Source organism: Pseudomonas sp. KH_040, from assembly GCF_057839305.1.
The window spans coordinates 3,212,504-3,270,174 of sequence record NZ_CM174487.1 but is presented as its reverse complement, the minus strand read 5'-3'; the positions used below and the strand labels follow the sequence as shown (position 1 = coordinate 3,270,174).

General features: G+C 54.4%; 50 protein-coding genes and 2 pseudogenes (2 of these 52 running past the window's edge). 37 read left to right on the top strand and 15 right to left on the bottom strand.

Translation table 11 applies throughout. The features are described 5' to 3' along the window. The 13 genes from AC3IUF_RS14640 to AC3IUF_RS14580 all read left to right on the top strand — a co-directional run. Positions 1 to 1,247, top strand: partial view of a sugar MFS transporter gene (locus AC3IUF_RS14640; protein WP_489281484.1) — the 3' portion only. It extends 16 nt beyond the left edge of the window; only the last 1,247 of its 1,263 coding nucleotides appear in the window; its start codon lies beyond the left edge, outside the window; its stop codon occupies positions 1,245 to 1,247. A 121-nt stretch (positions 1,248 to 1,368) separates the two neighbouring features. Next, the gene (locus AC3IUF_RS14635) at positions 1,369 to 2,094 is read left to right on the top strand and encodes an SDR family NAD(P)-dependent oxidoreductase (protein WP_489281482.1); all 726 of its coding nucleotides are present in this window, start codon (positions 1,369 to 1,371) and stop codon (positions 2,092 to 2,094) included. A gap of 80 nt (positions 2,095 to 2,174) precedes the next feature. Continuing rightward, on the top strand, positions 2,175 to 3,128 hold the full coding sequence (locus AC3IUF_RS14630; protein ID WP_489281480.1) for a sugar ABC transporter substrate-binding protein: 954 nt from the start codon (positions 2,175 to 2,177) through the stop codon (positions 3,126 to 3,128). Between the two features lie 66 nt (positions 3,129 to 3,194). Further along, positions 3,195 to 4,148: a substrate-binding domain-containing protein gene (locus AC3IUF_RS14625; protein ID WP_489281478.1), complete on the top strand. Its 954-nt coding sequence runs from the start codon at positions 3,195 to 3,197 to the stop codon at positions 4,146 to 4,148. Positions 4,149 to 4,235: 87 nt separating this feature from the next. Further along, positions 4,236 to 5,798 carry a sugar ABC transporter ATP-binding protein gene (locus AC3IUF_RS14620; protein ID WP_489281476.1) on the top strand — a complete coding sequence of 521 codons (1,563 nt, stop codon included), beginning with the start codon at positions 4,236 to 4,238 and terminating at the stop codon, positions 5,796 to 5,798. Between the two features lie 37 nt (positions 5,799 to 5,835). Beyond that, positions 5,836 to 6,837 carry an ABC transporter permease gene (locus AC3IUF_RS14615; protein WP_489281474.1) on the top strand — a complete coding sequence of 334 codons (1,002 nt, stop codon included), beginning with the start codon at positions 5,836 to 5,838 and terminating at the stop codon, positions 6,835 to 6,837. A gap of 211 nt (positions 6,838 to 7,048) precedes the next feature. Further along, the gene (locus tag AC3IUF_RS14610) at positions 7,049 to 8,269 is read left to right on the top strand and encodes a maltoporin (protein WP_095124660.1); all 1,221 of its coding nucleotides are present in this window, start codon (positions 7,049 to 7,051) and stop codon (positions 8,267 to 8,269) included. Positions 8,270 to 9,286: 1,017 nt separating this feature from the next. Beyond that, on the top strand, positions 9,287 to 10,075 hold the full coding sequence (locus AC3IUF_RS14605; protein ID WP_489281472.1) for a YkgJ family cysteine cluster protein: 789 nt from the start codon (positions 9,287 to 9,289) through the stop codon (positions 10,073 to 10,075). A gap of 275 nt (positions 10,076 to 10,350) precedes the next feature. Then, positions 10,351 to 10,776 carry an Rrf2 family transcriptional regulator gene (locus AC3IUF_RS14600; protein WP_095124662.1) on the top strand — a complete coding sequence of 142 codons (426 nt, stop codon included), beginning with the start codon at positions 10,351 to 10,353 and terminating at the stop codon, positions 10,774 to 10,776. A gap of 61 nt (positions 10,777 to 10,837) precedes the next feature. Then, positions 10,838 to 11,701 (top strand): SDR family NAD(P)-dependent oxidoreductase, encoded by an 864-nt coding sequence (locus AC3IUF_RS14595; protein WP_489281470.1) that lies wholly within the window; start codon positions 10,838 to 10,840, stop codon positions 11,699 to 11,701. 419 nt (positions 11,702 to 12,120) lie between these two features. Continuing rightward, positions 12,121 to 13,236, top strand: coding sequence for an oxidoreductase (locus AC3IUF_RS14590; protein ID WP_489281468.1), 1,116 nt, complete (start codon positions 12,121 to 12,123; stop codon positions 13,234 to 13,236). A gap of 12 nt (positions 13,237 to 13,248) precedes the next feature. After that, positions 13,249 to 14,151 carry an NmrA family NAD(P)-binding protein gene (locus tag AC3IUF_RS14585; RefSeq protein WP_095124665.1) on the top strand — a complete coding sequence of 301 codons (903 nt, stop codon included), beginning with the start codon at positions 13,249 to 13,251 and terminating at the stop codon, positions 14,149 to 14,151. A gap of 456 nt (positions 14,152 to 14,607) precedes the next feature. Continuing rightward, entirely contained in the window at positions 14,608 to 14,961 is a 354-nt protein-coding gene (locus tag AC3IUF_RS14580) for a hypothetical protein (protein WP_489281466.1), read from the top strand. A gap of 426 nt (positions 14,962 to 15,387) precedes the next feature. On the opposite strand, the gene AC3IUF_RS14575 is transcribed toward AC3IUF_RS14580, so the two are convergent. Both AC3IUF_RS14575 and AC3IUF_RS14570 read right to left on the bottom strand, forming a co-directional pair. Continuing rightward, entirely contained in the window at positions 15,388 to 15,579 is a 192-nt protein-coding gene (locus AC3IUF_RS14575) for an MbcA/ParS/Xre antitoxin family protein (protein WP_489281464.1), read from the bottom strand. Positions 15,580 to 15,614: 35 nt separating this feature from the next. After that, positions 15,615 to 16,133 (bottom strand): hypothetical protein, encoded by a 519-nt coding sequence (locus AC3IUF_RS14570; RefSeq protein ID WP_489281462.1) that lies wholly within the window; start codon positions 16,131 to 16,133, stop codon positions 15,615 to 15,617. 124 nt (positions 16,134 to 16,257) lie between these two features. Here AC3IUF_RS14570 and AC3IUF_RS14565 point away from each other — a divergent pair, with 124 nt between their 5' ends. The 7 genes from AC3IUF_RS14565 to AC3IUF_RS14535 all read left to right on the top strand — a co-directional run bounded on the left by AC3IUF_RS14565 (position 16,258) and on the right by AC3IUF_RS14535 (position 23,614). Beyond that, the gene (locus tag AC3IUF_RS14565; protein WP_489281460.1) at positions 16,258 to 16,566 is read left to right on the top strand and encodes a helix-turn-helix domain-containing protein; all 309 of its coding nucleotides are present in this window, start codon (positions 16,258 to 16,260) and stop codon (positions 16,564 to 16,566) included. Positions 16,567 to 17,031: 465 nt separating this feature from the next. Then, a complete protein-coding gene (locus AC3IUF_RS14560) occupies positions 17,032 to 17,571 on the top strand; it encodes an AAA family ATPase (protein ID WP_316916374.1) in 540 nt (179 codons plus the stop codon). Between the two features lie 3 nt (positions 17,572 to 17,574). Further along, entirely contained in the window at positions 17,575 to 19,254 is a 1,680-nt protein-coding gene (locus AC3IUF_RS14555) for an adenylosuccinate synthetase (RefSeq protein ID WP_489281458.1), read from the top strand. Between the two features lie 3 nt (positions 19,255 to 19,257). After that, on the top strand, positions 19,258 to 19,908 hold the full coding sequence (locus AC3IUF_RS14550) for a DUF7002 family protein (RefSeq protein WP_316916376.1): 651 nt from the start codon (positions 19,258 to 19,260) through the stop codon (positions 19,906 to 19,908). Positions 19,909 to 19,929: 21 nt separating this feature from the next. Then, complete coding sequence (locus tag AC3IUF_RS14545) at positions 19,930 to 20,391, top strand: NUDIX hydrolase (RefSeq protein ID WP_316916377.1); 462 nt, start codon at positions 19,930 to 19,932, stop codon at positions 20,389 to 20,391. Between the two features lie 959 nt (positions 20,392 to 21,350). After that, on the top strand, positions 21,351 to 23,105 hold the full coding sequence (locus AC3IUF_RS14540; protein ID WP_109784851.1) for a patatin-like phospholipase family protein: 1,755 nt from the start codon (positions 21,351 to 21,353) through the stop codon (positions 23,103 to 23,105). Continuing rightward, positions 23,096 to 23,614: a hypothetical protein gene (locus tag AC3IUF_RS14535; RefSeq protein WP_109784850.1), complete on the top strand. Its 519-nt coding sequence runs from the start codon at positions 23,096 to 23,098 to the stop codon at positions 23,612 to 23,614. Before AC3IUF_RS14540 ends, AC3IUF_RS14535 begins: the two co-directional genes overlap by 10 nt. Positions 23,615 to 24,263: 649 nt before the next feature. On the opposite strand, the gene AC3IUF_RS14530 is transcribed toward AC3IUF_RS14535, so the two are convergent. Together AC3IUF_RS14530 and AC3IUF_RS14525 are read right to left on the bottom strand one after the other, a co-directional pair. Next, on the bottom strand, positions 24,264 to 25,247 hold the full coding sequence (locus tag AC3IUF_RS14530; protein ID WP_489281455.1) for a ParA family protein: 984 nt from the start codon (positions 25,245 to 25,247) through the stop codon (positions 24,264 to 24,266). Positions 25,248 to 25,930: 683 nt separating this feature from the next. Next, the gene (locus AC3IUF_RS14525) at positions 25,931 to 26,668 is read right to left on the bottom strand and encodes a hypothetical protein (RefSeq protein ID WP_109784847.1); all 738 of its coding nucleotides are present in this window, start codon (positions 26,666 to 26,668) and stop codon (positions 25,931 to 25,933) included. A gap of 885 nt (positions 26,669 to 27,553) precedes the next feature. Between AC3IUF_RS14525 and AC3IUF_RS14520 the strand changes: the two genes are divergently transcribed. Together AC3IUF_RS14520 and AC3IUF_RS14515 are read left to right on the top strand one after the other, a co-directional pair. Beyond that, entirely contained in the window at positions 27,554 to 28,621 is a 1,068-nt protein-coding gene (locus tag AC3IUF_RS14520; protein ID WP_109784846.1) for an AAA family ATPase, read from the top strand. A gap of 525 nt (positions 28,622 to 29,146) precedes the next feature. Then, the gene (locus tag AC3IUF_RS14515) at positions 29,147 to 29,467 is read left to right on the top strand and encodes a hypothetical protein (protein WP_256594721.1); all 321 of its coding nucleotides are present in this window, start codon (positions 29,147 to 29,149) and stop codon (positions 29,465 to 29,467) included. Between the two features lie 348 nt (positions 29,468 to 29,815). Here AC3IUF_RS14515 and AC3IUF_RS14510 read toward each other — a convergent pair whose 3' ends face one another. Further along, positions 29,816 to 30,280, bottom strand: a complete 465-nt coding sequence (locus tag AC3IUF_RS14510) for a hypothetical protein (protein ID WP_109784845.1) — start codon at positions 30,278 to 30,280, stop codon at positions 29,816 to 29,818. Between the two features lie 196 nt (positions 30,281 to 30,476). Between AC3IUF_RS14510 and AC3IUF_RS14505 the strand changes: the two genes are divergently transcribed. From AC3IUF_RS14505 to AC3IUF_RS14490, 4 genes are all read left to right on the top strand, one after another. Further along, positions 30,477 to 31,454 carry a 5'-nucleotidase gene (locus AC3IUF_RS14505; RefSeq protein ID WP_109784844.1) on the top strand — a complete coding sequence of 326 codons (978 nt, stop codon included), beginning with the start codon at positions 30,477 to 30,479 and terminating at the stop codon, positions 31,452 to 31,454. 99 nt (positions 31,455 to 31,553) lie between these two features. Then, on the top strand, positions 31,554 to 32,210 hold the full coding sequence (locus tag AC3IUF_RS14500) for a DUF3223 domain-containing protein (RefSeq protein ID WP_316916379.1): 657 nt from the start codon (positions 31,554 to 31,556) through the stop codon (positions 32,208 to 32,210). A gap of 618 nt (positions 32,211 to 32,828) precedes the next feature. Further along, positions 32,829 to 32,963: a hypothetical protein gene (locus AC3IUF_RS14495; RefSeq protein WP_335739947.1), complete on the top strand. Its 135-nt coding sequence runs from the start codon at positions 32,829 to 32,831 to the stop codon at positions 32,961 to 32,963. 290 nt (positions 32,964 to 33,253) lie between these two features. Then, positions 33,254 to 33,505 carry a hypothetical protein gene (locus tag AC3IUF_RS14490; protein ID WP_489281647.1) on the top strand — a complete coding sequence of 84 codons (252 nt, stop codon included), beginning with the start codon at positions 33,254 to 33,256 and terminating at the stop codon, positions 33,503 to 33,505. On the opposite strand, the gene AC3IUF_RS14485 is transcribed toward AC3IUF_RS14490, so the two are convergent. The 3 genes and pseudogenes from AC3IUF_RS14485 to AC3IUF_RS14475 all read right to left on the bottom strand — a co-directional run. Beyond that, positions 33,452 to 35,176 (bottom strand): hypothetical protein, encoded by a 1,725-nt coding sequence (locus tag AC3IUF_RS14485; protein ID WP_146206146.1) that lies wholly within the window; start codon positions 35,174 to 35,176, stop codon positions 33,452 to 33,454. The two genes, AC3IUF_RS14490 and AC3IUF_RS14485, sit on opposite strands and share 54 nt — an antisense overlap. A 498-nt stretch (positions 35,177 to 35,674) precedes the next feature. Next, positions 35,675 to 36,190, bottom strand: a complete 516-nt coding sequence (locus AC3IUF_RS14480; protein ID WP_489281451.1) for a cupin domain-containing protein — start codon at positions 36,188 to 36,190, stop codon at positions 35,675 to 35,677. 317 nt (positions 36,191 to 36,507) lie between these two features. Beyond that, positions 36,508 to 36,825 (bottom strand): annotated as a pseudogene (locus AC3IUF_RS14475) (VOC family protein); the annotation flags it as partial. A gap of 257 nt (positions 36,826 to 37,082) precedes the next feature. On the opposite strand from AC3IUF_RS14475, the gene AC3IUF_RS14470 reads away from it, so the two are divergent. The 4 genes and pseudogenes from AC3IUF_RS14470 (at position 37,083) to AC3IUF_RS14455 (ending at position 41,259) form a co-directional block, all read left to right on the top strand. Further along, a complete protein-coding gene (locus AC3IUF_RS14470) occupies positions 37,083 to 38,045 on the top strand; it encodes a LysR family transcriptional regulator (RefSeq protein ID WP_123375216.1) in 963 nt (320 codons plus the stop codon). Between the two features lie 59 nt (positions 38,046 to 38,104). After that, positions 38,105 to 39,262 (top strand): annotated as a pseudogene (locus AC3IUF_RS14465) (alpha/beta hydrolase family protein). A gap of 189 nt (positions 39,263 to 39,451) precedes the next feature. Beyond that, a complete protein-coding gene (locus tag AC3IUF_RS14460; protein ID WP_489281449.1) occupies positions 39,452 to 40,801 on the top strand; it encodes a metal-dependent hydrolase family protein in 1,350 nt (449 codons plus the stop codon). An 11-nt stretch (positions 40,802 to 40,812) separates the two neighbouring features. Further along, on the top strand, positions 40,813 to 41,259 hold the full coding sequence (locus AC3IUF_RS14455) for a GlcG/HbpS family heme-binding protein (protein ID WP_007910234.1): 447 nt from the start codon (positions 40,813 to 40,815) through the stop codon (positions 41,257 to 41,259). On the opposite strand, the gene AC3IUF_RS14450 is transcribed toward AC3IUF_RS14455, so the two are convergent. After that, positions 41,244 to 42,179 carry a LysR family transcriptional regulator gene (locus tag AC3IUF_RS14450; RefSeq protein WP_489281447.1) on the bottom strand — a complete coding sequence of 312 codons (936 nt, stop codon included), beginning with the start codon at positions 42,177 to 42,179 and terminating at the stop codon, positions 41,244 to 41,246. The two genes, AC3IUF_RS14455 and AC3IUF_RS14450, sit on opposite strands and share 16 nt — an antisense overlap. Positions 42,180 to 42,547: 368 nt before the next feature. Here AC3IUF_RS14450 and AC3IUF_RS14445 point away from each other — a divergent pair, with 368 nt between their 5' ends. Continuing rightward, the gene (locus AC3IUF_RS14445; protein WP_123375211.1) at positions 42,548 to 43,054 is read left to right on the top strand and encodes a P-loop nucleotide/nucleoside kinase family protein; all 507 of its coding nucleotides are present in this window, start codon (positions 42,548 to 42,550) and stop codon (positions 43,052 to 43,054) included. Positions 43,055 to 43,835: 781 nt separating this feature from the next. Here AC3IUF_RS14445 and AC3IUF_RS14440 read toward each other — a convergent pair. From AC3IUF_RS14440 to AC3IUF_RS14430, 3 genes are all read right to left on the bottom strand, one after another. Then, positions 43,836 to 44,240: an acyl-CoA thioesterase gene (locus AC3IUF_RS14440; RefSeq protein WP_042704898.1), complete on the bottom strand. Its 405-nt coding sequence runs from the start codon at positions 44,238 to 44,240 to the stop codon at positions 43,836 to 43,838. Between the two features lie 128 nt (positions 44,241 to 44,368). Continuing rightward, on the bottom strand, positions 44,369 to 45,118 hold the full coding sequence (locus AC3IUF_RS14435; protein ID WP_489281444.1) for a hydroxypyruvate isomerase family protein: 750 nt from the start codon (positions 45,116 to 45,118) through the stop codon (positions 44,369 to 44,371). A 93-nt stretch (positions 45,119 to 45,211) separates the two neighbouring features. Continuing rightward, a complete protein-coding gene (locus AC3IUF_RS14430; protein WP_489281442.1) occupies positions 45,212 to 46,777 on the bottom strand; it encodes a carbohydrate porin in 1,566 nt (521 codons plus the stop codon). 167 nt (positions 46,778 to 46,944) lie between these two features. Here AC3IUF_RS14430 and AC3IUF_RS14425 point away from each other — a divergent pair, with 167 nt between their 5' ends. The 6 genes from AC3IUF_RS14425 (at position 46,945) to AC3IUF_RS14400 (ending at position 53,782) form a co-directional block, all read left to right on the top strand. Next, positions 46,945 to 48,219, top strand: a complete 1,275-nt coding sequence (locus AC3IUF_RS14425; protein ID WP_095112169.1) for an ABC transporter substrate-binding protein — start codon at positions 46,945 to 46,947, stop codon at positions 48,217 to 48,219. A gap of 21 nt (positions 48,220 to 48,240) precedes the next feature. After that, a complete protein-coding gene (locus AC3IUF_RS14420; protein ID WP_414917114.1) occupies positions 48,241 to 49,203 on the top strand; it encodes a carbohydrate ABC transporter permease in 963 nt (320 codons plus the stop codon). Then, the gene (locus AC3IUF_RS14415) at positions 49,200 to 50,042 is read left to right on the top strand and encodes a carbohydrate ABC transporter permease (RefSeq protein WP_007910217.1); all 843 of its coding nucleotides are present in this window, start codon (positions 49,200 to 49,202) and stop codon (positions 50,040 to 50,042) included. The genes AC3IUF_RS14420 and AC3IUF_RS14415 overlap by 4 nt, the downstream gene beginning before the upstream one ends. Positions 50,043 to 50,069: 27 nt before the next feature. Continuing rightward, positions 50,070 to 51,215, top strand: coding sequence for an ABC transporter ATP-binding protein (locus AC3IUF_RS14410; RefSeq protein ID WP_489281439.1), 1,146 nt, complete (start codon positions 50,070 to 50,072; stop codon positions 51,213 to 51,215). Further along, positions 51,212 to 52,714: a glycoside hydrolase family 32 protein gene (locus AC3IUF_RS14405; protein WP_489281437.1), complete on the top strand. Its 1,503-nt coding sequence runs from the start codon at positions 51,212 to 51,214 to the stop codon at positions 52,712 to 52,714. The genes AC3IUF_RS14410 and AC3IUF_RS14405 overlap by 4 nt, the downstream gene beginning before the upstream one ends. Positions 52,715 to 52,789: 75 nt before the next feature. Beyond that, positions 52,790 to 53,782, top strand: a complete 993-nt coding sequence (locus AC3IUF_RS14400; RefSeq protein WP_489281435.1) for a LacI family DNA-binding transcriptional regulator — start codon at positions 52,790 to 52,792, stop codon at positions 53,780 to 53,782. A gap of 55 nt (positions 53,783 to 53,837) precedes the next feature. Here AC3IUF_RS14400 and AC3IUF_RS14395 read toward each other — a convergent pair whose 3' ends face one another. From AC3IUF_RS14395 to AC3IUF_RS14385, 3 genes are all read right to left on the bottom strand, one after another. Continuing rightward, positions 53,838 to 56,237 carry a TonB-dependent siderophore receptor gene (locus AC3IUF_RS14395; RefSeq protein ID WP_489281433.1) on the bottom strand — a complete coding sequence of 800 codons (2,400 nt, stop codon included), beginning with the start codon at positions 56,235 to 56,237 and terminating at the stop codon, positions 53,838 to 53,840. A 67-nt stretch (positions 56,238 to 56,304) separates the two neighbouring features. Further along, on the bottom strand, positions 56,305 to 57,252 hold the full coding sequence (locus AC3IUF_RS14390; protein ID WP_489281431.1) for a FecR domain-containing protein: 948 nt from the start codon (positions 57,250 to 57,252) through the stop codon (positions 56,305 to 56,307). Further along, positions 57,252 to 57,671 carry the 3' portion of a sigma-70 family RNA polymerase sigma factor gene (locus tag AC3IUF_RS14385; protein WP_489281429.1) on the bottom strand. The gene runs 90 nt beyond the window's last position, so 420 of the gene's 510 nt are visible here — the last part of the coding sequence; its start codon lies beyond the right edge, outside the window — the gene reads right to left on this strand; it ends in the stop codon at positions 57,252 to 57,254. Before AC3IUF_RS14385 ends, AC3IUF_RS14390 begins: the two co-directional genes overlap by 1 nt.

Here is a 57,671-nt window from a genome sequence, read left to right as displayed (position 1 = left end):
AGGTCTATGAAGGCCTCCCAGGCAGCCGCGAAAAGCTTTCTTCAACTCGCGTAGCCTTCATTTTTATAACGAGCTTGTTCTTCATGTGGGGGCTGTCACACGGGCTACTCGATGTGCTGAACAAGCATTTCCAAGACACCCTTCACATATCTCGTGCGCAATCTGGACTGGTTCAAACAGCTTACTTCGGGGCGTACTTCATCATTGCCCTGCCGGTTGGCATGTTCATGGAGCGCTTTGGCTACAAGGCAGGGATTCTGGCAGGACTTGCCTTATTCGCCTTTGGAGCCTTGCTGTTCATTCCCGCTTCGACGGTTGGCACCTTTACGCCGTTTCTGGTTGCACTATTTGTACTAGCATGCGGTTTAGGCTGCCTAGAGACCGCCGCAAACCTGTATGCCGCCGCACTTGGCGATCCTGCGAAATCAGAACAACGTCTGACATTTGCTCAGTCCTTCAATGGTCTGGGCGCTTTCATCGGGCCGGTCATCGGCGGCGCGGTTTTCTTTGCTCCACCTGTTGAGTTCAACGGCAGTCGCATTGATCTGGTTTCGGTGACATATGCGGCGTTGGCTATCATCGTGATGTTGATGTTCGTGGCCTTTGCTCGAATCAAACTTCCGGAAATTCGCGGCGAAAAGATTTCTGATGCACTGGCCTCAAAGGGGGACGAATTAAGCCTCTGGAAGAAGAGCAGCTTCACTGGTGCGCTGTTCGCCCAGTTCTGCAACGTCGGTGCTTACGTCGGAATCGGTGCGTTCTTCATCAATTATGCGATTGATCACTGGCACGGAATCTCCGTCCAGAAAGCATCCTTCCTACTTTCACTTGGGATGCTTGCATACATGATCGGTCGATTCGCCGGGACGTGGATAATGCGTTATGTCCCCGCACGTTCGATTCTGATCCTCAACAGCTTAGTGAGCATGATGCTTTGTGTCGTTGCCATCTCTGGGTTTGAGCGGATCTCGATCTTCGCGGTCGTCGCAATCTATCTTTTCATGTCGGTGATGTATCCAACGATCTTCGCTATGGGTATTCGGGGGCTCGGCACACAAACCAAGAAAGCTGGATCGTGTCTGGTGATGACGCTCGTGGGTGGAGCCTTCGTTCCACTGCTGATGGGCGCGCTTGCTGATCACTTCGGGATTGCTACGGCGTTCTATGTACCACTGGCATGTTTCGCAGTCATCGCATGGTATGGGCAGAGCCAGCCACCTGTGACTGCGACTACCAACGCTCACTGATTCATAAACCCGATAACGACCTGTGGTAGGCCTTGCATAGCTAGGTCTGCTGCAACGGATTCGGCTTGCCCGAGGTTCTTGAACGCCGGTCATGGGCAGACTTCAGATTAGGAAAATCAACATGAAACGACTACAGAACAAAGTTGCATTGGTGACGGGTGGTGGGATGGGAATCGGACGTGCGATCGCCGAGCTTTTTGCCGATGAAGGAGCCACCGTCATAGTTGGCGATGTCCACGAGCCTGCGCCATACAAGAACGATAGTGTCGTCGCCAAGCACCTGGATGTTTCAAAGCTGGAGGACTGGGAAAGCTTCGTCGAGGAGGTCATGCGTGAGCACGGGAAGGTTGATGTGCTTGTCAATAACGCAGGCTTGGTGGGCTCCTACCTTCCCATCGATGAGATCACACTCGATGACTGGAATCGGGTCATCGATATCAACCAGAACGGTTCGTTCTTTGGAATGAGAACTGTCATTCCGATCATGAAGCGTCAGCAATCGGGCTCCATCGTTAATGTGTCTTCGATCTGGGGCATCGTCGGTGCCAGTGGTGTATCGGCGTACCAGGCTAGTAAGGCTGCAGTGCGCATGATGAGCAAGAACGCAGCTTTGTCGTATGTGTCCAACGGTATCCGCGTCAACTCGCTGCATCCGGGGTTGGTTGAAACTCCAATGATTGCCCACCAAGCGGCTGATACCACCGCAGCCGTCGTCGCAGCGACGCCGATGGGGCGTGCAGCGGATCCCAAAGAAATTGCCTACGCGGCTTTGTTCCTGGCCAGTGATGAAGCGAGCTACATCACCGGGACGGAACTCGTTGTGGATGGAGGCTACACAACACCTTGAACGTTCTGTGACGCGCTCGTATTGCAGCACGCGCAACTCCGTGCCGCGATTTTGATACCCATCTGAGGAAAACAAAAATAATGAAAAGGCAGAAAGGTGGTTTGTTGTGCAGCGCTGTTTTCGCAGCAGGTTTGATGTTCCAGCTTTCGCCGGCAATGGCCGCCGGTGAGAAAATCGTAGTCAACTTTCAAACGTTATCCATTCCCTACTTTATCTACATGCACGAGCAAGCCGTGCAGGAAGCTAAGGCCCTTAATATTGAGCTGCTTGTACAGGATGCTCAGTCTTCTTCAACCAAGCAGTCCTCGGACGTAGAAAACGCCCTGACTCAAGGTGTCGCTGCAATGGTGGTTGCACCCAATGATGTGACCGCCTTGGCACCTGCCTTGAACGAAGTGCTATCCGAAAAAGTACCTTTGGTGACAGTCGACCGCCGTGTCGAAGGAACCGATACCCCAGTGCCCTATGTCACTGCGGACAGTGTCGCAGGTGGCCGACTTATGGCCGAGTTGGTCACATCGAACATGAAAGACGGTGCTCGTGTAGCGTTCATCGGCGGTACCCCAGGCTCGTCGACCGCCATTGATCGCGCTAAAGGCGTTCACGACGGACTCAAAGCCGGCGGGGAGAAATTCCAACTCGTGGCTGAACAGTCAGGGGAGTGGGAACGCGCCAAGGCCATGTCGGTGGCAGAAAACATCCTGACTTCGCTGAGTGCAAACCCTCCAGATGCAATTATCTGCGCGAGCGGCGACATGGCCCTCGGCGCTGCGGAAGCCGTGCGGGCCATGGGGCTGAAAGGCAAAGTCGAAGTGATCGGATTTGATGCCTACCCCGAGGTGCTGCGAGCCATCCGTGACGGAGATATCGCTGGCATCGTGGAGCAAAGCCCGAGCAAACAAATCAGAACAGCCCTGCGGATGGCGGTGAAGAAAGTACGCGGCGAAGCGGAGCTCGAAACGGTGATCGTTCAGCCATTCATGGTCACCCAGGAAAACCTGAGTCAGGCAGAGCAATACAGCGCCATTCAATAACCGGGCTGTTCTACGCCCAGTCAATCCGAATGCTTGATGTACCTATGCAATTTGAGGAATTCAAGAATGAAAACGAACAATAAATGTCGAGTGCTGACTGCTGCAATGGCCATTGCTTTCTTGATGTCGAACACTTCCGTTTTTGCTGCTGGTGAAAAGATCGCAGTGAGCTTCCAGACTCTTTCAATCCCCTTTTTCATCTTCATGCACGAGCAGGTTGTTCAAGAGGCTAAAACATTAGACATCAAGCTCCTTGTTCAGGATGCCCAGGCTTCATCCTCCAAACAGAGCTCAGATATCGAAAACTCGCTGACACAAGGTGTCGCCGCAGTTGTATTGACTCCAAACGATGTCACGGCGCTCGCGCCTGCGATCAACGATGTATTGGAGGAGAAGGTGCCGGTAATTGCAGTTGACCGGCGCGTGGAGGGTACCTCTTCACCCGTGCCATTCGTAACAGCAGACAACGTGGCAGGTGGTCGGCTTATGGGCGATTGGGTAGTTAAGAACCTGCCGACAGGCGCCAATGTGGTGCTCATCACCGGTCAGATCGGTTCCACGACTGCGATGGATCGTGCGAAGGGCGTGCATCAATCACTGAGCGCTGCTGGCAGCAAGTTCAAGCTTGTCGCTGAACAATCCGGAGAGGCTGATCGGGCCAAGGCGATGTCGGTGGTCGAGAACATTCTCACCGCTTCGGTAGGTAATCCACCTGATGTGATCATCTGCTCCACCGGCGATATGACGCTTGGAGCAGTCGAAGCGGTGCGCGGCATGGGGCTGGGCGACAAGATAAAGATTATTGGCTACGACGCCTATCCCGAAGTGCTCAAAAGCATCAAGGCTGGTGAGATCACAGGCATCGTCGAGCAGAGCCCAAGCAAGCAGATTCGCACAGCGCTGCGCCTGGCTGTGGACAACATCAGAAACGGCACCAAGATCGAGTCGGTGACCATTACGCCATTCATGGTCACGCGGGAAAACCTTGATCAGGCCGAGCAGTTCAGCGCTATCAAGTAGTCCATGTGGTCACGCTTTTGAAGGCAATGAGGGAGGGAGCAATGCTCTTTCCCGTGTATAGCGAAACCAGGGCTGGGAGGCATCGAGATGAACGATAGGCTGCTGCAAGTTCGCAATATCAAGAAGACCTTTCCGGGTGTCGTCGCGCTCAACGGCGTACAGCTCGAAGTCGGGAAAGGTGAGGCCCATGCTTTGCTGGGTGAAAACGGCGCCGGCAAGTCCACCATTCTAAAGATCCTGGCCGGGGCTCAGCCTGCGGATGCTGGTCAAGGCTCACTTGAATTCAATGGTCACGTGCTTGGGGAGCATGACACCCCCATACATCGCCAGGAGGTAGGCATCATTACGATCTACCAGGAATTCAATCTTATCGCCGACATGTCAGTCGCCGAAAATATGTACCTGGGTCGTGAACCACTACGACATGGTTTCGTTGACTGGAAGCACATGTTCAGTGACGCGCAGCACGTGCTGGACGATCTTGGTTTGCACATTACGCCAAAGACAATGGTGCGCAAGCTGAGCGTGGCGGAGCAGCAAATGGTCGAGATCGCCAAGGCGCTCACCATGAATGCAAAGCTCATCATCATGGATGAACCTACTGCTGCGCTCAGTGGCCGTGAAGTCGACAAACTTCACGAGATCATTGCAGATTTGAAGGCTAAAGGGATCAGCATCATCTATGTGTCGCACAAGCTCAACGAAGTAAAGGCGTGTTGTGATCGCTATACCATCTTTCGCGACGGAGCCTACATCACCTCTGGCGACGTTTGCGACGTTAGTGTTGATGACATTGTCCGACTGATGGTTGGCCGGGACGTGGAGTTTGTCCGCAAACCGCTTACGGGTGCACCAGGTGAGGTGATGCTCAAGGTGCAAAGTGTTTCCAGAACAGCGGCTGGTGGAGGAAGGAGTCTTCATGCGACGCCATTGCTCGACATGTCCGTCGATGTACGGGCGGGGGAAATTGTCGGTTTCGCTGGGCTGGTGGGATCAGGCCGGACTGAACTGGCTCGCGTGATTTTCGGTGCCGACGGATGCGATGAAGGGATGATCTACGTCAATGGGCGCCAAGTCTCTCCATTCAAATCCCCCAAAGAAGGTATCGCTGCTGGCGTTGCGCTTGTTCCTGAGGACAGGAAGCAACAGGCCTGCTTTTTGAGCCACTCAATCCGTTGGAATATGAGTTTGCCAAGTCTTGGCGGATTGCAGCGCTGGGGCATGTTTATCGATGACCGGGCTGAAACCCAGCTCATCCAGGACTACCAGAAGCGACTGCGCATCAAGATGGCTAACGACAACGTGGCCATTGGAACGCTGTCTGGAGGCAACCAGCAGAAAGTGATTTTGGCTCGCTGCATGGCGCTCAAGCCGAAGGTGCTCATCGTCGATGAGCCAACACGCGGCATCGATGTAGGGGCCAAGGCAGAAGTTCATCAACTTCTGTTCGACATGGCCCGAGCCGGCGTCGCCGTGATAGTGATTTCTTCCGAGTTACCTGAAGTCATGGCGGTCAGCGACCGGATTGTCACGTTCCGTGAAGGGCAGATAACCGGAATTGTCACGGCTGATGAGGCAACTGAAGAGCTTCTTATGGCGCGTATGGCTCAAGGCGTGAGCTCATCGTTTTCGCAGCAAGGCGTGGCCTGAACGGGTCGCACCCGCATCGTCTATCGAGTAAATAAAAATGATCAAGCCAGCATCGAATGAGTCAGTCGTGGAACGCCGGAAAAAAATTGAGATAGTCGGGTTCTTTGAGAAGTATGGCGTGTTGTTGTTTCTCGTCGCGCTTATCGTCATTTTCACCCTATACAACCCAATGTTCCTGTCGGCACGAAACATCAAAAACATTCTTACCGAAGTGTCGATCTACGGAATCATTGGTGTGGGCATGACCTATGTGATTCTCACCGGGGGAATCGATCTTGCAGTGGGGTCGTTGCTTGCATTCGCAGCGATCAGCGGTGCATTTTTGATGCAAGCGCTGGGCGGCGATTTCTTCATGGGATGGCTCGTTGCGATGCTCGCAGCGTGCGCAGTCGGCACGATGGCGGGCTACATCCATGGCAAGGTGGTGACCCGTTTCGGCGTACCCGCGTTCATTGTGACGCTTGGCGGTTTGACCGTGTGGCGCGGCGCGACACTCATTGTGAATGACGGTGCGCCTGTTAGCGGTTTCAATGAAGCTTTTCGCTGGTGGGGAAGGGGAGACGTCTTAGGCGTACCGGTTCCTGTCCTCGTCTTTCTTGTGGTCGCTCTGGTGGGATACATCGCGTTGCGCTACACCCGATATGGCCGGCAGGTTTATGCCGTTGGTGGTAATCCAGAAGCAGCGCGACTCTCAGGCTTGAGTGTTCAGTCCATAGTTCTGAGCGTCTATGTCATCACCGGCTTCCTTGCCGGGCTTGCTGGATTCCTGCTGTCTGCACGACTTGGATCGGCTGAGGCCGTTGCCGGCACGGGTTACGAACTGCGCATTATCGCTTCAGTGGTGATTGGTGGTACCAGCCTGTTTGGTGGTTTAGGTGGCGTCGGCGGCACGATTGTCGGAGCGTTGCTCATCGGCGTACTCATCAATGGCTTGGTTATCATGAACGTATCCGCGTATTACCAACAAGTGGTGATTGGAATCATCATCGTGTTGGCGGTCGGTTTCGATACGTATGCCAAATCCAGAGGCAAGTCATGATTTGGCTGAAGCACCGTAGAAAATGATATGTAACTGTTTCACTGGAGCCTTATCTATAAGTGTCGTTACCCGTCGACCTCACGAGGTTGGCTCCAGGCTGCAACCACACGAAGTAACTAAATAAAAGCCCACGTCGCTGGAAGAGGAATCTTCCGGTAAGGGTTCGGCTGTCCCGAGAAAATTAAATAAAAATAATAAGTGGAGACGCAAAATGAGATTAAAGACTGTTTTCTGGAGTGTAGGTGTGGCTGTAGCAATGCCGCTGTCTGCAAATGCACTGGATTTCAGCGGCTATCTTCGTACGGGTACAGGTAACGCCTTAGAGGGCGGCAGTCAGTCCTGCTTTCAGCTTCCGGGCGCGCAGTCTAAGTATCGGTTGGGTAATGAGTGCGAACAGTACTTCGAGCTTGATCTGCGGCAAGATCTTCTCAAACTCGATGATGGCTCCGCCATCAGTATTGAGGGCATGGCTCAGTTGTACAATCAATACGGCCATACACCGAAGTTTACGGGGGATTATGGCTTTGCACGAATGAACCAGATGTACGCTGAATGGAGCAAAATGCCCGCTCTTAACGGAGGCTCTTTTTGGGCTGGCCGTCGTTACTACAATCGAAACAGCATCGAAATGAGTGACTACTTCTATTGGAACCAGAGTTCGAATGGTTTCGGCTTCGATCAAGTAGGTATCGGTGATCTCAAATACAGCTACGTTTTTTCGCGCAAAGACAACTTGTTCCAAAAGGACTACATCAACCGCCACGACTTTACCGTCAGCGGCTTCGATACCAACCCCGATGGGGCGCTGCAACTGGGCGTGAGCTTTCTCGACAAGCCGGACAGCAGGGATGATTCCCATACGGGTTGGTCGGCCATCGCCCAGCACAAACAGAAAGGCTTCCTAGGTGGGCTTAATACCTTTGCGGTGCAATACGGACGCGGCCCAGGAACGGCTTTGAGTTACACCGGCGACCCAGCTCTGGATAACGCCAATCAGAGTTGGCGCATGGTGGAGTACTTCGACTGGCAAATGACTCCGCGATTCAGTGGGCAGCTTCAGGTCGTCTATCAAAAGGACAAACGTCCAGACGGTGATGACCAAAACTGGCTTTCTGTGGGCGTACGCCCGGTCTATGCATTCACTGAACAATTCAAATTGAGCACCGAGATTGGCCGAGACCAAGTGGAGGCGCCTGGTGGGACGCGCAAACTGACGAAATTCACCATTGCGCCAACTTGGTCACCTGCTGGGCCTGGCTACTGGCATCGTCCAGAGTTTCGTCTGTATTACACCTATGCGTCCTGGAACGAAGCGGCCCAACGCGCAGCGAATCAAATGGCTGCTGGGTCAGCGCTTTCGGATACCGGTGCCTTTGGTAATGCGTTGCATGGCTCAAACGTTGGTGTGCAGCTTGAGTACTGGTGGAAATAGGCGCGTCAGCCAACAGGGTCAAGTCAACTGACCTCCGGGAAGCCCTACCGCCAGTTATGTCCAGGTAGGGCTTCGACTATCGAGTTGTAAGGGAGACCTGCACATGTGTTCGCAATCGCATTGTTTTAGTGTTTTTACTGCTTGGGTTTGCGACACAGGCCATGGCGGTAAAGGTCACAATGATTGCTGACACAAACGCCAAAAGCGCATACCCAATGGGCTTCTGAAATTGGCATTGTCGCTGAGCGCAAAGCGCTACGACTTTGCGTTTCTTCCTGATTCACCTACGGCCAATCACATCGCCACAGTAACGCCAGTTATAGCGCCAGAAATTCAGGCCTGTCTTCCAGCTTGAGGTGGATGTACATCGAAACCAGGTCGTGCGGCCTGCATCGTATCCGCACCCAGTCCCTTGGTCATGCGGTTGGCGACATCGACACTCTAAAAGCGCGGCTTGCTGTAACACTTTGTCTTAAAGTTGCTGTGCTTTGCCGTTATGTGGCTCTTGCACTCAATATGGATACCAATATAGTATCCGATTGTGGCGTGAGTAAACACCGTATGTTCGATTCTCGTCCATGTGGCGGCAATAGCACTTCATGACGGATTATTGCTTCGGAGATTCTCTCGGGCAGCGCAAATGCGAACCCGGCTTTTGTTAAAAGAATCCCGTTAAATTCTCTAAGGCGAAACTGGCTAAAACGTCTGTGGTAAGTCAACCGGTTACGGTTAGGCACGAAGCCCGAAAAGAATTAACTCTGAGATATCTTCTCGCGGTAAACCCCCAAATGCTATTGCCACCCTTACTTATTCCGTAAGGCAAAAGTATGTGGTGAGCTCTAACCTCAATGAAGTCATCAGCGACATCCTGTGTTGACACGTAGGATGCCGTCCGTGGGGAGGTTAGACGGGCGACGTTGGCGGAATGGCCCCCAAATCACAGCTAAGTCCAGTTAATTTTTTTTGTCTTAAATAGATACTTTTATAGTATCCGGTGGCGTAGATAAGGAACACGTGATGACGAAACTTAACGCAATTTCCCAAGTGACTACCGGTGGCGCCACCGGTAAGGGGGCAGTTCAATATACCTGTGTGACCTGCGGTATTTGCTGTAAAGGAAGGCTGATTCCTTTAACCGTGAAAGAGGCGGAACAATGGCTCACGCGGGGTGATGACGTAGCGATACTGCTGGAGGCGTTCAGTCACTCTGCGGAGGCAGTACAATCACCTGAGTACCAGCATAATGCGAGCCGAGCAGCCAAAGTGACAGCAGGAGACAGTGAGCTTAACGTTATTGCCATATTCGCAGGAAATGCATTGAATCAGTGTCCGAGCCTACAAGAGGATAACCTTTGCGGTATTTATGAAGATCGACCGTTGGTGTGTCGAATTTACCCTATGGAAATAAATCCATTCATTGAATTAAGAGTTGAGAATAAAGTTTGCCCTCCTGAGTCTTGGGGGCGTGGTGAAATCATTTGTACCGACGGCGAAGCAAATCCGCCCTTAAAGTTGCTGATTAACCAGTCTAAAAAGGCCGATGTTGAGGATGCTGCCGTTAAGGTGGCGATCTGCGAACTATTGGGGGCTACCGTTGCAAGTTGGAAAGGCGATGGGTTGGCGGTTTATTTCCCGAAACGAGAAACGCTGCTCGGCGCAATCCTTGCCAGTGATGCACGCTCAGCGCCCTCAAATAGCCGATGGGCCGTTCGTACTGATAACCTTGAACTACGTTATCAACTTCAAAGCGCGGGCTTGCCGCTGGCACCTGAAGATGCAAGCAATTACGTCTATCAAGCGTTGTAGCATTTACGGAAGGGCAACTAATGCTTAGGCAGGGGTCGAAGCAATCTTTCGTACAGGACGACATCTCACTTACGGAGCGAGGTATGCAAGTTCGAGCAATGCATGAACGCTTACGAGCGCAGCGGCGCAATAGAGAAGAGCGCGATAACAGCTCTTCAGCGGCTATTTTGGATACCCAATCGACTCGCGGCTTAAGGTTGAGACGGTGCCGACCTGTGCCTTGCCGCCCCGGACGGCTCTTGCATTCGACATGGATACTAATATAGTATCCATGAATGGCTTCAGTAAACACTCAATTCTCCATCGCCGTCCATGTACTGGCGGCAATCGCACATCACGACGGGGTTTTCGCTTCGGAGATTCTCGCGGGCAGCGTAAATGCGAACCCGGTTTTTGTTAAAAGAATCCTCGTTAAGCTTTCGAAGGCGAAACTGGCTAAGACGACGGTTGGTAAGTCGGGTGGTTACGGACTGGCGCGAAGCCCAGAAAATATTTCACTTTTGGACATCTATTCTGCGGTGAGCCCTCCTGATGCGTTTGCCATTCATACTTATCCGATAAGGAAGGAATGTATCGTGAGCACCAACATCAAGGAAGTCATGAGCGACGTACTGGTTTGTACTCAAGAGGCCGTCCATAGGGAGTTGAGACAGACGACGTTGGCAGATGTGGTGTCCAAAATCAGAGCTAAGTCCGCTTAGCTTTTTTTTGCCTATAATAGATACGTTAATAGTAGCTAATAAGCATTTAAAGGAACTCGAAATGACGAAATTGAACGAAAAGTCCTCTCTGCCTGACGGCACTGCAACCGGCCCCGCCGCGACTACGCATTACAAGGATTCGCCCACCGCCGTTCTCATCGGAGTGACCGGTGGGCTTGGCAACGCGCTGGCCAGGCTCCTGGCGGCCGAGGGCTTTCGATTGGTGCTCGCTGCGCGACGAGAGCACGACGCCGCCGAGATAGCCGGCAAAAGCGACGGTTCGGCGATTTACGTGCGCGCGGACGTAACCGATCCGGCTAGCCTTGAGAAGCTGGCAGTAACAGCTTTTGAACACCTCGGCCGGATCGATGCAGTGGTTAACCTTGCAGGTATCTCGCCCCGCAAACCTATTGAAGACTACACGCTATCCGACGTCGACGATCTGCTCGCTATCAACGTGAAGGGGCCAATCCTCGTGACTCAGGCATTCCTGCCTGGGCTGCGCAAGCAAGCCAGCGACGGAGTGATTGTCCACATCGGTGGAGCCATGGATGGCCGGGTGGCGCTGCCTTTTATGAGCGCCTATGCGGCGACCCGTGGCGCACTGGCGAGCTACGTGCAAGGCGCCAATCGCGAGCTTGAAGGGACAAACGTATCCCTGTCGTTCTTCGGGCCCGCCCCCTCCAACACCGAGTCGGAGTCCCCATTTTTCGACATGTGGAAAAAGATGGGCGTCGACCTATGCGAGCCTGATGAAGTTGCACGCGATATCCTCGCGACGATCCGCCAGCGACGTAAGGAGCATGTCATGGGTGGCGCGCTGCTCAAGATGATGACGCTTATGAACGCCATCTCTCCATCCGTTGCTGATGCGATAGGTCTGCGGAAATTTGGGAAGCTTATCAAGCAATATAGCCCGCGTTGATGATGAGCTTCGAACTTTATTCGGGGCGGGTAGAAGCGCCACGTTTCTCAGCCGTCCCTAATAGCATGGCTTACCGAATGCAATGCGGGTGTACAAACTGAGGCTGCTTCTTACCGGCAAAGTCTATGAAGGCACCTTTATGGACGAAGAACTTTTGATCCATGAGATCAGGCGTGTGATTTTACCGAGAGCCAACTGCAATAGTTCGCCAACCTAAGATGCCTGAGTTTGCGACAATTGCAATAAGTTCCTTCCCGTTACAACTCGATACGCTAAAGCGCGAAAATCATTCTTTGTATTCCACAGCCTGGTCGCAGTCACATACGGCTTCTATACAACTGCAAGTGCCAAATGCCAAACAGGTGGGAATCTCGCATACGACCGATAACTCAGTCGCTGACAAACGAATAGGATCCCAAGTGAACGAACAGTTTTTCCAGCCCTACACTTTCAACAACGGAGCGACGGTAAAAAATCGGCTCTTTATGGCGCCGATGACTAATGGGCAAAGTCATTCCGACGGACGCTTTAGCGAAGAAGAATTGAACTGGTTAACGATGCGTGCCCAAGGTGGATTCGGCGCGGTCATCACAGCCGGAGCTTCGCCCTACGAAGACGACATTTACATAGAAGGGCAGATCGGAGCTTTCTCAGATTCTCACGAATATGGACTCCGCTGCTTTGCCGACATGGTTAAGCGGGAGCAGGCGCTGTCGATTATTCAACTCATGCCCTCCGGAATGCGAGCAAAAGCCAAACTGAATAGAGGTAAACAGCCGGCGGGCCCAAGTGTCGTTCAACTTCCTATTCCTGATTTTGAGCAGCCTCGGGAGCTCAGCGAAGAACAAATCCAAGCCATCCTTGATGCTTTAGTGGATAGCGCGCGGCGAGTGCAGCGGGCTGGGGCCTCCGGAATCGAGCTACACGGTGCCAACGGCTACCTTTTTACCCAGTTTTTTAGCAAAGCCACGAACCTGCGAAAAGATAAATGGGGAGGCTCGGTGGAAAATCGCGCACGATTTTTACTCGAAGCCATGCGGAGAATCCGTGGCGAGTTACCCGGCGACTTCACCATGGGGGTTAAAATTCTTGTCGAAGATTGGAACAACGGGCGGGGCTTTGACATTGACGAAGGCTTGGAGATGCTCCGAATGCTGAACTATGTGGGGTTTACTTACCTGAATCTCTCGGCCATGAACGCTAAGGAAGTATCCTGGAAATATCCCACTCAAAAGCAGACAAATCTCTCGCGGGTTAGGGACGTTTTAAGGAGCGACATTCCCGTGGTGGCAAGTGGATCGTTGTTAACCCCGCAAGACGTTCAAGATGCGCTCAACGATGGTGCCGATATGGTTGCTTTGGGCCGCGCGGCGATATTAGCCCCGGACTGGCCGAAAAGGGCTGCTCGCCCTGACTTCGAAATTCAGAGTTTTCCGCTCGCGCTTGAAGAGCTCTATGCGCTCGGAGTGTCGCCGAAGTTTGTGCATGCGCTGCGAAATGGGCTTTCCATGTGGAAATTCATAAAAGAAAATTAGGAAAAGAGCGTCATGAATATAAAGCAAAGTAAAGCGCGAGTATTGGTTATAGGTTCCAGTGGGCAAATAGGTAAGAAAGTAGTTTCCAATCTGGAGGGCAGCCTTGACGTTGACGTTAGGATTACTTCCCGCAGACTTGAGGAGGTTCATCGTTTAAGCGGCGAGGGAAAGGACATTGTTCACCTCGATCTAGACGACCCACGAACTTTCGGAGCCGCGCTCGCGGGCGTGGATAGAGTTTTCCTTTTAACCGGCTATACCGTAGCCATGCTTGCGCAGAGCAAAACGCTGGTGGATGCGGCGAGCAAAGCCGGTGTTAAACATATCGTGCACCTCGGTGTGTTTGGAGAATGGGATTGTACGGGGCCAGCCTTTGCCTGGCATCAATTGGTTGAGGCGTACATTAAAACCAGCGGAATTTCTTGGACATTCCTTCATCCCAATATGTTTATGGAAAACATACTTACCCTTTGCTTAAAGGGTGACACCCTGACCACTTACTGGAACGAATATCGAACCGGCTGGGTTGCGGCGGCGGATATCGCGCTGGTTGCAGCTACCGCGCTTCAGGAGGGGCCGGCGAAGCACGCTGGAAAAGAGTACTGGCTTAGCAGCGATGTTGCTACTGGGCCTGAGCTCGCCAAACTTCTAAGCGAACTACTCGGAAAAGAGATTGCCGCCAAAGTCCTTGGCCCGGCAGAATTTCAGGCTATTTTCACATCGGCAAGTATCCCGGTGGAGTCGTGGTATGCAGATGGTGGCGTCGAGATCATGCGACAAATAGTTGATGGGCGAATGGGGTATCTAGGATGCGTTCGAAATGATGTTCCGCACGTCACCGGAGAACACGCTTTAACACTTAAGCAATGGATTCTTCAGCATCGGGAAGAGCTAATTACGATCACTGGGCACTAGAGATACGTTGGAATAATGGGGTGTATTCCGGCTTTGGGGGCGTCAGCATTCTCCAAATACAGGTGCCTGTTGAAATTCACTCAATCCTCTTCGTTCTTTCAGTCTTTCAGATCGCTGGAAAGCATTCTTCAGCATAACCGTCCGGCCATGATGAGCGAACGCGGGAGAAAAATCGACACTTTCACTTGTGTTTACGTTTTCGTCTGGAGGGATTATTCAATTCTGGCGGCACGCTAGTCACACTATACAGTTCCAACTGCCGAGGTAAGGAATGGGATAGCGTAGCGAAAGTAAATGACGCTACTCACCACCCAAAGGCTTAGTTGTAAAACTGTTAATGTAGGTTGTGCGTCTTTGGGGATTTGGGCTCGGCTACGTCTGTTAGACAGCCGCGATGGATGCAGCGTTCTCCACGATGAGCATCCAATGGGTTCGTACAAGTGGTAAGGATTTGACATGCGTATCACGACCCCCATTGAGGGACAACTCTACCAACTGGCGCTGGCCCATCTCGGCGCACAAAACCTGGTCACCGTTGTGTCCGCATGCTTAGCGCGTCCAGTAAAACGCAGAGCGGTAGACACGGTCGGCTATCTACGCGTCGAATGGCTCGGTGCCGAAGCGTTGGCGGCGGTGCAAGAAGGTTACCAACGCGCCGGCAAGCGACGCTGGGGCAGCACTCGGGACAAAGTCGCGGTAAGTCTGGGCGAAAAATCCAGGCTTTATCAGGCGCTGCTACAGGCAATACCGATAGAGGTTTTGCCGGCTGAATTCATCGAACTTAGGCTCGCGCTCGACGTAAGCGTTTGATGCGTAATGAAGGTGAAGCCAGGCTAAAAGCATCCAGGATCTATTTGTTTCTGGGCGAGTGGTGTAGCGAGCCAAGAGGCTTCAAAGGTGACAGCCGTCAGATCTCGACATAGCGTAGCGGCAAGCGAGCGATGGATGAAGAGGGGGCTTCAAAGGCTCTGTGCATCGCTCGTAGAGCTAAAGGAGAAGGGGCTGCACCAAGGAGTTGTGCTGGGCTGCGTTTGAGTTAGGACTTGTCTCGTGTGTCTGTCTCTGCAGATGCGATAAAAGCGCGTGGCTCAGATCGAGCAGTGCCTCGCGCAGTCGCCGATCTTCACGAGCATCGCCCGAATCCGGTTCGAATGTTTGCGCATGTTGAAGCAAAGCCTCGGCGTCGTTTGTGTTGAGATCAAACGTGATCATGTCGATCCTCGACGAAGGAGTGCATTAACTGGCGAACCCATGACTGAGCCTATCGAGTTCTGCTTTCACGACTTCATATCCCACTCGACTGTGAGCCATTTGCAACCGCGAGCAATCAGCTGTTTGTGCTGTCGGCTGGCTCAGCCAATGATCGGCTTTCTTTTTGTTGCCAAAGACAAGCTCGGCTTGGTGTTGGATCCGCTCGACATTGTTCACTTTTGCTCCTGGCACTTTATCGCGACTGGTTCATCTCATTTGGCGGTAGAGGCGGAAGCAGGGGTCTTGGCGCAATATTCACGGAACGCCTTGATGCCGCGCGTGATGATCAATATTGGCTTAACCATGTAGCGATAGCTGACGAACAAATTCAGCGCGATCCAGGCTAGCTGGTAGGACGAACCGTGAAAGCTTCGGTGGTTGGCGCTGTTTGTCCAGAAACCGTAGGCAACAAAAATAGTAAATATGGCGACCGCCAGAGGCAGGATCCCGAGCCTTCCCAAAGAGACGCCAATGAAGGGGATAGTAACCACCGAGCGAACAGGCTCTCCCGCCACCTGCATTGCCCAGATTCTGTAGACCTTGTCCTTACCCAGCTGTGCTGTCACTCGAACGCGATCGCCCGCCTTGACGTGAGCGTCCAGCACATCTGGGATTTCGATCGGTTCGAGTTTTTTGCCGTCGATTTTCCAGAAATGGTAGCTCACCATGTCGCCGCCGAAGCCACGCGATTTCTCGTCGAGCCGGCCGTCTACGATCTGCATTTCCTTCATTTTGAGTCCCTGTCCTTGCGTCGCTGAGTGATGGCAAAAGGATATTTCTGCCAAATACTAAGGATTACTTAGTATGCGGTCAAACCAAATCTAAGAATCTCTTAGCCTTTTGCGGCGAGAGAAAATGAGTACGTTCGGCAAGCGTTTGAAAGAGGCGCGCAAGCTAAGGGGCTTTTCACAAGAGCGCTTGGGGATTGAGGCTGGCATCGAGCCGGCCACGGCCTCTGCGCGGATGTCTCAATACGAAAAGGGCGTTCACCAGCCTGGTGAAAGCATCGTGAAGCAGATCGCTGCGGTCATGAATCTGCCGGTGCCGTATTTTTATTGCGAGGACGATGAGACGGCGCATTTGCTGCAGTGTTTTCATTGCTTGAAAAAAGGTGAGCGAAGGCAGGTGGTCGATTTGGTTGAAAGTCTTGCTCTGCGGAACTGATGTTCACGATCAGAAATTATTTGATGAGTAGCTTCTAGGCACTGTGTTGCGGCCATAAGTTTCTTGGATATCGATCACTCTCATAGGCCATATGCGCGACTTGAGTTACGCTAAATCGTAATCAGCCAGGTTTCTTTCGCATTAACCGCAACCAGAATCCCCGTAAGCCTAGGCACCATTGAAATACCGATGGACTTGGGGAGTCGTGTGCTCTTGTCCGCTACATTCCGACTCCAGCAACTTTAGCGATTCTGAAGTTGAAGTGATGCAGGATGCGATCGCTGAGATTTGATCCCATTGTTAGCGATGAAAACGCTGAATCAGGGCTGACAAAGGATTGTTTTCCTGAAGCGTGAATCCTCCGCATGGGCTGCTCCTGCTCTGAGTGAAAAAAAACATATCAACGTAGCCGGGCCAGCTACGCTTTAGCGTGAATTGAATTCGCAAGACAGGGATTGTCATCACGTGAAGCGACTACTTCTTTTGAGCGGCCCGATGGCCAGTGGCAAGACGTCAGTTTCTGTCTCGCTACAAGAACACCATGGGTTTGTTCCGATCAGTAGTGGCTCCTTTCTGCGGGCTCAGTTGGCTTCCCGGAATGAGCTACTTGATCGTCATAGCCTGCAAGAACTCGGTGACTCTCTCGACAGGGCAACTGACTTTTCTTGGCTCATAGAGTCTGTCGCAAGTCCGGCCATCGAAGCCCGGCCAGATGTTGATAACTGGCTCCTGGATGCAGTCCGAAAACCACGGCAAGTGGAGTTGTTGAAGCTCCGTTTCGGGGATGTGGTGAGGCACGTGCACATCGTCGCGCCAGAGTCTGTTCTGGCGCAGAGATACGCTGCGCGGGGCACAAGTCTTCTCGAAGAGTATCGGGTGAGCGTACTGCACCCTAACGAGCAGAGTGCTCGTTCGCTTGCAGGTTTTGCGGACAAAGTTCTAGACACTCAACAGCACACCTCATCGGAAATTGCGGATCAGATAATGGGCATCTGGGAGAAGTAGCGCATGGAAACTCGGCAGATTGTAGTGATCAGTGGCAAGACCTGTAGCGGCAAGAGTGGATTAGCCAGTTTGTTGGAAAAGCAGTTTGGCTTCGCCGTGGTTTGTGATCGTCGAGCCATTGAAGATGCCGAGTGGCGCCTTCGAATGGATCAGCCGGACATTCTTGATCGGCGACGTGATTTGGATACGGCAGCGCACGACCAGTGGATGCTTCTGGAAACTCAGGCGATGTGCGCGAGTGAGAACGATGACCGACCATTAGTCGTCGATCACTTGGATACGCTGGCACAGGTGCTGCAGTTTCGACAGGCTTTCGGTGCCAACTTGGTACATGTGCACCTCTACGCTAGCGATCCAACGCTTCAGGGACGTTACGCGAAGCGTGTTGAAGGGCTCACCAGCCCTCCTGTCTATGAGGATGTGAATCAACTCATGGATCCGGATGAGATCGAAGCGCTCAAGCAGGATTCAGACGTTCGCATCTACACCGAACGCTCAGATTCCGAGGACACATTGGTGCGGGTCGCCGCTCGCTTGCACCTCTTCACACCGCCTGAAATTCGATGTGTGGATGTTCTTATTGGCGGGCAGTACGGAAGCGAGGGCAAAGGCAATATTGTCGCTTACCTGGCTCGCGAGTACGATGTCATGGTTCGCGTGGGTGGCCCCAACGCTGGACACACCGTGGCGAGTGCCGTCGGTACGTTTACCTATCATCATCTTCCCTCAGGGTCGCGTGAAGTGACTGCACGGCTACTCCTTGGCCCTGGCATGACTATCAGGTTGCCGGGCCTTTTGAAGGAGATTGAAGCTTGCGGTATCGGGGCAGACCGGTTGTTCATCGATCCTCAAGCAACCATTATTGAAGATGAAGACATCGAGACGGAGAAGGAGGGGCATCTGGTGTCGACCATCGCTTCTACTGGAAGCGGAAGTGGGGCAGCGGCTGCGCGGCGTATTCTGAATAGAGGTAAAGCGATAAGGCTCGCGCGGGATGTTGATGAGCTTCGCCCTTACGTGGGGATTCCTGGAAAATATCACGGATGCACATCAGACAGACTGGAGGAGGCCTACCGCAACGGTAACTCCATTCTGCTGGAAGGAACCCAGGGGAGCGGGCTGAGTATTTTCCACGGTGACTATCCCCATGTGACGTCCAGGGACACGAATGTTGCAGGATGCCTCGCTGAAGCGGGGATATCACCCAGCAGGATCCGCAAGATCCTTATGGTGATTCGACCTATGCCTATCCGCGTTGGCGATCCGGATGGGGATCAGGGACACACTTCCGGGATGCTCAAGCATCCGACGACTTTCGATGAGATTGCAAAGTTTGCAGATCTCGAAGCGGACGCTTTGAACGCTGCCGAGAAAACCTCCACCACGCACCGTGACCGTAAAGTTGGCTGGTTTGAATGGGATCAGTTTCGCAAAGCCTGCGCGCTGAATGCCCCGACCGACATCGTCCTGACTTTTGCAGATTACCTCCAGTCGACGAATCGTAATGCTCGCCGGTTCGAACAGCTTGATTCTGACACGATCAAATTCGTGGAGGAACTTGAGCGGGTGTCTCAAGCGCCTGTCTCGCTGATTAACACTCGCTTTACCAGAGACCCGGATCCCAGCGATTTACGTTCGCTGATCGATCGGCGCAACTGGACGGCGCGCTCTGGCAGGAGATAACAGATGGATCTGAACAAGCTGATCGAGCTTTATCCCCGGGTTTACCATATGGCTGAGAGCGGAGCTTGGGACAGTATTCGTACCCATGGGCTTATGAGCGCAACGGCAGTCCTTGATCATCTCGCCATCGAAGGGGGCGACCGCGCCCGGTTCGAGAGCGAGCACCGCAATCAGAAAATGGATGTGAGGGCAGGGCACCCTTCCAACATTGTGCTTCGTGATCAGAAGCCCATGCCTGAGAGCAGATTGATACAGGCCCTCACGGACGGCACAACACCACGCCAGTGGTATGAGTTGATCAACCACAAAGTCTTCTTTTGGGCTGAGGAACAAAGGCTGCATCGTCTGCTCGGCGCTCGCGATTACCGCAGGCTCGAACACGATGTTCTGACGCTGGATTCGGCGACTTTCATTCCGGCGTATGCCGAAGCCATATGGTTGTGTCATATGAACTCGGGCAATACCTGGCCTATGCCGCATCGTCGCGGTACAGAGATCTTCCGTAGAATTCCAGATTATCCTGTGAAGCGTTCAGGCAAACCGATCAAGACGGTGGTCGAACTGGTTGTTGATTACTCCGTCCCCAACATTGCTGAATATGTGGTGGACGTTCGGCGAATGCGGGGTAGTGAGGTATTAGAGGTCATTGGTTAGCGCAGATACAACGGGGGACTCATGCCGCGACACCGTTTAGCCTCTCGCATATTGTTGATTAGCCCGGCTCATCGATTGCTGCTTTTCAAGATCGATTACAAGACCGGCGCTTTGGCAGAGATGAGCTACTGGGCGACACCTGGCGGACAACTCAGACGCGATGAGTCTTTTGAGGAGGCGGCAGTGCGCGAGCTCCGGGAAGAGACCGGTGTTGGTGTCCAATCCGTTGGCCCATGCATCGCACGCAGAGAGTTCTTATGGCAAATGCCCGATGGGGAGTCTGTGCTCGCGGTCGAGAACTACTACGTGGTGCATGCCGGCGCCGAGAAGTGCTCCTCTGCCGCATGGAGTGATCAGGAGCGCAGGGTCGTGTGTGAGGTGAGGTGGTGGTCGCAAACCGAACTGTCGAGGTGTGACGAGGATATTTACCCGCCGGATCTGACAAGTCTGTTCGCCGAGGCATTGCTCACCGGCGGCGGGTGAACCCAGCGAATCACCTCGGTCAGTCGATTTGCCTCAGGTTACCGGCCTGCGCTCGTAAAGCGTTGCAGCAGATCGCGGCATCCTCAACCTACCGCTAGCCTACTTTTATTGTGAGGATGACGAGACGGCTCATCTGCTCCAGTGTTTTCACTGCCTGAAAAAAGATGATCGAAAACAGGTGGTCGATTTGGCTGAGAGTCTTGCTTTCAATCACTGATGTCTGGATCGGATAGAAGTTTTGTAGTCACTTTACCCCCACGCTGGTGGGGCAAGCAGATCACCCTGCTTTCGGTCTGCCATTGTAGGAAATAACGCTGCCGCCGGCCTGATCTATGATCTGCACCTAACCGCTGACTGGAGTAACCCTGTTGAGTCGCAAAAAGGCGGTGTCACTGGGAGCGTGAGGGGCTTCAATCGGTGGTTGATAACGCAAGAAAGCATGCCGAAGCAGGTTGTCCAGACTTTACGGAGAGTGATCCTGCTACCTTCGACGCGGACTTTGTTATCAATAAAAAGCGAGAGGGACTGAGTGTCGCGCAGGCGCTTGAGGCACTGGTCGCATTCAAGCGCAGTCCCAGGTCATAAGCTCACTCGCTACTAGCTGTAGGCGCAGGTTGCCATGACATCCATTCTGAAGCCCAACGTGAACATTTACGAGCAACACACCATTCAATAACGCCCATGCGCGCAATGTGTCCAGCAACTGAGTCAAGTTATCTGTCGGCAGAATAGCTCCTTTGAACTTGGTCGAAATTTGACAGGGTAACGGAAGCGTTTTAGAGGTGGGATCCAATATTTTCTGGTTTTTCTGGAGCGCTGTGCTGACTGTCGATAGAATGATGGCTGTTTGATCTCAAAAAGACAGCTCCCTGGCTAACCATACAGCCATTTTTCGCGTACGCAGCAATCCCATGTACGCGCACCTTAAAATGCGTTAGCAAAAGGTAATCTCGTTCAAAATGGTTGATAAAAACGAAGTGCAACACAGCATCAAGGAAATTTTTCTGGTTATGCAGGGTGGCGGCGCCAAAGGTGTTGCCCATGCAGGTGGGCTCATCGCAATCGAAGAAGAGATGCTGAGTATTAAGGGGATCGCTGGCACATCTGCAGGCTCCATTGCAGCAGCGCTAGTGGCAGCAGGGTACACAGGAAAGGAACTCGCAGATCCGAAGGCTCAGAAGCACCTGTTTCTGCGTCCGCCCTTTGGAACAGAGGAGGGGAGTTTGCCCTACAGCAAGCCTACCCAGCTTTTCACTCCACTAGGATGGTTCGTCCTCAGAATTCTCAAAACTATTCCTGGTGTGCCCAATCGGATTTTATCTCCGTTTTCGAACAGGTGGGCGTTGTACTGCTGGTGGATTTTAATATTCGTGGTGTCTGCTGGTGCATTAGGTTGGATGACGCTTTACGAACCAAAAGCCCTACGAGCTCTTCCGGCAATCATCTGGCAAAGTCTAAAGTTCGCCGCACCTTGGCTTTTGCTCGGGCTGGTTTTTCTTTTCGTGTGGGGGTTATGGGGCATCACGTCGGTTAGAAATGTCCGCAAGATAATCGATCGGGTGATTGCAAAAAAGCTGTCGGATCGGCTTAAGCTCGCCGGAATCAATAAAGACTGCAACATTACCTTTGCAGACATGGATCTAGTTGGATGTCCGCCACTCAAAATCATTGCCACCAACACCGCTACGGAGAGTTTGGAGCTATTTTGTGCTGAGCGCACGCCTGATGTGGCGGTTGCGGATGCCGTGGCAGCGTCTATATGTCTTCCGATCATCTTCAAGCCCAAGAGACTAATTTTTACTCGTAGAACACCGTTTGCTGACTTGAAGATGAAGGGCAAATTTCTTGATGGTGGGCTTGTTTCGAATCTTCCCGCGTGGGCGCTGGATGAGGAACGGTTGCTGCATCCTGGTGTTCCGACGATCGCTTTGAGTCTGTCGCCGCCTGCGCCGGTCAATAACAAATTCTGGTTCGCAGCGCTTACGGGCACTGTGGTCAATGGTTCGAGCGAGGTACATACTCGCACGCCAAACAAAATTCTTACCGTTGCGCTGGAAACCAATGCGACCTTGCTGGATTTCGACATGCCGGCGACTTCAGTTTACGCAGAGGTGGCTGCAGCTCAAGCGAGGGTCACGAAAGAGCTTTCCGTAGCTCTTCGTGGCCCGGTGGTGTTGCAGCAGGCTGTCAGTGAGCTGCATAAAGAGCTCCAAGCTATTCTCGACGCTTTCAGAAATCATTTGTACTACCCCAATCCTGGGAAAGATCGAATCCGCATTGGTATTAGTGTTCAGCGGGGGAACTCGATGAAGACGCTTTCTACGGCATTCACGGCTGGCTATCGTAAGGCTGATCCTGATGGGGAGCTAACTGTGTTACTAAAGGATAGTCATGCAGGAGCGGCGTGGGCAGATGGCGCGGTTATCGTGGATGACTTTGGCAGCGGCACGGCTCCACGCTTCCCTGTCTCACCGCGAGCATGGTCTGCAAAAACCTGGTTGCTTTGTTTACCAGTGACTGGCGCGACGAAACCTGAGCAGAAGGCGCGCCCCATTGTCATCACGATAGATAGCAATGTTGCGTTCAATCGCGCTTCTCCTAATTTCAATCAGCACTATCGTGAATTTTGTACTTTCATTACGGCATTGGTAGAGGGCTATACTGAAAGCATGGATCTGGCGCAATACGCCCAGGGGGCAAACACATGGCTTTGAAAATAAGTTTTTCGGACGGGGTTATCAAAGAGGTCTCCGATGCGGAACTCGCTCGCATCGGTGAACAACTCAAAGGAGTTGTGTCAGAGAATTTTGGTAAAAGTCGGGTTCGAGACATGATCAGTGATGGGCTTGAGCTCCGTCGCTTAGGCGATGTGCTTGAATCGGATATTGGGGGGGATGAACGTAGAAGGCTTGAGGTAACGTTCTACTCCTTAGCCGATAAGATCCGGCGAGAAAGCCAAGAACTCGCTGACAGACAAGAACGCGAGAGTCGGCCTCAGTGGGTCATCAATGGCTCATACAAGGGGGCTGAGGTTATGAAGCCAGAGCAGCACAGAACTGCTGATGGCTCTGTTTGTTGGGTCATTGATAGCCCTAAATCGACTCGATTCCAAGGCGCGACCGCTTATAGAGACGAGTCGGGTAGGCTATTGGGCGGTGGCCATGTGAAGGTCAAGCAGGGACGTTTGAAGCCCGACCCTGATTCATTGGCCATGGATCGTTAACTCCAGATCGAGCACAGCGTCCAGTTAGACTCCAACATCTTCTGAATAAGGGCCTTAGGTTATACCTGAGGCTCTTTTTTTCTGATGGAGCATCAGGTCGTGACCAGTTGCTCGAAAATATTCAAGGCCAGGAAATCATCACATCCATCACGGATGCAATTGGGCAGGATTTTTTCATTCCATCCTTCGGCATCGATTACATCTATCGACGTGCCTCGGCGGAGGCTGCTGGGCACGTGCAGGGCCGCCTAGGATTGCTGGTGATCATTTCAATAAACTCCAGTATCTCCCTCACTACTGGTGAGGTGCTGCGCCCCGGCATTCTCTGTTTCAATTCGATTCGAAGACCGTCGTGGTTTTTGAGGTTAAACGAGCTAGTGAGACTGAGCGACAGACCTTTACCGAGCTTGTAGGTTGCACTCTTTCAACCTCCCAGCCTGTCATTTCGTCTGGTGTCAATCACCGCGCCACCTACGCACAGTGTCTGCCGAAGACTGCTACCGTTCGACCAAGTCACCCTCAAGATTGCCAGAGCAAGATAGATGGTCTACCCATATACCGGTGGAAACCACGGTTCCTATGGTTTTTATTGGGCGATATTTTGCTTGGACGCATACCGTCATGGGGCTAACTACCGAGACGTCTGCCGTCAGTAAACACCTTCTGCCAGATCGAGCAGCTTGCTCAATGGGGCGGTTTTTACACTCTGCATGACATCGAAGCTGTCCATGACCCCGCCACCCAGCAATTCGAGCAGGTGCTCAAACAGCTTGTAGTGGTGGTGCTTCTGATCAAGGTTTTGCCAATCGCTAAGGGCGTCTTGGGGAAGTACAGCACTTGCAGATACAGATTGGGGGATGAAGAAGGGGCAGAACATGTCTGAGGTTACGTCAAAGCCATCAGCGCGCGCCGTACTGGCGAAATCCATGCTCATGAAGGATGGGCGGTGCAGAAGCTGCACCGGGGCATGGAATACATTGCTGTCGATGAAAGCCTTGAGAGACCAGTTATCCATGCTGCTGCTGAACTCGCCAGGTACTACGTAGATCGCGGGCCGGAACTGTCCCAGAAAACCTGTAGGATTCACCTGAAGCCGGTCTTCAGATTTTTCCGGGGTAAAGAATGAATCACGAGCGACGCCGTTGCTCACGTCCACGATTACTATTTCGCCAGCAACTGGCTTGTAGGCCAAAATCTCATCCAGACTGAGTTCAGGGCAATTAATGCGGAGTGCTTCCAGTCGATTTTTGGTCGTTCTACCGGCTCGAACAGATAGAGGGTAATCCGCATAGATGTAAGTGCTTTTCAAGCGTAGGGATTTCGCGATGACGGCGAGGTTCCTTGACACTGTGGTCTTGCCTACTCCGCCTTTCAAATTGCTCACCGCAATGACTAGCCCTTCGCTGGGGAGCCGCACCCTGACATCATCCTGAGTCATCAGCTTTGAGCGCACCAGCTCGGCGAGCCATCCCATCAAGAAAGGGTCAACCGGCCTCGTTCCACTGAGCCAACGACTGATCGTTTCGGGGGCCGTTCGTTTGCCGTCTTCCCGAAGCCCGCTGACCTTCTCGGCTAACGCAACGCCGCTGAGATCGAGATATTTCATGGCTCGCTTGAGCAACACCGCATTCATCATGAATGATCCTTGGTCATTTTTATGATTTAAAAGAATGACCATAGGTCAACATTTCAAATGCTGCCAGTCGATGATGGCTCCGTGCGGAATTAAGAGGATGCCGGCGAGGGGGGGGGGAGTGTGATTGCGGATTTTATGGCGGATTTGGGGGAAGCTTGGAGTCCATCAATGAATACCATCAGAGAGCACCACGTCGGCAAATTCGGTTAGGCTCCTGTAGCTGTTCAGCTTTACCGGCGATGCTGTGGGTGTTAACCCTCTCCGGGATTTCACGGATCAGAGATTCATCGGCGTATGAATGCCCTGTGAGGATGTGGCCGTTGCGGAAAGCCCATCAGGGCTTAGAAGGCGGGAAGCGGACTGGTGGCCTCTTGCGCAGGTTGGACAGGGTGACATCCACTTTCAGCGACGTGGTACGCGTGGACTTTACTTGGACTTTGCCTCCAATGATGGGCTTATGAAGTGTAATCAGGGTAAGCGTGCCGGTTTCCTGTTCGACCTCGACGAAGACGTCCCAACCATGCTTATCAGCACTGCTTTTATTGGCGGTCACTCCATCGACGGAGCAGAAGCCCATAAAAAATCTGATCACCCGCTCCTATATCACCGATAAAATCCTCTGGCTTTCCGTCTTTACCAATCTGCTTTCCTCATCTGAATCGCTGGCTGAGGGCTTCCTGCTATCCCAATCGCGTAATCCCATCGGAGCTATACAGTTCCTTTCGCTCTTGATCCTGTTTTCTGCGTAGTTGCGGATGAAAGACATAGTCCGATGGCAAGGGTTTAAGAATCGTGAAGGTCAGAAGGGGGACAGAAATGAGGGCTAAACACAGGTAAAATGGCTCTTGATATCCCTTGGTGAGCCACAGGATCAGCGTCTCAGTGCCAGACACATAGCCTGTCAAAATATTCGTTGTGGTCAACAGCAGCAATCCGATGATGAGAGTCGAAGCTTGTCGTTGATCGTTCAGTCTGCGGATCCAGAGGGCCTTCTTTTCACGATAGATCGCCATCAAGAAGTCATCGCTTGTGCGTAATGCTTCCGTGTGCAAATAGCCGATTGATACTTGGCTGGGCCCGGCGTCGGGTTCGCTAAAAGCGCTCAAAAGGAAATCAGGCGAAAATTCGAATATAAATTTCCTCAGAAGCTCATAAAACAGTGGGATGACGAACGACACGGTGAGGCCGAATCCTGCCACTGCCAAGAGGAGGGCGCCTATCGATTCCCATATTTGTGTGCTGCCCGTCGTAACCGACAGCAAATTCTTGTGAAGAATCCAAGCTAGCACCGCATCGGCATACAGGGCGATGTAGATCAACTGGATACCCCATTTGAACTCCCAGGCCTTTTCTATCAAGCCAATGGAGAAAGCTTGACCGGCATCGACCTTGCTTTTGCCTTGAGCTTCTTCTGTCATTCCAATCTCCTTTAGATATATACATGTTGATGGGTGGTTCATCAGGAACCCGCTGTGAGCGACGTGCTCGCTGGCGTTGGCGTCGTTTAGGGGCGAAGTGTAATCACTCCAAGCAATGGGGATTTCTCTGAAAGTAGGTGGTTGGGCGCTTCAATCGACCCATTTTATTATGCGGACAGAGGCGCGCAGGAAGAACGGTGTGAGCGCCAAAATCCCCACATGTTCTTCTTCGCTGCTGCGACGTTGATCTCTACAGCGTCTACGATCGCTGCAGTTGGATGGCAGCTGTCGGCCTCTAGCTGCGACAGAGTCCGCTTTAAAATTTTTCAGGCCATCGCAAACCTCTCTTAACTTGAGCCCAAAGCATTTTCACGAAGTCGTTTAGCGGCGCTACCGAGCGATAGCTTAGCGCATCGTAATTTGCTGCTCGAAAGCACATCATCTTGCCAGTGTTTGTAAAAATGAATGGCTGCCAGCATGCGACTCACTTCTAAGTTGCTATAACGTTAGCCCTTACTGCCATCGTGATCAGAGTTAATCGGTGCTCTTACAATCCACCAGCTCCTAGTCGGTGTCGAGCCGACACGAGTAGGATTTTCTCACTGACATTGAGAAATCGTGCACTCCACAATGGCCGCCCCGCAGATTTCAGTTTTGAACTCAACCGGAACTCTCCTTCGGAAAAATAGCCGGATGATGGGTCGTACCCGATAAATGTCCGGAATTATCTACGCATTCCTTCTCACCCAATTCTTCGTTAGGCTCGTTTGCGCTGCTTGACCTTAAGGCGAATGCCTAGATGGTTTTTGTCAATAGGAGGGCGCTTCATCTGTTCGCATGGCCATTGCAAGTATAGGCTTGGTAGAAATCTAGAGGGGCAAAGCAATGAGTGATGTGATTAAGCCAGAAGAATTAAAGGCACTGAGATTGTCGAGAGGTTTATCGATCAAAGATGCAGCAGATTCAGTGGGACGAGACTATCGAACTTGGCAGGGATATGAGGCGTCGAGTGATTCAGAATCTAGGATAAAAATAAAACCTGAAGTCCTTGGTAAGTTTTTCCGGGCTCACAAAATATTTTGGCCCTGCGCGAAAGTTATCAGTGTTACGGCATATAAGGGAGGTGTGGGGAAAACGCCGATTACGGTTGTTGTGGCTGCAGCATTTGCATCAAAGGGCTTTAAGGTAGCTGTCGTCACCAATGATCCAGTATTCCGTAGCTCCAGCGAGAGCGAAAAGGCACACATGAAGGCTTCTGGTAAAGTCGCAGGTTCAGTCGACTTCTACGATGAGGCTGATATCGTCATGTATCAAGGTGAAACGCAATCAATCAGAGCGGTGGTGGAAAAAAATCAGCAAGACCAATATCGCTCGGTTTTCAGCGATGATATTGAAAGGCTGGCTCGCAAGGAAGTTTCTGATATCGAGTTTGATAATCTGAAGAAAAACTATGATCTTGTTTTTCTGGATATTAATCATAGTCTTCCTCAGACTCTGATAAATTCCGACATAATCGCTTTGTTAGTCGATGCTGCCTGTCCTTTTTCTTGCGCGAGCTCAAAAAGATACTGCAACAAAATTAGAGAGTTGAATAACGGGTCGTTAGGGGGCGTGCATGTCTTGCTGACAAATTTCACCCCTATACCTAAGCTGTGCGGTCTAACCGATAAAGAAACTCCAGAGCTAGAAGAGATGTTGGGATTGCTGGTGTGGCGTTCAGAGTTTGCCGTGAAAAACTATAAAAGACTGAAGGGGTTGGAAGTACCATTTTTGCGTTCAAAATTCTCTTCTGAACATGAATACCATATCGATCAGTATGACGAAGGCCGATCTTTCGATGATTCGTTTGGTTATTTTGATACCGTTTTGGATATTGCTCCTGACTCACTCGCTGCGATCGAAGTTCATGATGTCGCTGAAGAGCTTGAGGGGCTTTTATGGTTGCAAGGCTGAATGTTTTTTTGCGCCAAACAGAAGTGAAAGTAGCAAGCCAGGTTTAAGTTTCCAAGGTGCGGTGCTGAATCACATCGACCCTGTGATGATTTGAATGTTCTGTCTTGAAGGGAAATGCAAATTTAGTTGCCTGCTGCGCGAGTGACCTAATCAAAAAATTAAGTCTTCAATCCCGCCTGCTCGGTTAGGACATTTTAGTCAGGTGAATCCCAATGCTGGCATTTCTTGTAAAAAGCTCAAATCCTTCAATGTGATCTGGAAGCCTGACGGTTTGCCGCTTGGCCCCCCCAACAGGATATGCGCAGGAAGATCATGAAGGCATGACTTGATTAGTAGTAAAAAATCGCTCATCTTGTGTCCGTCGAGCGATTTACCCCTATATATGGGGCTTGGCACCGTTCCCCATTAGGGTAGGTAAAATTCAGCGAGTGATCACGCAACGTCGCCAAACATACTGTTACCACTCGCTCTCGAAGCCAAACGGTTGAACAACCTGACTTCAGTGCGCGCATTACATCGAACTGCGTGCTGTCGCGTCAAATTAATGTGACACGCGGTTCGATGCGCGTATTTGGTCAGGCCATTAATCTCAAATATAAAGGTATGACCATGAGCATCAACGCTAAACAAACAAGCTCGTCTATTGCTTCCCTGGCCTCCGCCGTTCTGCGCGAGCCTACAGCTTCCGAGGCGGCTCTTGAGCTAGCTGGTTCGGCGCTCTCTCAAGCATCTCCTGATAAACAAACTGGTGAGCGTATGCAGGAACTCGCTGGTCAGATCCTGAGTGAGGAGGGTCACAGTGAAACCGTCTTGAGCTTGGCAGGTTCTGTTCTTTCTCAATCGTAATCCTGCGTGGTTTTAATCGCCCCGTCTTGTGCGGGGCGTTTTGTTTTCATTTTCTTCAATCGACCACGGGTGAAAGAGCGACTTAGATCTCTGACCCTAAAGCACCAAAGCGCGGCTGAGACCTCTGATCCCAAAACAGCAAGGCCCGGATGCAGAGTTCCGAGGAAAACCAAGAGACAAGAGGCAACACCTTTTCACAAGAGCACCATCCGGCAGAATTCGAATCCAAGTTTTTAGGATTTGCCAAAACCCTCTTCATCATCAATTTCGCCGCAGACTTTGGCTTCAGGGCGCCTGACAGGTTATCTCCGCTCTCAAGGGCGTTGCCGTCAACATCAGTACCTCCTTCTATTCGCCTACATGTTCAGTGCTCGCACGCCTGCGATTTCGAAGGGGTAATTTCTTCACGAAGTCGCGAAACATCATGTTGAACGAATCGAAACCAGGCCAATAATTTTTATTTTCCTCGTCGTCATAGTCATAACCGAGTGCAAGTGCTTGGTCTTGATAGCCCAATAGCGGCCAAATAAGGTTGAAACGCTCCCGCCAAGTTTCAGCTCGCACAAGAGCACAGGCAGTCTTCCAGTCCAATGACGCCAGATTTATCAACGCATCGGAAACGTTGCTTTCATGGATAATTTCGTCCCACTCATCTACGAGCGCTCGCATTTTGTCGAACACACATAATATCCATCCGATCGTTTGGAATTTACACTCGCGCACTGACTGCGGAACCTCACCTAAGTCATTAAAAACCACAAAAGCCATTTTGATATTTTCTGAATGTTCAACGTGAATGGAATAAGACTCCATTGCACAACTCCTTTTTTATTGTTGTATGAACAAACTAACAGGGTAGATTTTTACTTTGCAAGATACTTTCGCTTGACAATCATCAAATGTTATATATAAAAGTAAATACTTGAATCCTGCGCGTTAGCGATAGGCTGCTTGAATGACACAGATTGACTTAACCCTGATAAACCTGTTTTTTAGTTGAGTGATAAGAATGCCCTATGACCTGGAAAACCGTTTGGTAATAGGCGTGGCTTCCAGCGCCGTTTTCGACTTGGTGGCATCGGATGCCGTGTTTCAGAGTCAAGGAGAGGAGGAGTACCGCAAATTTCAGCAAGAAAACCTTCACATCCCCCTTCCAAAAGGGATAGCTTTTCCCTTCATTAAGCGTTTGCTGTCGGTGAATGACTTGAGCGTTGATCCAGAGGATCCGCTAGTAGAGGTCATTCTTCTTTCGCGAAATGATCCTGACACCGGGCTGCGCGTACTGAAGACAATCGAGCACTACGGGCTTGGGATGACTAGGGCGATTTTCATGCAAGGAAAATCCCCTTACGAGTACATACCGGCACTGAATATCGCTCTGTTTTTGTCTGGTGACAAAAAAGACGTGGAGGCTGCTATTAAGGCGGGTTATCCCGCAGGGCAGGTGCTCGACTCAAAGTTCGAAGACGACGACGCTGACAAAACCCTGCGTATCGCATTCGACTTTGACGGCGTACTAGCCGGCGATGAATCCGAAACGATCATGCAGGCCTCTGGCCTGTCAGTGTTTCATGCCCATGAAGTGAAGAACGTCATGGAGCCGCATAACCCTGGGCCGTTGAAGGAGTTCATGGTGCGGATTTCCAAGATCCAATCGGTCGAGGAGAGGCATAAAAAGCAAAACCCGAAGTACGAAAACCGTATTCGCGTTTCGATCGTCACGGCGCGAAATGCGCCGTCTCATGAGCGTGCGATGAATACCCTCAAGAGTTGGGGCGTCATGGCCAACGACGCTTTCTTTCTGGGTGGCATCGAGAAAGGCAAAATTCTGGCCGTGTTGAAACCGCACATTTTCTTCGATGACCAATCCGGGCATCTTAAATCGACCAGCGCGGTTGCTCCGTCTGTACACGTTCCTTTCGGCATTACCAACAATGTTACAACAGAGGATGTGATCGCGACTGAGGCTGATCAGGCAGTGGTGTAAGGCAACGACCTGAGGTTTATTGCGACTCCTCTGACGGGGGCTGCCCGCAGCGTCTGTGATTGCGACTCGGATTTACCGATGAGGTAGGGAGACTTCTGAATGTTCTGGTTGGGGCCGTTTGAGTACAAATCCAAAAAAGAGCTGCTGGATCGACTCAAAGACTACCTGCATAGCGCACCAACAGGCGTAATCACCAACAAGCTCGCAGTCAAAAAAATGCACCTACTCATAGCAATGCATTCTGAGGCGAGCAGAAAAATTGGTGTCGGCATTGACCACTTCAAGATCGTGAGAAGTGTTTTGGGAGCGGGTAGGGGGATCAAACTCGTTCGCACCGATGGCAGTGAAGAAGGCTTCTCCTATAAACGCTGCATTACCGGTGTCGTCCAATCGCCACATGGCAAGGTGTGTGAGGCATTGAGGTTTGTTGTGCGCTCTCAATTGATCGCGTTTCGTGACGCGCTCGGAATTCCGGTGATGTGCTCGGTGAAAGGGGCGATCATCACAGATCGAAAGAATTTACACATCGATCACAAGGAACCGTTCTGGATTCTGCTGGAGCGATTTTGTCACGATCGCCAGGTCGATCTGACCACTCTTGAAACGTACGCAAATGGAGAGAATTTGGCGTTGGTCAATCAGAAGGTGTCTTCAGAGTTTGAGGAGTACCATCGTCTGCATGCTGCGCTTCAGCCATTTTTGAAGGCAGCCAATGTAGGAGGGCGGAGTGGGGGCAATATGGGAGCAAGGGTGTAGCTGATACAGAAGCCAAGTTTAGATCTACACTCAAGAGCGACAAACTCCCAAATTATCTGTCAGCTCACGGCAAGCGAAGTAGATCCTTGGAGAAAAACATATGAAACTTTATTCAATGGTAATTGATCACTCACCTATCGACATCGTGCCTGCTGACCAGAACTCTGGATCCCAGCCATACTTGACGGTCATAACTGATCAATTAAGCGGGACTATTGTTTACGTAAGTATTACTTCACCCAAGACTCCGGCAGAGGGAAACGATAGCGATCCCGACCTATAGTATTTGCTACACCCGCGACAAGGACGGGGATCTCCAGCGCCCGCGCGCCACTGTACTCAGACTTTTCAGCGCTCCTGGGTTAGATGAGCAGATAACTCTAAAGCCGGGTTACCTGGCCCCTGCCAAGCTGACATGGAACTGCCCAGGGTAGGTGTGTCGCGCGGGGCATGATTTGGTAGTCTCGATCTTCTCTAGAGATATCACGTGAAGCAACCGCGCGGCCGAAACTGGTGGCCAGCTGCTGCGCGTCAGATATCACGCCGCTCAAGCGATAGAACGACACCCTCGATCAATTACTCGACCATCGAAGTGTTCGCGCCTTCACTGACCAGCCGCTGCCTGAAGGCACGATCGAGACGCTCGTCGCATCCGCGCAGTCGGCTTCTACCTCCTCGAATCTGCAAGTTTTGGGTGTCGTGGGCTGTTCAGGCTGGCGAGCGCAAGAATCGGTTATCGGCCCTTGCAGGTAATCAGGCCTGCATTCGCCACGCGCCGCTGTTCGTCGTGTGGCTTGCTGACCTCTCCACGGTTTCAAGAATTGCCTTCCTTACCTGGAAAGCCTGTTGATGGAGACGATTGCCGCAGCCCTGGCCGCCCAGAATGCCGTGGTAGCACTTGAATCGCTCGGCCTCGGTAGTGTGTACATCGGTGTAATCCGCAGCGACATCGAGGGCATGCCAAAGAGCTGGAATTGCTCCCCAGGCCTATCCAGTTTTCGGGCTATGCGCTTGGTAACCGACCGAATAAACGGCCGGCAAAGGTGAAGTCGAGATTGCCACAGAGCGCTGTTCTTCATCACGAAACCTACTCGGCCGCCGGCGAGGAGGGCGCGCTCGCTGAATGCGATGAGCGCCTGAGTGCGTTCTATCAGCGTGATGGCAGGGGTCGAGGAGGGGACTTATCCGGTCATCCACTACCGATGGACGTCTTGCACGACTCTTTTAGCTATCCTGCAGACCTAGTCCATCAGACCAGAAAAAATATTAAGCTTGACCGATTCAATCACCAATAACGAATTATAAACGTTATAGCACCAGTCCATGATTCGGCCTGCCCGAATACCACTTTCTTTATCGCCGCCAGAGATTCGGAACGGAGTCCAATCCGGATTTGGCAGTACGCCCGGATCTCCGACGCCCAGCCTTGTCTGCGGATAGTTACCAGTCCAGCTCGAAGGCGGTGCGAGACAAAACTCGTAAAACTCCCGAGCATCAAGCGGGGTCAACGAGTAGAAGCTTTTGTGTTTGACACACACTGACCACAGTAGCAGTTTCTCAAGCGCTATCAGTTTTAACCGATCCGCACTACATGATCGGTATGCCCGAAGTATCTCTAAAGATTCCAGTGCTATCTTGCAGCAATTAGCTGGAAAACACCTTGATACATACGCTTGCCCCTGAGTCGTTGAAAAAAGGAGCACTTCTCTTTGTTGCATACCAAATAATGGAGGCGGGCGCTCCTGAGTATGATAACCCGTGTCCAGATCCGCAGAATCTTGGTGATGGACGGCCCTACGTGATTTCGAAACCTGCTTACGCTCCCAACTCAATCGGTACTGGCGCGAGCTTTCGCTTCCGGAGGGAGCGGGGGCAGGTGCAGGTGCAGGTGTATCAAGCTGACTGATACGAAAACCCACTGCTCGATCAAGTAGTTCGCTAGGAGAGCGTCCCACTCCCGGCATTTTGGGCAGTCTCCACATTAGTTTGTCGAGTAAGGCTTCCGTGAGTATTGGATCGCCATCGTCCAAGGAAGGTATGGAGCTCAAGCCCAGACCATTCCTGTATCTGATTATCGAGTCTATGAGGGCCTGGGGTATCGCGATGTTGTAGTCTCGCATATCACCTCGCATGGTGAAGTGCGGATCGCTAGAACCCATCGATGAAAAGCACGCCATTGAAAAGTGACTGCGCTCTGAGCGCCACTCTTTAAAGCTGAGGCGAAGGTGATAGCAGACCGAAAACACGAACAAACTACGCTCAGAAACCTTGCTGGCTGGCGTCAGGTTTGCGAGGTATTGAAGGTACTGTTGGGCTTGGGAGTCATCCTGGCCACTGAACGGCGCTCGCGGTGCTTTATAAAACTCGGAGCTCGATAGCCTGGGCTGTACACCCAAGTCCGAGCTTAAATACTTGAAGAATCGGTTAGTCACGTATCCACGTGCCGGATCTGCTATCGACTGTAAGAATGGCTTCCAGTCCTCGTTATGGCGTTCGGTACCTTTATCGATGACAAACCTTTCATTCCGGCCGCCAATCCAAGCCACCGGTGGCCGCGCGCAGAAGGCGCTGAATGCCCTTAGATCCGGTGCGGAAAATTCGCTCAGTGGCTTCCTTGCGATGCAAATCGCCCAGAGGACGAATTTTTCTAGGAAAACCACGATGCGAGATTTACTGCGTATAGAGGAAGGAAGGCTATCGGCATAGCGGCAAAAATGCTCGTAGGTTTCGACTGCGCCTGTTTCGGCTGGGAACAAGGCCAGGTAGCCCAAGATCAGGGTCGCTTGGGATGTGGAGCGCTCATCGGCTTCGGCACGATGTGCGGTTTCACCACGGTTTGTGAGGATTGATCTCGGGAACACCTTTACGTCCTTGAAGGGGGGCCGTTTGGAACGATGCACCGGCACCAATGTAGCTAAGTCAGCAGATTTGGCAATCCGGGAGGACGAACGCATCGCGAGGCGCAATATTTTTCCGTTTTGGCTCCGACAGAGACGCCCAGACGCAGAAAATGCGCTTTTAAGAAAAGTAGGAATTTTAGTGGGTTAGGTGTGACAGAGATTGGAGTCGGAATATTTTTCCGTTTTAGTTTCGACATTTCAGAACGGGAAAAAACGAGGGATTTCGTCGGCCGAGCCTCTAAACGTTCCGTTTTGATACCGACAGTGGCCAGCCCGCATCTCTGGTATCAGATGAGCTGTCGGGAGCAACACGTTGAAGAGGGAGCGTTTCCGGTGATGCGACAGAACTCCGCTTTTGTTTCAACGTTTACATGGTGAATTCAGGCAAAGTCAGGTTTTCGGGGGCCGGTGACAAAGTGAGGGCGCGTAAGGTAATACTTAATTTAACATAATATACATTACACGTAACAAGATGTTTCGAGATCAGCCCGGTTGCACAGTGGATTTCAACCTGCAGAATCGCCCTGAATCCGATCCACAGCGATTTCTTGAATCTGACGTCTCTCAACCCTCATCACGCGTCAGCTTTTCAATCAGCGTTCGATGCTGTGGGAATTGCTGCGTGAGTTTCTGTCGATCACCCATTTCCATATCGGCAAAATCAAATCCTGGAGAAACGGCTTCGCTGATCAATCCAAATCCGTTTTCGCCTTCGAGCAACCGCGAAGCCTTCCATAGTCCACCCGGTACGTTTAATTGCAAAAGCTGTCCTGCCTGAATGTCGGTGCCCATCACCAATGTTTGCAACGAGCCATCAGCATGAATCAGGCTGTACTCAATGGCGTCGCCCAGGTGGAAATAATGCAGGATGTCGGATCGATTGAAATGAAACTGGCCCACCGGTGATCGTTGATCGAGCAGATAGTAAATCGAGGTCATCAGATACCGTGGACCGCTGGGGGTTTCGAGTGGGTCGCGATGATCGGCTTGATAGGTTCTGCGGAAATAGCCACCTTCGAGGTGAGGCTGCAGATCCAGCGTTCTAATAATGTATCCAACTTTGGCTTCACCCTTAATCATGGTCTCTTCTCCGTCGAATATGATGCTATTTTACGTTAACTCGACTAAACGACCATTTAGTGTAGTTAAACATGATTTCTAGTGAATAAAGGTCCATGCTCGTGCCACTACTTTTGAAATTCACTACGCCGCTGGTATCTCCAAGCAATCATGACGGAGCCGCCCTACCCTCAATGCAAAACCTCATCAGATCGCCATCACCTTCAAATTTTTCATCGCTTTCCTCCATTTAAAAAACCAGCGCTGCCCAGCGCGCAAATCTCTTTCGAACTGGCCTGTTACGGCGCAGGCCGGGGGCTTAGCTCGATTGGCGCGGTTTCAACGCTGTGCAGCACGCCGTGTTGATCACGACGGACGATACGATCACGGGCCAGCTCATCTTCGATGGCATCCAGATCGCTGATCGCAGCGACCCCGTAGACCGTCTCGCGAATCGACGGCGCCGGGCCGATCGCCGCAGGCAAATCAGGATCGTCGGCTCGACGGATAATCACCGCGGTGCCGTCCAGCGCTTCGAAACGCCCGCCGTTGCTGTCAACGCCGACCGGCGCAAGGCCGTAGTCGCGCAGGCAATCGATGCAGGCTTGAATGTCATCGACGCCAAAAATCAGGGCATCAAGGCCAATGATGTTCATGGCTTACCACTCCATTGAAATTATGATCCGGTGACTGTCGCCATGGACGCCTTGCAGCGCGCCGGGCCTGACTGGAAACCGGTGGTGGTGTCGGCTGCAGGGCCGACTGCGGCGAAGATTGGCGTACGGGCTGAGCGCTGACTAATCGCGAGTCGGGATGCGACCTATCGGCAAACGCGATACCTGCGACGAAGGTTGACGCGCCGATGGATTCGTTCGAATGTATTGCGAAAATAAATACAAAAACGGACCTGCCCATGCGTTTCAACCATCTGGACCTGAACCTGCTGGTCGCGCTCGATGTATTGCTCGAAGAGCAGAACATCACCCGCGCTGCCGAACGCCTGCACATGACCCAATCCGCCACCAGCGGCGTGCTCGCGCGATTGCGCACCTACTTTGAGGATGAGCTGCTGGTCCAGGTCGGACGCAAGATGCAGCCCACGCCCTATGCCACGGAACTGGCCAAACCGGTGCGTGAAGTGCTGCTGACGATCCAGTCCTCGATTACCGCCAAACCGGTGTTCGACCCGGCCACCAGCAAGCGCCATTTTCGCTTGGTGACCTCGGACTATCTGATCAGCGTGCTGTTCGCCCAGGTGATCCAGAACATTCATCAGCAAGCGCCCAACATCACCTTCGAAATGCTGGGCCCCAGCGACAATTCCGGTGAGTTGCTGGTGCGTGGTGAGGTCGATCTGATGATTGTCCCCGAGCGCTACATCATTGACGGCCACCCTTCGCACCTGCTGTTCGAGGAAGAACATGTGTGCGTGGTGTGGCAAGGCAATACGCAAGTCGGCGACACCCTGACCCTTGAGCAATACATGGAGATGGGCCATGTCTCGGTGGGCTTTGGCCGTACCCGACACATGAGCATCGAAGAATGGTTCATGAATCAATACGGCTTCAATCGGCGCATTGAAGTGATCACCAGCGACTTCAATACCCTGCCGCAACTGATTGTCGGCACGCAACGCATCGCCACGATGCACCAGCGTCTGGCGAACCTCTACGCGCACTATCTGCCGCTGCGCATCCTGCCGCCGCCGGTGAAGATTCCGGTCATGCGCGAGTACATGTTGTGGCACCGCAGCGTTGACGGCGACCCGATGCACCGCTGGCTGCGCGAACGCATCAGCGAATCCATCCAGCATTTGCAACACGTGCCCATCGTATCTCGCGATACCTCGTATCCGCCGTCACGATTGGCCAATTAGTCGGGTGATCCTTAACGTGCCTTGGGAATGCCAAGGCAACCATAAGGACAACAATAATCATGTTTCGCTATTTCCCGACCAACTACGTGTGGAATCTCTCTGTCGACCTGGCCATTGAAATGGGCGCCCGCATGGGTGAAATCGAAGAGATGTGCGCCCCGCTGCAAGAGGCGGCCAAGCAGCCGGACGCGGCCGGCACCCGTGCCTTTCGCGAAACCTGGGCGAAAATGGCCGACAAGCTCTGCAGTCTGGCCGAAGAAGACGAAGGCAACGGCCGGATGCTCTCGGCTGGCGAAAAATATAACCGCGCCGCCACCTATTATTTGACCTGCGAGCGCCTGCAAGCCCATGGCGCGCCGGGCCGTACCGAGCTCTATCAACGCTTCCTGCAAACCTTCAAGCGCGGCGTCGAACTGTCGCGTGAAAACTGTGAACGGGTGGAAATCCCTTACGAGGGCAAACATCTTTCCGGCTTGCTCGTGCGCGCCGAAGGCGTCGAGGGGCCGGCGCCGATACTGGTGCAGGTCAACGGTCTGGACTCGACCAAGGAAATGAAATACCGCGTGGGCCTGCCAGCGTGGCTGGCGAAACGCGGCATCTCTTCGCTGATCATCGACCAGCCCGGCACCGGCGAAGCGCTGCGCCTGCATGGCCTGACTGCACGATTCGACAGTGAACACTGGGCCAGTCGCGTGGTGGATTGGCTGGAAACCCGAAGCGATGTTGATGCCAAACGTATCGGCCTCGAAGGTGTCTCGTTGGGCGGCTATTACTGCCCGCGAGCGGTTGCCTTCGAACCGCGCTTCGCCTGCGGCGTCGTGTGGGGCGCCAACCACGACTGGCGTGATGTGCAAAAGCGTCGACTGGAAAAAGAAGGCAGCTTCCCGGTACCGCACTACTGGGCGCATGTCTGCTGGGTCTAGGGCGCCAAGGACGTCGAAGAGTTCATGACCATCGCCGAAGACGTCCACCTCGATGGCGTGCTCGACCGGATCAAGGTGCCCTTCCTCGTCACCCACGGTGAACAGGATTCGCAGATTCCGTTGAAATGGGCGCATCGCACCTACGAACAACTGGTCAACAGTCCAAAATGTGAACTGAAAATCTTCACCGAACGTGAAGGTGGTGTGCAGCATTCGAGCTTCGACAACAGCATCAATGCCGGGCAATACATTGCCGACTGGGTTGCCGAAACTCTGGGTGGCCACACCGCTTGATCCACTGAAAAAACACGCCATGAAAAACGCCGGTTAATCTTTCGATTTTCCGGCGTTTTGCATTAACGGATTCAAGCGCTGGCGTACCTATTGACGCCGTCAATACGCAGCCATCGATGCAATCTGCTGGTCGTCCCCTCGCCTGCTCTCTAGCCTCTCTCTGCATAACAATCACAGAGCGAAGACGCCATGACTGCCCTGCACCTGAAATGCCAGACCCTGTTTGACGGCAGCGGACTGCAAACCCGCCAGCAACAGACATTGATCGTCGAAAACGGCCTGCTCAGTTACGTCGGGCCCACCGCGCTGGCCCCCGCTCCCCAGCCAGGCGATACACAGGTGGATGCGGGGGATGATTTCGTGATGCCGGGGCTGGTGGATGTGCACACGCATCTGGCCTTCGGCAACGCGCAAAGCGAAGAAGACATTGATCTATGGACCAGCGACGAATTTCGCGCGTTGCGCGGGATGTTCTTCGCGCAACACGTGCTGGCCGCCGGCGTCACCAGCATGGTCTGCCCCGGCGACAGCGGCCAGCTCAGCATCGCCGTGCGCAATGCGGTGACCGCTGGTTTGTTCGAAGGCCCGAGGATCGCGGCCAGCAGCCGCGTCATCACCAACCGCCAGAGTCTGAATGACTGGTTCCCGAGCCGGGTTGGCGCCCCGGAATACTTCACCGCGCAGTTGGTCACCAGCCGTAGCGACGCCCTCGCGGAGATCCGCAAGCAGGCCAAGGACGGCGTCGACCTGATCAAGATCGCCATGGACGGCACGCACCGCCGTCCCAACGGCGAAATCATTGCGGCCTTTACCGCTGACGAAACCTTCGAAATGGTTGAGGAAGCGCATCGTCTGGGCTGCAAGGTTGCCACCCATGCCTATGGACGCGAAGCTGTGATGTACGCGGCGCGTGCAGGCGTTGACCTGGTTTTCCATGCCTTTTACATGGACGACGCGTGCATCGAAGCGTTGCTCGAGGCCGGCAGCATCCTTGCCCCGACCATGACGTTCCCGCAAAACACCGTGGATTTCTGCCAGCCCCATGACCCGGCGATCAGCACAGGTTATGCCGGTTATTGTGCTCGCACATTGGAGGTCGGTTCGGCGGTACTCAAACGGGCCAAAGCGGCTGGCGTACCCTTTGCCTGCGGCAGTGACAGCGGCTTCGCGGTGACGCCTTACGGAGAGTGGCATGCTCGTGAGCTGGAGTTGCTGGTGACTCGGCTTGGATTCACACCGGCCGAAGCGTTATACGCCGCGACCGCTGTTGGTGCGCGCTGTATGCCGCGCGGGGAAACACTCGGCTCGCTGCAAGTGGGCAAGCAGGCGGATTTTCTGCTGCTCGACGGTTCACCGCTGGACGACATTCGCATCCTCCAAGATCGTTCGCGCCTCAAAGCGGTGTACAAGGCCGGCCAACCGGTACGCATGGATCGCAGCCCCTACAACCCCAAGCAAGTGTCCGATTTCAACTCGCTGAAATGGACCGATCTTTACACCCGCGACCGCGTGGCCCAACTGGGCAAGTGGGCTGTATGAGGACTGAGATCATGCAACGACTCGACTTGCTGACCGCCACGAACATGGCGAGCGATGCCATCCGCATCGCTCGGGAAACCGGGATCAAGCCCTTGGGCGTCGCAGTACTGGATGCCGCCGCCCATCCCTTGGCGATATTGCGCGACGAACACGCCACTTTCCTGCGCACGCAAATCGCCACCGGCAAGGCGCGTGGCTGCCTGGGCATGGGTTTTGGCGGACGTGAGCTGGCGCGGCGCGCGCAAGCCATGCCGGCGTTTTTCGACGCGATCAATAGTTTGACCGGCGGCGAGGTGATTCCCGTAGCGGGCGGCGTACTGATTCGAAATGCCGAGGGCATGGTGCTCGGGGCCATCGGCATCAGCGGCGATACCTCGGACAACGACGAGCGCTGCGCATTGCTGGCCATCGCCAAGGCCGGATTGGTCGCCGACAGCGGCGATCAGGCAGAGGGTTGATCGAGTAACGCGGCCTGTTCCAGCAGCAGGCCGCGAAACCATTGCATTGCCGGGTCATGCTCTTGATAGGGATGCCATTGCAAGACTTGAACGGCCTCGGGAAAAGCCAACGGCGCCGGGTGGACGCGCAACGGATAACGCTGAGCGAAGCGTTGCGCCTGTCGTCGAAACACCGTGGCAATGCGTGCGGTACCGACAATGAATTGCGGCATCAGCACAAAGCTTTCAACGGTCACGGCCACTTGTCGCTCAATGCCGAGTTCATGCAGGTGCATGGCATCCATCGCCAGGTTGTGCCCGTCGGCAAACTCGCGCACCACATGCGCTGCGGCGCGATAGTCGGCCATGCTCAGTTGCTCGGTAAACTCTGGCTGCTGGGCGCAGACGATACAACAGAGCTGGTCCGTCATGAGCGGCACATGGGGATAGGCCGGGTTCAACCGTCGCTGCGGCACGATTACGCAATCACTGCGCCGATAATCGAGCGCTTCGCTGACGACATCACCGTCGCGTGGCACCGGCATGTCGCGCAGGCTCAAGCGAATATTCGGAGCGATACGCGCCAAAACACGGCTGACAGCCGGAAGCAGCACGTCGGCGACGTAATCGGAGGCTACGAGGGTGATGTGCCGGTCACAGTTCGCCGGATAAAAACTTAGTGGCGCGTCGACGACTTCCCGTGTCAGCGCCAACGCTGCACGCACTTTTGGCAGCAACTCCAGGCCCAGCGCCGTGGGTTCCAGGCGGCGCCCCACTTGTACCAGTAACGGGTCGTTGAAATGTTCACGCAAGCGGCCCAATGCCGAACTGGCCGCTGATTGTCCCAGGCACAGACGCTCGGCCGCACGGCTGACACTGCATTCGCTCAACAAGGCGTCCAGCGCAACCAACAGATTAAGGTCGAGGCGTCGATATCGCATGGGTTTTCCGTTGGCGCTGGTGGCTGCGTGCTGCTCCGAGTCTCGGGCAGGGTCAAAAACGAATCCTGACCTTAGCGAGCTATGTACCCATGCGCCAATCGCGTGTTGGGTTGGGAGGTATCGTTTACGCAGATACCAAGCGCCACTGCGCGTGAATTAGTTACTCAAGGGAAGCCACTAACAGAAAGGTCAACACGCACCATCGAGGATCCAGCAGGTAAGCAAATGCCCTGCGATCACTTTTGATCGAGGGTAACTTATAGGTTGCTCGAAATTGATGCTCGTGGACGGCAATCGGCCAAAAGCGGACATTGGCTTCGGCAGGTATTGGCCTAGACTGGGTCGACTCAATAATCGAAGGACATAGAATGCTTATTGTCTTTAGCGGCCTTCCAGGTACTGGAAAAACGACTATAGCAAGTGACCTTGCCACCAGAACAAGGGCGGTGTATCTGCGGATCGATACGATTGAGCAGGCTATCCGAAACTCCGGTGCTCTGGCACAAGACGTGGGGCGGAGCGGTTATATGGTCGCTAATGAGCTTGCTCTGAGCAATCTTCGCTTTGGCAGTACTGTCATAGTCGACTGTGTTAACCCAGTAATCGAAAGCCGAAACGCGTGGAGCGAGATCGCTATTCGCTCTGGTACTCCATTAGTGAATATCCAGGTGGTTTGCTCTGATAAATATGAACACCAGCGACGGGTAGATACCAGGAAGATTGATATTCCTGGTCTGTCGCCCCCGACCTGGCAATCTGTATTGGATCATGAATATGAGCCGTGGGATGACGCTCCCTTTGATATAGACACAGCCTTGACGTCCCCGGCGGAGGCAGTGGCAATGATCACTAAACGATTTTTTTCCGAGGAGTAGCGCCAGCTAAAAGCTCTACTTAGCAAGGTGCGATCAGCAGACGCTTGCCGCTTTTGGCCGAACACTGGTGGTCGAGAACGGCTGCTTTACGCCTCCACTCTCAGCAAAGGGCCGACACCCTGATGAACTCACTCACTGAGCATGTCGCCAGTTTGACGTCTTTTTCTCACACAACTGATCGTCAAAAGTACGCCGGCTGCAATGCCTTGTGTACCGCACATAAGCCAGATTAGGCCTATGTGAAAAAGGACCCAGGCACTCAAACCTAAAATCAGTGTTAACAATACCCCAAGTAAAAGTAGTGGCAGGTGTTGCACAGAGGGGCTGTCCTCCAGCGAGTCGGAAAAAATGCTCCAGCATGCCCATTGCGAGAACAGCGACAGCAGAAGCCACAACATGATCACCCCCTAACCAGAAAAGGATTGTGAGGTGAAGAGGTTGATCGTCGAGGTGATGGTGAACCAAAGAGTGAAGGCGAATGTAGTGCTTGAAGGTACGGTATAGGCTGGAAGGGCAATGGCTATCTGAATCAACTTGAGTGTTTGCAATCGAGTCATTCATACGCTCCCTGCAAGTTGAATTTCACCGCGTCCTATGGATTCTTCAGTGACTATAGATCAGGAGTCCTTCGAGGGGGAGCATGCGGGCGGTCAGCTATTGGCCCATTGCTGCCGGTCACCAAGGCCGCAATCGCCCATAGCTGCCGGTGAGGAACGGTAGATTTTGGCCATAACCGGACACTCGACAGCCCCCGAACGTTTGTTGAGATCCGTCTGATCGTCTATGAAAGAAGCGCTCGCAGCGGAGCTGGAATGGGTACAACTTCTTTACTTTCCGGTGAGACACAAACGTGTGTGACATTCGCGGTAAATGCCAGCACGCCTTCGTCTATAAACCCCTCAACCAAAAAAGTAAAAGAGTGCTCGTCCAACCTGGCCACGCTGACGTTAATAGTCAATTCGTCATCCCACGTCACCGGAGCCAGCAACTCGATCGACATCGCACGCACCGGCGGCAATATATTAAAACTCATCACCGCTCTAAGCCCCGGCCCCCCTACCCATCTGTCGAGTGCTACACCAATGGCCTCTACAGCAAAATGTGAGAATCGCGGGGTGTAAACCACCCCTGCGGGATCACAATCTCCGAACAAAATAGTTCTGCTTACAAAAACCGCATCAGGCATTTAATCCCCCCTACTCGCCAGCGTCAGGCCGATATCGATGAGTTCTTCTCGCTCGGCCATCAAGGGCTTCTGCCTTTGATGGCGGCGATTTTCCCTATATCAGCGACTCAAGGGCTTTCCTCTGGAACCTAAACACTCAGCTGCTTGAACCAGTCAAGACTCGCAACGGTAGATACAAAAGGACGGTACTCACACCCGATCCATCCTGCGTAGCCGCGCTGCTCCAGCGCCGCGAACAAGGCAGCAAAGTCGATACTCCCCGTTCCCGGCTCGTGACGACCCGGGCAATCGGCTATTTGCACATGCACGGTTCTGTCATAGAAACGCGCCAGCACATCGGCTGCATCTCCGGTCAAAAGCTGCGCATGGTAAAGATCAAGAATCAGCCCGACACTCGGGAAGGTCTCCAGTACCTGTTGCGCCTTGTTGAAGTCAGACATGTAATAACCCGGCATCGCCTCCGCGCTGATCACTTCGATCAGCGGCCGCAGCCCCTGGTCTTCCAAGTACTTGACCGCATATTCCAGGTTGCCCGCGTAGGTTCGCTCAGCGTCATTCTGCGTGGTAACGCCCGACATGATGTGGACGTCCGCACACGCCAAGGTCTTTGCGTAGCGGGCGGCCTGGAGCAACCCGTCACGAAACTCCTCGCCCCTGCCCTGTAACGCGGCGATGCCTTTGGTCACGCCAGCCGGGGCGGCGAACTGAATCAACGGCAAACTGTATTGGGCTAGATGGTCGGCAAGCAGACTGGCGTCGAATTCGTACGGTGACGGGAACTCCACTGCCCGGAAACCGGCGGCTGCGGCGGCTTCGATGCGTTGTAGAAAAGGCAATTCATTGAATTGAAAACCGAGATGAGCATTGAACTTGAGCATTGGGTAATCATCCATCCTGGGAAGAAACGACATCGGTAGCCTGGAGCATCCTTCGCCGCTCCAGCACTGCACTATCGCAAGTACGTTCAACGATTAAAACCAGGTTTCCATCTGTATGCCGTATTGCCACACCCCTCCCGCCTGGAAGTCGGACATGCCAAAGGCGTCTGTAGTACTGAACCTGTCCAGATCCGAAGACCAGTTCATGTAGCTGGCGAACACTCGCAACTCTGGACGCGTGAGTAGATCACCAACGTCAAGTTTGAATGTCGGGGCGACCGTGAATTTCCAGAAGTTACCATCGACCGCATTACGTTGTAGATAGCCCTTGGGATCGAGATTCATGGTTTGCCAGCTCATTTCGTAGGCCATTTCGAAGTTGCTGTTGATTTTGTTGGCCAATCGCACGTTGAGGGTCAGCCAGCGGTAGTCGTCACCTTTTACGTATCGATCCTTGCTCTGTTCAGCCAGCAAGCTGGGCCCGATGCGCCAGTCAGAGGTCAGCGGGGTCTCACCGTAAAGCGCCAGACGCAGCGCGCGGGCGTCGTCGATCAACTCACCGTCCGAGCCAACGTTCTTGACCTCGGCCCCCAGGCCTTGCCCATAGAGCAGCGCCGTTTTGAAGAAGCCTTCCCTGCCGAAAAAGGTTTTCTGGTGATTGGCCAGCATGCTGTGCAAACCGCTATCCGCAGGCGTCAAACCGGCCTTGTTGGTGCGGGTGCCGACATCGTTTTTCTTTGCGCCGATGGCGTTGTACATCCACTGCCACTGGCCATCCTCGAAGAACTGGTTGGAGGTCAGGATGTAGCTTTCCACATCGGCATTAATTCCGCCTTGACTGAAATCCCCGTAGCTACGCCCAATCAACGAGTAATTCGAGCGCCAATGCTGGTTCATCTGCACATCGTAAATTCCACCGCCGGTGCCGGCGAGGTAAACGACGTCGGAGTCCAGCCAGTGGATATCGAAATTATCTCTATCGAACCGCTTGCCCGCCCACAGCGTAGCGTTCTCGAAGACTGAATTGCCTTTGAACGCAGCGACATGGTCGAGCGTTGTGAATACCTGGCGTACGTTGAGTTTGCTTTCGTCGGCCGTCCAGTCATTGGAGCTTTCCACACCGTCGGCGATGGAGACGGTGAATTTTGATCGGGTGCCGTTTTGCGCATAGAGCTCTTTCGACAGGTCGATGCGCATGTAGGTGTCGTCCTCGTTGCCGAGTCGCCCGACTGCCCCGCCCACCGAACCGGCCGGCGTTGTATAAGGGCCGCCACGCCCGCCACCCAGCCCCTCGTCAACCAGCAATCCGGAGCGCGCATAGCCGTTGAAGCTGAATCCATCGGTGAGGTTCCCGGTACTGCCCTCCCTGTCCAGGCTTTGCTGACGGGCTTCGAGTTTTGCCAGTCGGGTGTCCAGAGCAGGTGCCGAAATGGCTGTTGCGTTAGCCGCGACGGACTGCGAGGGAGGCGTCGCGAATTTGATCTGCTGCAATTCCCGGGCAAGTGCCTGGGTCTGCTGTTCGGCCGTGGCTGCACGCTTTTCCGCTGCGCTGGCACGCGCTTCAAGTGCGGCCATGCGCTCTTCCAGCGTCGCGGCCTGAGAAGCCGCTGCCGATGTGCCGAGCACGCCGACCAGTAGCCAGCTTGATCCTTTCTGCATGTTGATTCCCTGTTTTGTTTTTATTTTTTGGTGGCCGCAGTTGCCTTTTTTTGCGTGAGTCGCGAGTTGTCACAAACGACAAAAAAAGGATGCCTCCTCGCAAATACGCTGCTACATTTGGCGATGTTAACGTTAACTTTTCTAAAAACAAAAATAAAGGACGCTCGATGAAACACCTGAAATCGCTCCTGCCAGTTGCATTGATCACCCTGTCTGCCGCACTGCCATCCGTGTCGAACGCAACCGATCTGACGATCTCTTGCGGTGCGGTGGGTGCGGAGTTGCAGCTGTGCAAGGAAGCCGTCGATACATGGTCGAAACAGACTGGCAACAACGTCGAGGTGGTCTCCACGCCTAACTCGGCAACCGAGAGGTTGTCGTTCTACCAGCAGATCCTTAGTGCGCAGTCCGCCGACATCGACATCATTCAAATCGACATGGTCTGGCCGGGGATGCTGGCCAAACACTTGATGGATCTGCGTGAGGCGCTTCCCGCCAACGCGACCCAAGGCTACTTCCAGGCGCAGATCGATAACGCCACGGTCAACGGACGGCTGGTGACGATGCCGTGGTTCACCGACTCGGGGCTGCTGTATTACCGCAAAGACTTGCTTGAGAAATACAACAAACAGGTTCCTCAGACGTGGGAGGAAATGACCGCTACTGCCAGGGATGTGCAACAGGCTGAACGCAACGCCGGGAACGCCAATGCCTGGGGTTACATCTTTCAGGGGCGCGCCTACGAAGGGCTGACGTGTAATGCGCTGGAGTGGATCAGCAGCCAGCCGCAAGGCGGACTGATCAATCAACGCGGCGACATCGTGGTCAACAGTCAGGCCTCAAGAGCCGCGTTGACCCTGGCGAAAAGCTGGGTCGGAGATATCTCACCGCGTGGCGTGCTCAATTACACCGAGGAAGAAGGACGTGGCGTATTCCAGTCGGGCAATGCGCTGTTCATGCGTAACTGGCCTTATGTCTGGGCCCTGGTGCAAAGCCAGGACAGTGCCGTAAAAGACAAGGTCGGCGTCGCTCCCCTGCCCCGCGGCGGCGAGACCGGCGAGCATGCCTCCACCCTCGGTGGCTGGGGCCTGGCGGTCTCGCGTTACAGCGCTCATCCCAAACTTGCCGCCGAGTTGGTGAGCTACCTGAGCAGTGCCCAAGAGCAAAAACGTCGAGCGCTGAAAGGCGGCTATAACCCGGTGATCGAGTCGCTGTATCAAGATCCCGAGTTGCTCGCGGCCATGCCTTATTACGCTCAGCTGCACAGCATTCTCAACGCTGGGGTCATGCGCCCCGCCGCCATTACTGCCGATCGCTATCCACGGGTCTCCAATGCGTTCTTCGATCGGGTGCATGGCGTGCTGGCCGGCGAGTTGCCGGTCGATCAGGCACTCGCCGAACTGGAAAGCGAACTCACGCGCATCAAACGCCGGAACTGGTAAGCCACAAGGAAGGAAATCACCATGTCTGTCTCTACGACCCATGCCCCCTTTGACGAGCTGCTGCTCACGAGGGAAACGCCTGTACAACGTCGCCGGGTGCGCGCTGCCTGGCTGTTTCTGACGCCCATGCTGGTCTGCCTGGCCTTGGTGGCAGCCTGGCCGCTGCTGCGCACATTCTGGTTCAGCCTGACCGACGCCAGCCTGGCGGACACCGGTGGCGCAACCTTCATCGGCTTGAGCAATTATCTGCTGTTCAGCGGTTCCGGCTGGTCGGGCATCCTCGTCGATCCACAGTGGTGGAATGCGGTGCGCAACACGTTGTATTTCACGGTGGTCTCGGTGGGACTGGAAGTCATCCTGGGGCTGTTGGTGGCGTTGCTGCTGAACATCAAGTTCACCGGCCGTTCGCTGGTGCGGGCGTTGATTCTGATTCCGTGGGCGATTCCGACGATTGTCTCGGCGAAGATCTGGTCATGGATGCTTAACGACCAGTTCGGCATCATCAATCACCTGATGCTCAGCCTCGGCCTGATTGACGCACCTCTGGCCTGGACGGCAGATGCCGACCTGTCGATGTGGGCGGTGATCATCGTTGACGTCTGGAAAACCGTGCCCTTCGTCACGCTGCTGATGCTCGCTGCCTTGCAGATGTTGCCGAGCGATTGTTACGAAGCGGCCAGGGTCGATGGCATTCATCCGCTGAAGGTGTTCTGGCGCGTCACGCTGCCACTGTTGATGCCTGCACTGCTGGTGGCGGCGATCTTCCGCATCCTCGATTCCCTGCGGGTATTCGACGTCATCTATGTGCTGACCTCGAACTCGTCGAGCACCATGAGCATGTCGGTGTATGCCCGCCAGCACTTGGTGGAGTTCCAGGACGTCGGTTACGGCAGCGCGGCGTCGACGCTGTTGTTTCTGGTGGTCGCTGTGATCGCCATGCTTTATCTCTACCTCGGACGCCGTCAAATGGAGGTCCGCGCATGAGCCCGCGCCTGCTGAAAAAAGCGCTGTTGCGCCTCGGATTCTGGTGCCTGATCGGGGTGTTGCTGCTGTATGCGGTTTTCCCGTTCTACTACGCCATCGTGACGTCGCTGAAGCCCTCCAGCGCCTTGTTCGAAGTGAGTTACTGGATCGAAAATCCTGACTTCTCCAATTACGCGGCGGTCCTCCACCAGGCTTCATTCCTGCGAGCGATCGGTAATTCGCTGGTGGTTGCGCTGTGCGTGGTGACACTAGCGCTGTTCCTCAGCCTGACCGCTGCCTATGCCTTGGGCCGGGTGAAATTCCGTGGGCGTGGCACGGTGTTGATGATGGTCCTTGGCGTGTCGATGTTTCCTCAGGTCGCGGTGCTGTCGGGACTGTTCGAAGTGATCCGCGCCTTGGGTCTGTACAACACCTCGTGGGCGTTGATCCTCAGCTACACGATTTTCACCCTGCCCTTCACCGTCTGGGTGCTGACCACGTTCATGGGGCAACTCCCCCATGAACTGGAGGAAGCGGCAATCATGGATGGTGCGTCCCCGTGGGTGACGCTGACCCGCGTGCTGTTGCCGCTACTCTGGCCCGCCCTGGTCACCACCGGTTTGCTGGCCTTCATCGCGGCGTGGAACGAGTTTCTGTTTGCCCTGACGTTCACCCTCACCGACAGCCAACGCACGGTGCCGGTTGCCATCGCCTTGATTTCCGGCGGCAGCCCCCATGAATTGCCTTGGGGCTTGTTGATGGCTGCCTCGGTGCTGGTCACCGTCCCACTGGTGATTCTGGTGCTGATCTTCCAGCGCCGAATCGTTTCCGGTCTCACTGCCGGCGCGTTAAAGGGTTGATGCCCAATAAAGACAAGGAACCGCATCGTGATGAAATTGAAACTGGACAACGTCAACAAACAATTGGGCGGCGCGCGGATTCTTCGCGACATCAACCTGGAGATCGCTGCAGGTGAATTCGTGGTGTTCGTCGGTCCTTCGGGCTGCGGAAAGTCGACGCTGCTGCGCCTGATCGCCGGACTGGATTCGATCTGCGCCGGCGACCTGCTGATCGACGGGCGGCGAGTCAACGACCTCGAACCGCGCGAACGTGGCGTCGGCATGGTCTTTCAGTCCTATGCGCTGTACCCACACATGAGCGTCTACGACAACATCAGTTTTGGCCTCAAACTGGCCAAGACTGAAAAGAGCAGCCTGCGCGAGCGGGTGCTGAAAACTGCGCAAATCCTGCAATTGGACAAACTGCTGCAACGCAAGCCAAAAGAACTGTCTGGAGGGCAGCGTCAACGTGTGGCCATGGGCAGGGCCATGGCGCGCGAGCCGGACATTCTGTTGTTCGATGAGCCGCTGTCCAATCTGGATGCTTCCTTGCGGGTGCAGATGCGTAACGAAATCGCCCGACTGCATGACCGATTGCGCTCGACCATGATCTACGTCACTCACGATCAGGTGGAAGCGATGACCCTCGCCGACAAAATTGTCGTGCTCAATGGCGGCCATATAGAGCAGGTCGGCTCACCACGCGAACTCTATGAGCGCCCGGCCAGCCGCTTTGTCGCCGGTTTTCTCGGTTCGCCGAGAATGAATTTCCTGCCGGCACGCTTGCAGGCGCCGGGAGAAACCAGCCTGGTTGATACTCCGGTTTTGGGGATGACCACCCTGCCCTTCGACAGCTCGAACCTGGCGGCAGACGCCTCGCTGAGCCTGGGCGTTCGCCCGGAACACCTTTCGCTCAAAGCGGCGACGGGAGCGGCTGGCGTCGTCGTGACCGGGGTCGAATACCTGGGCAGTGAAACCTATGTGCACCTCGATACCGGGCAGGACGAGCCATTGATCTGTCGTTGTGAAGTTAACGCCGGTTGGCAGGCGGGCGATCGGGTCGAACTGCAACTGGACATCGACAAGATCCACCTGTTCGACGCCGACGGCACGGCATTGAAGCGCCACCCGCACGCCATTCAATCCGTGGCGGATGACCTCTCTCGGCGCTCAATCCGAGCACACGCGCTATGACCTTGTCTTTGAATACCCAGAGCGATCCCATGTCTTCGACCCTTGACCTTGCGCAGCGCGCCCTGGCTGACAGCCAGTCTCGCGTCATCGAGGATTATCGTCCCGGTTATCATATTGCCCCGCCGGCCGGCTGGATGAACGACCCGAACGGGGTCGTGTACTTCCGTGGCGAGTATCACGTTTTCTATCAGCATCATCCCTTCGATGCGAAATGGGGGCCGATGTATTGGGGCCACGCCAAGAGTGCCGATCTGGTGCACTGGCAGCACCTGCCCATTGCACTGGCACCCGGCGATGACTGCGACCGCGACGGCTGTTTTTCCGGTAGCGCCGTGGTCTGTGGCGATACCCTGGCCCTGATCTACACCGGGCACACCTGGCTGGGCGAAGTGGGTGACGAGCGCCTGATCAAACAGGTCCAGTGCCTGGCCACCAGCAACGACGGCATCCGCTTCGTCAAACACGGCGCGGTGATCGACAGCGCGCCGCAAGACAGCATCATGCACTTTCGTGACCCCAAGGTCTGGCAGGACGATGGTTATTGGTACCTGATTGCCGGCGCACGTCTGGGCGACAAGCCGCTGCTGCCGTTGTACCGCTCCACGGATCTGCACGTCTGGGAATTCCTCGACTATGTGTCCGCCGGCAGCGAAGGCGATGGCTATATGTGGGAATGCCCGGACCTGTTTCGCCTGAATGGGCGCGATGTGCTGCTGTACTCTCCGCAAGGCATGCAAGCCGACGGTTATGACCGGCTCAACAAATACCAGACCGGTTATCGAGTGGGCCAGCTCGATAACCAGTGGCACTTCACGGGCGGGCCTTTTATCGAGCTGGATAACGGCCACGATTTCTATGCGGCGCAAACGCTGTTGGCCGCCGATGGCCGGCGCCTCGTATGGGCGTGGCTGGACATGTGGGAAAGCCCGATGCCGAGCCAGGCCCATCACTGGTGCGGCATGCTCGGATTGCCACGCGAACTGGAACTGTGCGCCGATCGCCTTTGCGTGTATCCGGCACGCGAGCTCAGCGCGCTGCGAATGGCGCAATTGCCGGGGACGCCGTGGTGGGAAGCGTCGGGAACCCGCCGGGTGCCGGAGGTAAACGGCGACATGCTCGAAATCCATGTGCATCTGGATCTGCTCGGCTGCACTGACGGCCACCTGGGAGTCGCTTTGCGTTGCAGCGACGATGGCCGTGAAGAAACCCTGCTCTATTACGATGCGTCACTGCAGCGCCTGATGCTTGATCGCAGCCGCTCGGGTGCGCAAGTCACAGGCCAGCGCAGCGTGGCGATAGACCCGACACAAGAGCGCTTGGAACTGCGCGTGTTTCTTGATCGCTCATCCATCGAGGTATTCGACGAAAACGGCCGCTTCAGTCTCAGCAGTCGCCTCTATCCGCGTTCCGACAGTCTGGGCGTGAAGCTGGTGGCAAGCGGGGGTGGCGGGCGCGTCTCGATTGCCAAGGCATGGCCGCTCGGTTCTGCATGGTCATGAGCGGCGTCATTCGGGTCGCGAGAAGCCCGGGCCCTGTGTCATGATTCTGCGTCAACCTGACCGGCCGCACTTCGCATGACTTCAGTGAAAGACGTTGCACAGCTGGCCGGCGTGTCCCTGATGACGGTGTCTCGAGCGCTCAATACTCCGGAAAAACTGAGCCCCGAAACCCTTCTACGGGTGCGTCGTGCCATTGATGAACTGCAATTCGTACCCAGCCTGTCAGCGCGCAAGATGCGCGGTGACAACCTCCAGTCGCGCACCATCGGTGTGTTCGCGCTGGACACTGCGACCACGCCCTTCGCGGTCGAGCTGCTGCTGTCCATTGAACAGACCGCGCAGCAGGCCGGCTGGAATGTCTTTATCCTCAACCTGCTGAGCAACCCGCCCACCGACCAGAACATTGACCTGATGCTGTCGCACCGTCCGGACGGCTTGATCTTCAGCGCCATGGGGTTTCGCCAGGTCAGCATTCCCGAGCGCTTGAAGAGCAAGCCGCTGGTGCTCGCCAATTGTCTGGCAGATGACAGCCGCCTCGTCAGCTATGTACCCGACGACGAAATGGGCCAGTATCGCGCCGTGCACCACGCATTGAGCCTCGGCTACAAGCGTCCTCTGTGTATCAATCTGCCGAAACAGAGTCTGGCATGGGGGCTGCGACAACAAGGTCTGCAGCGTGCCTGTCAGGCATTCGGCCTGGCGCCTGACACGCTCCTGCAATACGACCTATCCGATCATGATGCCTACAGTGAAACAGCCGCTATCCTCGACCGGCATGTCATTGATGGTCGTCCCCAATTCGATATTTTGATCTGTGGCAACGACCGCATTGCCTTTTGTGCCTATCAGCTGTTGTTGGGGCGTGGCCTGAAAATTCCCGACGATGTTGCCGTCCTCGGCTACGACAACATGATCGGCATTGCCGAGTTGTTCATCCCGCCGCTGACTACCGTGCAACTGCCGTACTACGAGATTGGTCGCCAGGCTGCACGGCATCTGATCGAAACCCTTGAGCTATCGGGAACTCAGCGCGTTGACTGTCCATTGGTGGTCAGGACATCACTGTAAGAGTGGGTCAGCTCGCTGATAGCACTCCCGATTGCTTACGATTTGCCGATTGGGATCAGAAATCAACCGTCGCTGAAAGCAGATAGGTTCTCGGTGTCGACAACGTCAATCCCGGTTCACTGTCATCGGACGCCCCTGCCGAACTCCAATAACGCTTGTCCAGCACGTTCTCGATATTCCCGCGCAGGGTGATGGTTTTGTCGTCAACCTTGAACGCATAGCGCGTGCCCACATCGAAGCGCTCCCAGGAATCGATTTCCTTCTCGTTGGACTGATCCAGATACTGCGAGCTGGAATAAATGCCCCGGGTTGTCAGCGTCAGCCCTTGCACCGTCGGCACGTCCCACTCTGCGCCCAGATTGACGTTGTATTTCGGCGTCGCCGGCGCACGGTTGCCGTCGAAGGTGCCGTTGGTGGTGTGAGTCAGCTCGCTGTCGATGTACATCACACCGCCAAGCAAGCGGAAGCCTTTGAGCGGTTCGCCGAACACGCTCAACTCCACGCCATTGTTCTCGCGCTTGCCATTGGGTCCGAAGACTCGCGTGGTGGCGTTGGTTTCGTACGCCGGTTGCTTGATGCGAAACACCGCAGCGGTCAGCGCGTAGGCGCCGGCATCGTACTTGGCACCGACTTCAACCTGACGGCTGATAAACGGCGGGAAGATTTCGTCTTCGTTGATGGAAGTCGACGGCGCGATTTTGCCCTGGCTCAGGCCTTCCATGTAGTTGGCGTACAGCGACAGCTTGTCAGTCGCCTTGAACAGAATGCCGCCCGAGGGCGAAATCTTTTCCTCGTCGTAAGCGGTGTCGCCTTTGATGTCATCGCTCCAGTCATCGACTTTTACCCGCTGCCAGCGAGCGCCGAGGGTCAGCAGCAATCGATCGTCGAAAAAACCCAAGGTGTCGGACAACGCCACGCCGCTGAAGCGGTTTTCCGTGTAGACCTTGGCGTCATTGCGTGTCGGCGTACCGGGTTTGGCGATTTCCACCGGGTCATACAGATTGCTGCGCCCGGCCGCGTAGCGCGCGCCGCCGTTCTCGAAATCCATATAAAAGTAGCTGGCCGCGAGATTGACCTCATGGCTCACTGGCCCGGTATGGAACCAGTTGCGCACGCCTGCCGTGGCGGTCCGGACATTCTCGTCGCGGGTAAAATCACGCGGTTGCACGCTGAAATCACCGGCATCGTTGGTCACGGAAACGGCGTGGCGCAAGAAGTCATGATTACTTTTGCGCGCGCCGACGCCGCCGTACAGCATCACCGAATCATTGACGTCGAACTCGGCGTTGAGCGTGCCGAAGGTGTCCTCGGTTTTCGCCTGAGTCCACGGTTGCGCGTAATTGCGATGCACGCTATTCGCGCTCGGAACCTTGGCATTGGCCGCGACCTGCACGCGCTCCTGCGGCGCGTCGGTGTCGCGTTCGGTGTGGCCGATATCGGTCGAAAGTCGCAAGCGCTCACCGCGAAAATCCAGGCCGAGCACGGCCATGTCACGGTCGACACTTTGATGATCCCACTCGGTATCACCGGACTGTTTGACGCCGTTGAAGCGCAGGCCGAACTGATTGTCCTCACCGAACCGCCGGCCGACATCCACTGCGCCGCCGAGCTGATTGTTCGACGCATAATTAGCCGTCAGCGAAGTGATCGGTTTGTCGGTGGCACGCTTAGGCACCACATTGATGCCTCCGCCCACGCTACCCCGTGGCGAGATGCCGTTAATGAGTTGGCTCGGGCCTTTGAGGATGTCGACGCGATCGGCCATTTCCATGTCAATGGTGTACGTCGGCAGCACGCCATAGAGCCCGTTGTACGCCACGTCGCTGTTGAACAGGCTGAAACCACGGATGGTGAACTGCTCGTAGCGGCCACCGGCCGGGTTGGTTGCACGCACCGAAGGGTCGCTGGCGATCAGATCGCCCAGCGTGCGTGCCTGCTGGTTTTTCACGGCTTCGCTGGTGTAGGTGGTCATGCTGAACGGGGTTTCCATGAAGTCTTTCGACCCCAGCAAACCCTGCGAGCCACGCCGCGCGACTTGGCCGCCGGCAAAGACATCAGCGCCTGTCGAATCGCTGGCGCCGAGGATCGAAGTCGGCGCCAGTTGCAGGCTGCTGCCCTCGGCGACTGGAATCAGTGTGTAGGCATGATCGCCCAGCGGTTGCAGTTGCAGACCGGAACCCAGCAACAAACGAGCGAACCCCTCCTCCACAGCGAATTCGCCGGACAAACCATTACTGTTGCGGCCGCTGACCAGCGCCGGATCGACCGAAAGATTGACCCCGGCCAACCCGGCAAACCGCGTCAACGCTGCACTCAGGCTACCGGCCGGCACCTGATAACTGCGCCGGGCGTCTTCGGCCCAGCTCGACTGGATCAACACAGGGCTGGCACTCAGGCTCAGCAAGAGGCTCAACTGCAACAACGGACGCAAACGACTTGGGAATACTGCGGGCATTGGAAGAAGCTCTCGATTTTGTTCACTTACCTGCAATGACCGGTGAGGCGAAAAAAAGGGACAGGCTTCAGATGATATTTTTTCGCGGCGCCAGCGTTACCCAGAAACGCGTGCGCGAATGGACCTCCAATGGCAGGCTCGCCGCCAGCAGCGCCAGCACTTTATCGGTGTCGTCGAGACGGAAACTGCCGGTGACACGCAGGCTTTCAAGTGCTGGCTCCCAGCGCAGATGCCCCGAGCGATATCGGCTCAACTCGCGCAGGAAATCCCCCAACGGCTGGTTTTGCGCCATCAACACACCGTCACGCCAACCGGGCATTTTGGCGTCGAACAACGTGACCGGTCCGGCGCCGGAGGTCTGCAAATTGACCAGTTGCCCGGCGTTCAACTGCAGCGCCGGCCCGTGCAACGGCTGCAATTGCACCGAACCACTGACCACCGACACGGTGCAATCACGTTCGTTGAGGCGCACGCAGACTTCGCTGCGGCTGACAATGATCCGACCGTACGGCGCGTTGACCGTCAATGCCGTGCTACCCGGAACGTTGAGCGCCATTTCGCCGCGCACCAACGTCAACTGACGGCTGGCCAGATCGACGTTCACCGCACTGGCGGTGTTCAGCTGCAAGGTGCTGCCGTCGGCCAGCCGTGTTCGCGTGTGCTCGCCGGTGGAAGTGTGCAAATCCGCGCGCCAGACGTCGAGGGGCAACTGGCGACTGATCAACCACGCCGTAGGCACCAGCGCCGCCAGACCCAGCGCCCTTTTCAGAGCTGCACGCCGCGCCAGATCCGGGCGATCGAGTGTGGCCATGGCCAATTCTGTCGGCAGACTGGAAAAGCGCTGGCGCAGCAATTGAATCTTCTGCCAGGCGTTTTCATGGCGGCTATCGCTGTCACGCCAGTGCTTCAGTCGCATGTGATCGGCTTCACTGGCCTCGCCGGATTCGAGCAATGCCAACCACTGTGCGGCGGCTCGCGCCACTTCACGCGCTTCGGTGTTGCGTGCGACGCGCATCATAGATCCAACATCAAACAATGCTCGTAAGCCATTGCCATGTAACGTTTTATACTTCGCTCCGAAACCTGCAAACGTTCGGCGATTTCACGGTAACCGAGGCCTTCGAGCTGACTCAGGAGAAAGGCCCGACGCACCGCTCGCGGCAAACCATCGAGTAACTCGTACAGCGTTTGCAAGGTTTCCAGCAGCAGCCAACGCTGCTCGGGCGACGGCACGCATTCTTCGGGCAACTGCGCGAGGGCTTCGAGATAGGCCTTTTCCAGACTGCGGCGGGTGTAGAAATTGCTCAGCAGGCGTTTGCCCACCGTCAGCAAATACGCGCGCGGCTCGCGCATGTCGGCGATCGGTTGCGCACTGCAGAGTACGCGCAGGAAGGTGTCCTGACTCAGGTCCGCCGCATCCCACGCGTTGCCCAT

What these genes read in the sequence shown, in the direction of transcription:
- AC3IUF_RS14540 (WP_109784851.1), top strand. Translation starts at nt 21,351, where the DNA reads ATGGTTGATAAAAACGAAGTGCAACACAGCATCAAGGAAATTTTTCTG.
- AC3IUF_RS14400 (WP_489281435.1), top strand. Translation starts at nt 52,790, where the DNA reads ATGACTTCAGTGAAAGACGTTGCACAGCTGGCCGGCGTGTCCCTGATG.
- AC3IUF_RS14445 (WP_123375211.1), top strand. Translation starts at nt 42,548, where the DNA reads ATGCTTATTGTCTTTAGCGGCCTTCCAGGTACTGGAAAAACGACTATA.
- AC3IUF_RS14580 (WP_489281466.1), top strand. Translation starts at nt 14,608, where the DNA reads ATGCGTATCACGACCCCCATTGAGGGACAACTCTACCAACTGGCGCTG.
- AC3IUF_RS14610 (WP_095124660.1), top strand. Translation starts at nt 7,049, where the DNA reads ATGAGATTAAAGACTGTTTTCTGGAGTGTAGGTGTGGCTGTAGCAATG.
- AC3IUF_RS14635 (WP_489281482.1), top strand. Translation starts at nt 1,369, where the DNA reads ATGAAACGACTACAGAACAAAGTTGCATTGGTGACGGGTGGTGGGATG.
- AC3IUF_RS14585 (WP_095124665.1), top strand. Translation starts at nt 13,249, where the DNA reads ATGAATATAAAGCAAAGTAAAGCGCGAGTATTGGTTATAGGTTCCAGT.
- AC3IUF_RS14450 (WP_489281447.1), bottom strand. Translation starts at nt 42,179, where the DNA reads ATGCGATATCGACGCCTCGACCTTAATCTGTTGGTTGCGCTGGACGCC.
- AC3IUF_RS14390 (WP_489281431.1), bottom strand. Translation starts at nt 57,252, where the DNA reads ATGCGCGTCGCACGCAACACCGAAGCGCGTGAAGTGGCGCGAGCCGCC.
- AC3IUF_RS14505 (WP_109784844.1), top strand. Translation starts at nt 30,477, where the DNA reads ATGCCCTATGACCTGGAAAACCGTTTGGTAATAGGCGTGGCTTCCAGC.
- AC3IUF_RS14600 (WP_095124662.1), top strand. Translation starts at nt 10,351, where the DNA reads ATGGCTTCAGTAAACACTCAATTCTCCATCGCCGTCCATGTACTGGCG.
- AC3IUF_RS14440 (WP_042704898.1), bottom strand. Translation starts at nt 44,240, where the DNA reads ATGCCTGATGCGGTTTTTGTAAGCAGAACTATTTTGTTCGGAGATTGT.
- AC3IUF_RS14455 (WP_007910234.1), top strand. Translation starts at nt 40,813, where the DNA reads ATGCAACGACTCGACTTGCTGACCGCCACGAACATGGCGAGCGATGCC.
- AC3IUF_RS14415 (WP_007910217.1), top strand. Translation starts at nt 49,200, where the DNA reads ATGAGCCCGCGCCTGCTGAAAAAAGCGCTGTTGCGCCTCGGATTCTGG.
- AC3IUF_RS14605 (WP_489281472.1), top strand. Translation starts at nt 9,287, where the DNA reads ATGACGAAACTTAACGCAATTTCCCAAGTGACTACCGGTGGCGCCACC.
- AC3IUF_RS14535 (WP_109784850.1), top strand. Translation starts at nt 23,096, where the DNA reads ATGGCTTTGAAAATAAGTTTTTCGGACGGGGTTATCAAAGAGGTCTCC.
- AC3IUF_RS14500 (WP_316916379.1), top strand. Translation starts at nt 31,554, where the DNA reads ATGTTCTGGTTGGGGCCGTTTGAGTACAAATCCAAAAAAGAGCTGCTG.
- AC3IUF_RS14530 (WP_489281455.1), bottom strand. Translation starts at nt 25,247, where the DNA reads ATGAATGCGGTGTTGCTCAAGCGAGCCATGAAATATCTCGATCTCAGC.
- AC3IUF_RS14630 (WP_489281480.1), top strand. Translation starts at nt 2,175, where the DNA reads ATGAAAAGGCAGAAAGGTGGTTTGTTGTGCAGCGCTGTTTTCGCAGCA.
- AC3IUF_RS14625 (WP_489281478.1), top strand. Translation starts at nt 3,195, where the DNA reads ATGAAAACGAACAATAAATGTCGAGTGCTGACTGCTGCAATGGCCATT.
- AC3IUF_RS14480 (WP_489281451.1), bottom strand. Translation starts at nt 36,190, where the DNA reads ATGATTAAGGGTGAAGCCAAAGTTGGATACATTATTAGAACGCTGGAT.
- AC3IUF_RS14565 (WP_489281460.1), top strand. Translation starts at nt 16,258, where the DNA reads ATGAGTACGTTCGGCAAGCGTTTGAAAGAGGCGCGCAAGCTAAGGGGC.
- AC3IUF_RS14435 (WP_489281444.1), bottom strand. Translation starts at nt 45,118, where the DNA reads ATGCTCAAGTTCAATGCTCATCTCGGTTTTCAATTCAATGAATTGCCT.
- AC3IUF_RS14555 (WP_489281458.1), top strand. Translation starts at nt 17,575, where the DNA reads ATGGAAACTCGGCAGATTGTAGTGATCAGTGGCAAGACCTGTAGCGGC.
- AC3IUF_RS14595 (WP_489281470.1), top strand. Translation starts at nt 10,838, where the DNA reads ATGACGAAATTGAACGAAAAGTCCTCTCTGCCTGACGGCACTGCAACC.
- AC3IUF_RS14570 (WP_489281462.1), bottom strand. Translation starts at nt 16,133, where the DNA reads ATGAAGGAAATGCAGATCGTAGACGGCCGGCTCGACGAGAAATCGCGT.
- AC3IUF_RS14460 (WP_489281449.1), top strand. Translation starts at nt 39,452, where the DNA reads ATGACTGCCCTGCACCTGAAATGCCAGACCCTGTTTGACGGCAGCGGA.
- AC3IUF_RS14545 (WP_316916377.1), top strand. Translation starts at nt 19,930, where the DNA reads ATGCCGCGACACCGTTTAGCCTCTCGCATATTGTTGATTAGCCCGGCT.
- AC3IUF_RS14425 (WP_095112169.1), top strand. Translation starts at nt 46,945, where the DNA reads ATGAAACACCTGAAATCGCTCCTGCCAGTTGCATTGATCACCCTGTCT.
- AC3IUF_RS14520 (WP_109784846.1), top strand. Translation starts at nt 27,554, where the DNA reads ATGAGTGATGTGATTAAGCCAGAAGAATTAAAGGCACTGAGATTGTCG.
- AC3IUF_RS14615 (WP_489281474.1), top strand. Translation starts at nt 5,836, where the DNA reads ATGATCAAGCCAGCATCGAATGAGTCAGTCGTGGAACGCCGGAAAAAA.
- AC3IUF_RS14420 (WP_414917114.1), top strand. Translation starts at nt 48,241, where the DNA reads ATGTCTGTCTCTACGACCCATGCCCCCTTTGACGAGCTGCTGCTCACG.
- AC3IUF_RS14470 (WP_123375216.1), top strand. Translation starts at nt 37,083, where the DNA reads ATGCGTTTCAACCATCTGGACCTGAACCTGCTGGTCGCGCTCGATGTA.
- AC3IUF_RS14395 (WP_489281433.1), bottom strand. Translation starts at nt 56,237, where the DNA reads ATGCCCGCAGTATTCCCAAGTCGTTTGCGTCCGTTGTTGCAGTTGAGC.
- AC3IUF_RS14620 (WP_489281476.1), top strand. Translation starts at nt 4,236, where the DNA reads ATGAACGATAGGCTGCTGCAAGTTCGCAATATCAAGAAGACCTTTCCG.
- AC3IUF_RS14405 (WP_489281437.1), top strand. Translation starts at nt 51,212, where the DNA reads ATGACCTTGTCTTTGAATACCCAGAGCGATCCCATGTCTTCGACCCTT.
- AC3IUF_RS14550 (WP_316916376.1), top strand. Translation starts at nt 19,258, where the DNA reads ATGGATCTGAACAAGCTGATCGAGCTTTATCCCCGGGTTTACCATATG.
- AC3IUF_RS14430 (WP_489281442.1), bottom strand. Translation starts at nt 46,777, where the DNA reads ATGCAGAAAGGATCAAGCTGGCTACTGGTCGGCGTGCTCGGCACATCG.
- AC3IUF_RS14525 (WP_109784847.1), bottom strand. Translation starts at nt 26,668, where the DNA reads ATGACAGAAGAAGCTCAAGGCAAAAGCAAGGTCGATGCCGGTCAAGCT.
- AC3IUF_RS14510 (WP_109784845.1), bottom strand. Translation starts at nt 30,280, where the DNA reads ATGGAGTCTTATTCCATTCACGTTGAACATTCAGAAAATATCAAAATG.